Below are 57,671 nucleotides of genomic sequence, written 5' to 3'. Positions count from 1 at the left end.
GACTTGGAGAGGAACGCGGTCATTTCGCTTTGGTCCAGCCAGTCCCGGAGTTGTTCGCGGTTATCATAGCCAATAATGCCCCCGACAAGAACCGTAGCGGCGAGATACCAGGGCATCATACCGCCCCGGCTGCCTTTCGAGCGTGTGCTGCGTTTCCGTCGCGGCGATTTTGCCTTGGCCATCCGATTCGGTCCTCGATTGCGCGGGCATTATCCTGGCGAGGAGTTGCTGAAAGGTTTCGCGGAGGTCGGGCGGCCTTCGTTTCTGACTTTCCTCAGCAACAAGGGGCGGGCTCCGCCGGAACCCGCCCCTTGTCGATCGTATGTCTCGGTAGCTGCGCTCTACCGGAGGCGAGCGTTGCACGACTTTGATGCGATCGCGCATTAACCGCAATGCGTTAGCGGGTGACGTCGCTTTTACCGGAATTGCCCGGGGTCCCGTCGCCACCGCCGTTCCCATTTCCATTGTTGCCGCCGCCACCGGAGCCATCGCTGCCGCCGCCGCTGGAGCCACCGCTGCCGCCAGAGCCGCCACCGCCGCCGCCGGAGCCGCCACCGCCACCGGAGCCACCGCCACCGCCGGAACCGCCGCTGCCGCCGGAACCGCCGCCACCGCCACCGGAGCCATCGCTGCCGCCGCCGCTGGAGCCACCGCTGCCGCCAGAGCCGCCACCGCCGCCGCCGGAGCCGCCACCGCCACCGGAGCCACCGCCACCGCCGGAACCGCCGCTGCCGCCGGAACCGCCGCCACCGCCACTGGAGCCACCGCCGCCACTGGAGCCACCGCCGCCGGAGCCGCCGCTACCACCGGACCCGCCACCGCCGCCGGAGCCGCCACCGCCAGAGCCGCCACCACCGCCGGAGCCGCCGCTGCCGCCAGATCCGCCACCGCCGCCGGAGCCACCGCCATCACCGGAGCCACCGCCACCGCTGGAGCCGCCGCTTCCGCCAGATCCGCCACCGCCGCCACCGCCGCCGGAGCCACCGCCATCACCGGAGCCACCGCCACCGCTGGAGCCGCCGCTGCCGCCAGATCCGCCACCGCCGCCACCGCCGCCGGAGCCACCGCCATCACCGGAGCCACCACCACCGCCGGAGCCACCGCTGCCGCCAGAGCCGTCACCGCCGCCAGAGCCGCCACCGCCGCCAGAGCCGCCACCGCCGCCAGAGCCGCCACCGCCGCCAGAGCCGCCACCGCCACCGGAGCCACCGCCATCACCGGAGCCACCGCCGCCGGAGCCGCCGCTGCCGCCAGAGCCGTCACCGCCGCCAGAGCCGCCACCGCCGCCAGAGCCGCCACCGCCACCGGAGCCACCGCCATCACCGGAGCCACCGCCGCCGGAGCCACCATCGCCACCACTGGAGCCGCCGCCACCGCCGGAGCCACCGCCACCGCCGGAGCTACCACCACCGGAGCCGCCGCTGCCGCCGGAGCCGCCATCGCCACCACTGGAGCCGCCGCTGCCAGAGCCGCCGCTGCCGGAGCCACCGCCACCGCCGGAGCCACCGCCAGAGCTGCCACCGCCGCCGGAGCCACCGCCGCCGCCGGAGCCGCCGCTACCGCCGGAGCCACCGCCAGAGCTGCCACCGCCGCCGGAGCCACCGTCGCCGCCGGAGCCGCCGCCGCCGGAGCCACCGCTACCGCCGGAGCCACCGCCAGAGCTGCCACCGCCGCCGGAGCCACCGCTACCGCCGGAGCCACCGCCAGAGCCGCCGCCACCACCGGAGCTACCGCCACCACCGCCGGAGCCGCCGCCTGAGCCGCCACCGCCGGAGCCGCCGCTGCCGCCGGAACCACCGCCACCGCCGGAGCCGCCGCTACCGGAGCCACTACCGCCGGAGCCGGAGCCACCGGAGCCTCCGCTGCCGCTGCCGCGGCTGGCGGTGTCGCTGCGATCATCTCGGCGCGTGTTCTTGCCAATGGTCGCGGTTGACAGAGGCGGGCACATTTTGATTTGCGCAGGAGTAAGAATTTTCGAGCGATTTATCGCAACGCAACACGCTGCAAAGTTGTCTTCTGTCAAAGGGCTGCATTGCGCAGTAGTCATACGTCGACGCTCTACTGCATTCGCATCCGTCGTAACGACGACGGATGCTATCGCGGCCGTAGAGAGAAGGAAGAACGTATGGAAAATCGATCTATGAATTCTTTTCATTACTTATCTCCACGCAAAATATAACTATGAAAATAAATCCAATGATTTACTTAAAGATGTTTGGGGTCAATTTACGAATTATTAGTATGTCGCCATAACATCGCCCTATTCCGGGCTAATCAACCCCGGATTAACCCGTCTGATTTAATCTCTACGTCGGACGCGGGGGACGTTACGCCTGCCGTTGGAGAACACTTCATGAATCGCTTCATCGCGAAGACCGCATTCCTTTTGCTTTTTTTTGCCCCGGCGATCGCTGATGCGGGGACGATCATGAAAACGGCCGGCAAGGCGTTTGCACCGCCGGCCTTCGCTTCGTTCTGCTCGCGCGAACCGCAGTTGTGCAGGACCGATGGTGGGCAAAAGGCTGTTGTCCTTCGCTCAGACAAGGCCAGTGAACTTCAGCAGGTCAACAGCGCCGTCAACGCTCGTATTAAAGAACGCAGCGACCGCGCGAATGTCGGCAGAGACGACGACTGGCGCGTGCCGACGACCTACGGAGATTGCGAGGATTTTGCGATTTTGAAGAAGCGCGAGCTCCTCAAGCGCGGCTGGCCGGCTTCCGCATTGTTGCTGACAGTCGCCCGTTATCACGGCGATGGCCATACGGTGCTGACTGTCCGCACCAGTGAAGGAGATCTTGTGCTCGACAATCTGACCAACTCTGTCAGGGACTGGTCGCGCACGCCCTACGATTATTTCGCCCGCCAGTCGCAATCAAACGGTAGCCGCTGGGAGCGGATCGCCGGAGCACAGCAGATCTGACGGGCACCGTCCGGTGCAGTGACACGCTCTTCAATCGGCACTCAGCGCCACGGCGGGCTGCAGGCGTGAGGCATTGCGGGCCGGCAGGAAACCGAAAAGCAGGCCCGTCAAAAAGGCGCAGGCAAAGGCCAGCGCCACCGGACCGGCGGTGAAGCTGACGGGCATGCCGAAGGTGCGGGCGACGTAAGCGGTGCCAAGGCCGGCAACGATGCCGATCGCGCCGCCGATGGCGGAGACGACCAGCGCCTCGACGATGAATTGGACGAGTATGTCTCGCTGGCGGGCGCCGGTCGCCATGCGCACGCCGATTTCGCGGGTTCGCTCGCTGACGCTGACCAGCATGATGTTCATCACCCCGATGCCGCCCACGAGAAGCGATATCGCTGCAACGGAGCCGAGGAAGAGCTTCATCGTGTTCGAGGTCTCGGTGAAGGCCTCGCGCACGGAGGACATGTTGGTGATCTGCGTGTCTTCCTTCTTGTGGCGCTCGTTGAGCAGGGCCTGGATGCGTTCCTGAGTCAGGTCTATGGCCGCGGCGTCCTTCACCTTGACGGTGATGGTGCGGATGTTGCGCTGGCCGAATATGCGCATGCTGCCGGTGGTGAGCGGCACGAGGACGACGTCGTCCTGATCGTTGCCGCCGGCGCTGGCGCCCATTTCGCTCATCACGCCGATCACCTGGAAGGGGATCTTGTTGACGAGCACAAATTGACCGATCGGATCGGAGCCGTCGGGGAAGAGCGTCCTCACCACCGTTTGGCCGAGGACCGTGACTGGCGCATAGCCCTCCATGTCGTCGCGGTTGATGAACTCGCCGCGTCCGATCGGCCAGGATTTCGCTGCCGTGAACTGCGGCACGGTTCCGTTGGCGGTCGTCTGATAGTCGATATTGCCGCGCCTGAGCGTCACGGTACTCGTCATCTCCGGAACGGCGAAGGCGACATTCGGCAGTTCGAGGATGGCGTCGGCATCCGCCGGTACGAGCGTGACGTTGCTGCCGCCGGCGCTGCCGCGGAAATTGGCCATGCTGGGGCGCACCAGCAAGAGGTCGGAGCCCATGGAGGAAATGCGGCTCAGCACCGAATCCTGCGCGCCGGTGCCGATCGCCAGCATGGCGACGACGGAGCCGACGCCGATGACGATGCCGAGCAGCGTCAGGATCGTGCGGAAGAGGTTTGCCCGCAGCGCCCGCATCGCCATCTTGACCGCTTCCGAGACGTCGGCGAGCGCGGCAAGGCCCTCGCGCGTGCGCTGCGCAAGGCCGAAAGCCGCTTCCGGATTGCTCCGGCCCTTCTTGGCGCGATCGGCGATGATGCGGCCGTCGCGGATCTCGATCAGCCGGTCGGCCTGTTCCGCCACCTCGCGCGAATGGGTGATGACGACGATCGTGTGGCCCTTGTCGTTCATCTCGCGCAGGAGCGCCATCACGTCGCGACCGCTCTGGCTGTCGAGCGCACCGGTGGGTTCGTCGGCGAGGATGACGCGGCCGCCGTTCATCAGGGCGCGGGCGATCGAGACGCGCTGCTGCTGCCCCCCGGAAAGTTGGCTCGGCCGGTGGTCGAGCCGCTCGCCGAGGTTGAGCGATCTCAACAGCGCCTCGGCACGCTCGCGCCGGCCATGGGCCGGCACACCGGCATAGACGGCCGGCACCTCGACATTCTCCTGGGCGCTCGCGGTGGGGATCAGGTTGTAGGCCTGGAAGACGAAGCCGAAGGTGCGCCGGCGCAGCGCTGCGAGTTCGTCGCCGTTGAAGCCGGAGACCCTTTCGCCTTCGATCAGGTATTCGCCTGCGGTCGGCTGGTCGAGGCAGCCGAGAATATTCATCAAGGTCGATTTGCCGGAGCCGGACTGACCAATGATCGCCACGAACTCGCCCGCCTCGATGTCGAGCGAGATATCATGCAGGACCTCGACGGCGAGGTCGCCGTTGAAATAGGTCTTGCTGACGTTCCGGAGCGAGATGAGGGGCTGCATCGGCGTCTTCAGAACATCGGCGGCATGCGCATGCCGCGCGTTCGCGTGCTGCGCTGGCTGCTGCCGGACGAACCTGAATCCGAGTCGACGACGACGCTCTCCCCCTCCTTCAGGCCGCTGACGATCTCCGCGCTGACGCGATTGCGGATGCCGACTTCGACCGGGCGGGTTTCGGTGGCGCCCGACCGGGTAAGCACGGTCACTTCGGTCCCCGGTTTGCCTCCACCATCGCCGCGCGCCGTGCGGATGGCGGCGCTGGGCACGACAAGAACGTCCTTGGCGGCAGCCTCGACGAAGAAGACCTGGGCGCTCATCGACATCATCAGTTCGCCGGTCGGATTGGGAACGTCGAAGAGCGCGTAATAGAGGACGACGTTGTTTTCCGTGTCCGGCATCGGCTGGATCTGCCGCAGCTTGCCGGTGAAGCGCTTGCCCGGCTGGCCGAGCAGGGTGAAGTAGGCATCCATGCCGATCTTCAGCTTGCCGACGTCGGCTTCCGACACCTGGGCCTTGACGGTCATCGTCGAGAGATCGGCGATCGTGACGATCGTCGGTGTCGTCTGGTTGGCATTGAGGGTCTGGCCTTCCTTGGCCGGGTTGGCGACGATCGTCCCGGCCATCGGCGCGTAGATCTTGGTGTAGCCGAGGTCGACCTTGTCGCCGGCGAGCGTCGCCTTCTGCTTGCGGATCTGCGCCTCGATCGCCTTTACGTCGGCTTGAGCGGCGGTGTGATCCGCGATTGCCTGGTCGAGCGTCGATTGCGAAACGCTCTTCGTCGCGACGAGACTGCGCTGCCGCTCGATATTCGCTTCCTTCAGCACCAGCTGCGCCTTCGTCGAGACGAGCTGGGCCTCGAGATGGGCAAGCTCCGCCTCGTCGATCTCGATCCTGTTTTCGATCGAGGCGGGATCGATCTCGGCGACGAGCTGGCTCGCCTCGACCTTGTCGCCAATCTCGACATGCAGCGATTTCAGCTGGCCAGAGACCTGCGCACCGGCATCGACCGACTTGATGGCATCGAGCGTGCCGACGGCGGTGACGCTGTCTTCAATGTCGCCGCGGGTCACGGCTTGCGTGATCATCGCGGTCTCGGGCTGCGCGCCGTATTGACTCCAGGCATAATAGCCGGCGCCGAGCACAGCGATTAGAACCGGCACGGCGAATACCAGGCGCCAGCGTCGGTTGCGGCGGACGGGTAGGGCCGGGCTCGGCATCAGGGTGACGTTCGGCGCCGCAGCCGGCGCTTCCTGTCTGATCGTCTTCGCTGTCTTGCTCATCGGCACAATGGCTTTCCGCCGGCGGATTTTCTCCTTTCAAAATAAAGGCGAACGGGGCGAGGGAACAGCGTCGGGATCATTATATTTTCGTAATCATTTACCGCTGCCGGGGCAGGTCGATGCTGCAATCCGACAATGTTGATAGCAGGAGCCTGTTTCGCATCGGCAGAATTGGGCTTGACGGCCAGCGACCATCTCACTAAAACGGCGAACCGTACCGTACGGTACTGATGGAGCGGCAGCGAAGTGCAAGGCGTCGAAACGATCAAGCGGAGCAGTAGCGGAAGCGGCCTGACGGAGCGTCAGGGTGCCGTGCTCGAACAGGCGCTGCGTCTGCTTGTCGATGGCGGCGAGCGAGCGCTGACCACCGCCGGCGTTGCGCGCGCGGCGAACTGCTCCAAGGAGAGCCTCTACAAGTGGTTCGGCGACCGCGACGGGCTGCTTTCGGCGATGATCGCCTTCCAGGCAAGCAAAGTCAGGACGCTCGACGTTTCTGGCGGGGTGCTGGACGCGGCAAGCCTCAAGGCGCATCTTGTCGCCTTTGCCAAGGACCTGCTCGACGTGTTGGCAGGCGACGTGTCGCTGGCGCTCAACCGGCTGGCGATCGGCCAGGCAAGCCGCGAGGGCTCCAAGCTCGGCCGTCTGCTCGAGGAGCGCGGGCGCCGGCAGATCGGCCGCAGGGCCGGGGCACTGCTCGAGGCGGGCCGCAAGGCGGGTTTTCTTGCCTTCGGCGATGCGGAGGAGGCCTATGGCGCGCTCTATGGGCTGGTCGTCTCCGACTGGCATTTGCGCATGCTGCTCGGCGAGGATCCGGGCGGCCTGAAGAAGAATTTCGGCCTGAGGGCGGAGCGGGCGGTCGACGCCTTTCTCACCCTTTACGGCAGAAAGGTGTAACGGCGGCCGAACTGCGGACCGTCAAAGGGAAACGGACAAGCAAAGGGAAGGAAAGTTCAATGCGCGTCTATTACGATCGTGATGCCGATCTCAACCTCATCAAGTCGAAGAAGGTCGCCATCATCGGCTACGGCTCGCAGGGCCGCGCCCATGCGCTGAACCTCAAAGATTCCGGCGCACAGAATGTCGCCATCGCGCTGAAGGCCGGCTCCGCCACGGCAAAGAAGGCCGAAGCCGACGGGTTCAAGGTCATGACGGTTGCCGAGGCTGCCGCCTGGGCCGACCTGATGATGATGGCGACCCCGGACGAGCTCCAGGCCGACATCTACAAGGCCGAAATCGCCGGCAACATCCGCGACGGCGCGGCGATCGCCTTCGCCCACGGCCTCAATGTTCACTTCGGCCTGATCGAGCCGAAGGCTTCCGTCGACGTCGTCATGATCGCGCCGAAGGGCCCGGGCCACACGGTTCGCGGCGAATACCAGAAGGGCGGCGGCGTACCCTGCCTTGTCGCCGTTCACCAGAACGCTTCCGGCAATGCACTTGACCTCGCGCTCTCCTACGCCTGCGGCGTCGGCGGCGGCCGCTCCGGCATCATCGAAACCAACTTCAAGGAAGAGTGCGAAACCGACCTCTTCGGCGAGCAGGTCGTTCTCTGCGGTGGTCTGGTCGAGCTCATCCGCGCCGGTTTCGAAACGCTGGTCGAGGCCGGCTACGCACCGGAAATGGCCTATTTCGAGTGCCTGCACGAAGTGAAGCTGATCGTCGACCTGATCTATGAAGGCGGCATCGCCAACATGAACTACTCGATCTCCAACACGGCCGAGTGGGGCGAATACGTCACCGGCCCGCGCATCATCACGGAAGAGACCAAGGCCGAGATGAAGCGCGTGCTTAAGGACATCCAGACCGGCAAGTTCACCTCGGAATGGATGCAGGAATATCGTTCGGGTGCTGCCCGCTTCAAGGGTATCCGCCGCGTCAACGACGCCCACCAGATCGAGGAAGTCGGCGCCAAGCTGCGCGGCATGATGCCCTGGATCGGCAAGAACAAGCTGGTCGACAAGGCGAAGAACTAAAGCATTTTGCAGTCAGGTGGAATCACCTGACGTCGCACAAATGCGGCAAAAACGATAGAGCGGGGGGCGCGAACGAATGTGAGCGGATCTCGCTCTAAAGCCTTACCTCCCAAGGCTGGAGAAGCCGGGGCATCGTGCCTCGGCTTTCTCATTTGCGGTGACGGAACGCGACTGATGGTGCGGCACGAGGCGGCGCAGAATCACATAGGATCTTTGCCCTTCATGGCGTTGGCCATATGGGTTTTGCACTTCTCCTGGTCATTAGCCGCCAAAGCTTCCTTGGCCATGGTCAGTTCTTTCTGCGCCATCTCCTTGCGGCCCGAGTCGGTGATCTGACCCACGTCCGTTTCGAGCTTGGTCATGCCCGCCTGGTCGCAGACGAGATCGGCCTGGGCGAGAGCCGGGGACACGCAGGCCGTCGAGATCGCGGCTGCAACCAACAGTTTCTTGAACATATGTAACCTCCAATGCCATCGCTTTCTGCGATACGCAGGGGCCAAACCGCCGTCGGGCGGTTCCGTTCCGGGAGCCGTCAGGCGCCGTAGAAATTACGCGGCCATCTGTGCGCCCGCAGTTTCTCGCGTTGTGCCTGCGGCAGCCCGCCTCCGTCGCCGATCGCGCAGTTGCGCTCGACATTGCGGACGGAGCGCATGCCGGGAATGACCGTCGATACGGCGGGGTGGCTGAGCACGAAGCGGAGTGCCGTTTCTGCGAGCCCGTCGGGTGCGATCTCCAGGTCCTCGACGATCTTTCGGACGCGCTCCTCGACGTCGCGCTTGCGCTCGCCGCGGAAGTAGTTCTGGCGAAAATCGCCTTCCGGGAAAACCGTATCGGCACGAATTTGACCGGTCAGGCCGCCCTCGTCGAGCGCGACGCGGACGATGACGCCGACCTTGTGGCGTTCGCAGGCCGGAAACAGCTGCTCTTCGGGCGCCTGCTCGAAGACGTTGTAGATCACCTGAACAGTGTCGACCACACCGCTTTCGATCAGCTTCAGGGCATTGTGCGGTTCGTAGTCGTTGATCGAGACGCCGAAAAAGCGGATCTTGCCGTCGCGCTTCAGGCGCTCGACCGCCGCCAGCCAGTCGCCGCGGCCGACCCACTCGTCCGACCAGACATGGAACTGCTGTACGTCGATCGTCTCGACGCCGAGATTGCGCAGGCTTGTCTCGGTCGAGGCGATGACGTGATCGGCCGGAAAGCCGTCCTCCACCGGCGTGCCTGGTCGAGCCGGCCATATCCGGTTCTTCGGCGGAATCTTTGTCGCGACGTGGATGGTCTCCGACCGTTCGCGCAGCAGCTTGCCGACCAGTCTTTCGCTGTGGCCGTCGCCGTAGCCGAGGGCGGTGTCGAATGAAGTTCAGCCCGAGGTCGATTGCGCGGTTGAGGGCTCGCGCGGACTCCTCGTCCTTGGCGCCCTGCCAGCCGCTATTGCCGATGCCCCAGGCACCGTAGCCGATTTCGGAGATCCGGCTTCTCGGCCGCCACATGCAGCCAGCGCGTCGGCCTGCCGTCATAGCCGCCGCCGTCGGCTTCGGTGATTTCGACCGCCCTCCAGCCCGTCTCCTCGAACTGCCGCAGAAGCCAGTCGTGCGAGGGATAGTTGTAGTAGCGGCCGAAGTCATCGCGACCCTCGCCACCGCCGGCCTTGAAGCTTGCATGCAGCACGCCACCGAACTTGAGAGCCCGGAGGAGGCGGGTGAGCACGTCCGGAAGGGCCGTACGCGGCACATGCAGCAGGCAGGCCTCCGCCCAGATGCCATCGAACCGCTCCCGCCAGGAAAGCCCTTCGAAGCGGACCACGCCGACGGGCCGACCGAGCAGGCGTTCGGCCTCGGCCGCCAGTTCCGGCGATCCGTCCGTCGGCGTGACGTCGAAGCCGCGGGCGATCATATAGGCGCTGTCCTGACCACCGCCGCAGCCGATCTCCAGCACGGCGGCGCCAGGGTTCAGCCGCGCCAGGAACTCATCGAGCCGCCTCGCGGGCGACCGGCGGGCACGGCGCGCATAGGCGGCGGCGCTGTCGCGGTAAAACCGGGCGGTGCCGTCATCGATGGTCGTCATATCGTCCTCCTGCGGGCCGGGCCTTCAGCATCGTTCCGGGCATGTCGGAGGATAATGCCACGCGTTGGCGCCTTTGCGCATCCGGTGTCCTGCGGAGTCGCCGGAACAGCCTGCACTCTGTATGCTGGAGGCGAACTGGATTCGAGTGGCGAATCGTGCAACGGGTCTACAATCTACGGGTTGTGCCCTGGCGCTGTGACCGAGCGAGGATCAAGGGCCATGTCCGAAACGCGTCGCAAGCTGACAACCATCTTCTGTGCCGACGTCCAGGACTATTCGCGCCTGATGGGGGCGGATGAAGAGGGGACGCTGGCCACCCTCAAGCAATACCGCGATGCCATGGCGCGTCTTATCGCCTCGCATGGGGGCCGGGTCGTCAACACCTGGGGCGACGGGCTGATTGCCGAGTTCCCGAGCGTGGTGGAGGCGGTGAGGTCGGCCGTCGATGTCCAGAGCGAACTGGCCGGACTGAACGCCGGGCTGCCAAGCGCGGCGCGGATGTTCTTTCGCATCGGCATCAACCTCGGCGACGTGATTGCCGAAGGCAACGACATCTACGGCGACGGCGTCAACATCGCCGCCCGGCTTCAGGCATCCGCACCCGCCGGTGGCGTCGTCATTTCCAACACCGTCTATGATCAGGTACGCAACAAGGTAGCGGTCGGATTCGACTTTCTCGGGCAGCTCGAGGTCAAGAACATCGAGGGCGGCGTTCCGAGCTATGCGGTTCGGATCGGCGCCGGGGAAGATCGGGCCGCGCCGACGGCCGACCCCGTCTTCGGGCGGCAGCCGCAGCCGCTGCAGCCGGCCGCCGCTGCACCCATCCGCCGACATTCTCGGGCTTATATGGTGCTCGCCATGGTTGCCGCTGGTGTCGTCGCCATAAACCTTCTTTCGTGGCGAGGCGAATTCTGGGCGGTATGGCCGCTCTTCGGGATCGGGCTCACCGCAGCATTGCTCTGGATCAGGACCTCACGGGTGGACCGCGGATTTGCCACGCTCGCCGTGGCCGGGCTCGCCATCGTCACGATCAACCTTCTTAGCTGGAGCGGAGAATTTTGGGCGCGCTGGCCGCTGCTCGGCCTGGCGATCGCCGCCGCCATTCGATGGGTCATGCGCGGACGAGGCAGCGTCGGTCGTTGACCGATGCCAGATCGCTTTCGCGAAGCGCCGATTGGGCCCGCCGGAACACAACCTCACCTTGGTCCAGCTGGCATTTCGCGCTTCTCCGGATTTCGTATTTAAGCTACCCTTGAAACATCCTGGCCAGGTGCCGCAGGAGCGGCTCTTCTCGTGGAACGCAAGCTCGCAGTGATCCTTGCCGCTGACGTGGCCGGCTACAGCCGGCTCGTCGCTGCGAACGAGGAAGGCGTCCTCGAGCAGCTGCGGACTTATGGGTCCATCATCGCCGACCTTGTGGGCGAGCACGGCGGGCGCATATTCGCATCCGCCGGCGACAGCGTCGTGGCAGAGTTCCAGAGCGCCGTGCAAGGGGCGCGCGCCGCCGTTGCGATCCAGCGGATATTGAGGCGCCGCAATGCCGATCTTGCGCCGGATCGGCGAATGGAGTTCCGCATCGGCCTCCATCTCGGCGACGTCGTCGTGGAAGGCACCAATCTGCTCGGCGACGGCGTCAACGTTGCGGCGCGGCTGCAGGAGGTTGCACAGCCCGGCGGTATCTGCGTTTCGGGCGCATTGCGCGATCAGATCGAGGGCAAGCTCGGCTCTCCAATGGTCCGGCTGGGCGACCGCAAGCTCAAGAACATCCCCCGGCCGGTGGCGGTCTTCGGACTCGATTGGCGTCCGGAGGACTCGGCCGAGGCGGCCGTACTGGGCGGCCCGCTTACGCTACCAGACAAGCCGTCGATTGCGGTACTTCCCTTCGTCAACATGTCGGGCGACCCGGAGCAGGAATATTTCGCCGACGGTCTGACAGAAGACATCATCACGGCGCTTTCACTTTATCGCTGGTTCTTCGTGGTCGCTCGAAACTCCTCGTTCGCCTATAAGGGGCGCGCCATCGACGCAAAGCAGATCGGTCGTGAGCTCGGCGTGCGCTACATTGTGGAGGGGAGCGTGCGCAAAGCGGGTACCCGCTTGCGCGTCTCCGGCCAACTTGTCGAGACGAACACCGGCGTGCACCTCTGGGCACAGCGCTATGACCGCGAGATCGGCGACATTTTTGCCATTCAGGACGAGCTCGCCCAGAGCATCGTCGGCGCCATCGAGCCCGAAATCCTAATTGGCGAAAGCCGCCGCGCGCTGTCGTGCGGAACGGACAATCTCGACGCCTACGAATGCCACATGCGCGGCACGTGGCTGCATAACGCGCAGGACACCGCCGAGCACTTCAAGGAAGCGATCGCCTGGCATCGTCGGGCGATTGCTCTCGATCCAGACTTCGGTCGAGCGCACATGATGCTTGCCCGCGCCCTATATGCACAATGTTTCCATGGTTTCAGCGCCGCCGTCGATCGCGATGGTGCCGAGCTCCGAGCCGCGGCCGAGCGCGCTGTCGCCCTGGATGATCGCGATCCCTATTCCCACTATGCAATGTGCCTTGCCCATTTTGTCGGGCAGCGGGCACACGCGGCGGTCGCCGAGGCGCAGCGCGCGGTCGACCTCAATCCGAATCTCGCGCTCGCTCATTTGGGCTTGGGATGGGCCCGGATCTACACTGGTCAATGCGCAGAAGCGCTCGATTCCCTTCACACGGCACTAAGGCTCAGCCCGCACGATCCGCTGACGTATCTGTTTCTCGATCGGCTCGCGCTCGCGCATTACCATCTCGCCAATTACGACGAGGCGTTGCGGTCTTCGGAACGAGGGGTTTCGCTCCGCCGGGGATACTTTAACCGGGTCGTGCTGCTGGCCATCCTAGGCCAGCTTGGCCGCAACCAGGAAGCACGTGCCCTGATTCCGGACATCATGGCGAACGTGACGACCAACCTCGCACACTACTGGCGGATGCTGACTCCGTATGCAGAACCAGCCCAGTACGAGCACTTCCTCGATGGATTGCATAAGGCAGGGCTGGCCGTCGTTCGTTGAGCCAGCGGGCGGAGGTGCGGTTTTTCGCGGTCCGCGCAGGTTTGGTAAGACTGGGTGCAATGGTGCCCGAACCGTGGAGGGCGTGGCGATGAAATGGGAGTGGAGAGCGAGAAACCTGGTGGCGCCGGCTGCGGCGCTCGCGGTCCTGACATGCGCGGCAGTGGCTTCCGCCGGCTCGATGGACGAACTGGTTACCGCCGCCAGGGAGGAAGGACAGCTCAACGTCATTGCCTTGCCCCGCGACTGGTGCGGCTACGGCGGCATCATCGATGGTTTCAAGGCGAAATACGGTTTGGCGGTCAACGAACTGAAGCCTCAGGCGGGATCGGAAGAACAGATCGAGGCGATTAAGGCGGGGATCGGGGCCGGCCCAGAGAGACCGGATGTGATCGATGTCGGCATCTCCTTCGGCCCACCCGCAAAAAAAGACGGCTTGCTGCAGCCCTACAAGGTTTCCACCTGGGACACGATCCCGGACGCCGTCAAGGATGCGGACGGTCATTGGTATGGCGACTACTACGGGGTGCTCGTTTTCGAGATCAATGCGGACCGGGTCTCGACGATGCCGCGGGATTGGGCCGATCTCGCTTCGCCTGACTACAGGAACGCAGTCGCGCTTGCCGGCGACCTCGCTTCGAACCAGGCCATCCTCGGTGTTTACGCCGCGGGCCTCTCCATAACGGACCGAAACGTCGAAGAAGCTGCGAGGCTGGGGCTGAGGTTCTTCGCCGATCTCAACAGCAAAGGCAACTTCGTTCCGCTCGTCGGTAGCACCGACACACTCGTAGACGGCCGCACACCGATCCTCATCCGCTGGGAGTATCTCGCGCTCGGTGATCGCGACCGCCTCAAGGGGAAAACCAGGATCGAGGTCGTCAGACCCAAGACGGGCAACATTGCCGGTGTCTATGTCCAGGCGATCAGTGCCTTTGCTCCGCATCCGAACGCCGCCCGGCTGTGGATGGAGCACCTCTACTCCGACGAGGCGCAACTTGCCTGGCTGGCGGGCCATTGTGAGCCGATCCGCCGCGCGGACCTGATGCGCAAAGGTGCGATACCTGTTGATTGGCGCGAGAGGCTGCGGCAAATCGAGCGTGATCGCGGCGCCTCGGACCCGGCCTTTCCGAGCATCCAGGAACAGGAAAGGGCGCGAGACGTCATCATAAAAGGATGGGACGACATCGTCGGCGTGAAGATTGAGTGTGAGCCTCCGCAGCCTGATCCCGGCCCGATCGCCTTGAATACCAACCGAACCTGCCAGGCTCCCGTTCCGCAATAGTCGCCATGCCGCGGCGGCGATTTGCCCTCTTCCTCACGACGGCGGGGATCGCAATATAGGTCAGCAATATTGACATAAATCGCGCGCTGTGATCATCTCCGGCCCACGCCAAGAGGAGGGCCGCATGTTCAATTGGGAAAGTATTTTCGCAACGCGCTCCAGCCGGATGAAGGCTTCGGAAATACGCGAGCTCTTGAAACTGCTCGACCGTCCGGACATCATCTCCTTCGCTGGCGGCATTCCCGATCCCGAGCTCTTTCCGCAAGCGGAGTTCGCCCAGGCCTATGCGGAAATCTTCGGCGGGCCGGCGGTCAGTGCCGCCCTGCAATATTCCGTCAGCGAGGGATACCGGCCGCTGCGCGAATGGCTTGCCAAGCAGATGACGGCGCTCGGCATTCCCGCGACCGTCGATAACATCTTCATCACCTCCGGCTCGCAGCAGGGGCTCGACTATCTCGGCAAGCTGTTTCTCTCGCCCAAGGATACGGCGCTCGTCACCTGGCCGACCTATCTTGGCGCGCTGCAGGCCTTCAACGCCTATGAGCCGAACTACGACCAGCTGAACCCCGGCGGCAACCGCACGCCGCAAGCCTATATCCAGGCGGCAGCCGAGGCGGGCGGCCGGGTGAAGTTCGCCTATCTCTCGGCCGATTTCGCCAATCCGACCGGCGAAACGGTCGACCGCGCCGGCCGTGAGCGGGTGCTGGACCTTGCCGAGGAGCTCGATATCCCGGTGATCGAGGATGCCGCCTACCAGTCGCTGCGCTATGACGGAGAGGCGATCCCGCCGATCCTGGCGCTGGAGATCGCCCGCAGGGGCGACATCAACAATGCCCGGACAATCTATTGCGGCAGCTTTTCGAAGACGCTGGCGCCGGGGCTGCGCGTCGGCTGGGTCTGCGCGGCAGAGCCGGTGATCCGCAAGCTGGTGCTCCTGAAGCAGGCGGCCGACCTTCATTCCTCGACCATCAACCAGATGGCGATCTGCACCGTCGCCGAACGCGGCTTCGACGAGCAGGTGGCGAAGGTCCACAAGGTCTACAAGCACCGCCGCGACACGATGCTCGCGGCGCTCGAAAGATACATGCCGGCCGGCGTCACCTGGACCAAGCCGGAGGGTGGCATGTTCGTCTGGGTCACGCTGCCGAACGGCACGGACGGCGCCGAACTCCTGGCCAAGTCGATCCAGAGCGCGAAAGTGGCCTTCGTTCCCGGCCGCGCCTTCTTCGCCGACGGTTCCGGTGTGAACACTCTGCGCCTGAGCTTCTCCTGCGCCAACGACAGGATGATCGACGAAGGCATCCGCCGGCTGGGCGAGTTGATTCGCGGCGGGATGGCGAAAGCCGCCTGATCGGCAGTTTTCCACAAATCATGAAGGCCTTGGCCGGGCGCGCCACTCGTTTAGCTGCTACTTCAGTCGAGGGTTTCAGCTGAAGTCCTTGGCGTAACTCGATATTCTATGAGCGTGGCGGCCCTTGCGGCCTTCGGAAACGAAGCGCCGCGTCGCCTCTCTGAGGCCCCGCGTCAGCCGTTGCGCGAGCCTTTCAACCGCCGGCCCCTTATTGAGGCCATATTCTGAACCAGTATCTCGCCCCGTTCCGCCGCGCTGCAGCAAGATTGCTGCGGCGCATCAGGGAGCTTTGTTTTCCGGTTTGCTGATACCCTTCGGCCGGCCGGAACCGGAGCGGGATGCGTTTGCGACGCCGCTCCATCTGTTCATTGCCGCATTTGCGCGACGTCGGGTGACATGACCCGACTGCAAGTGCTCTAGGACGGGGCGTTGTGCGTATGAGTACACCAGCGACTTCAGGAAATTTTCGTCCGGATATCGAAGGCCTGCGCGCCTTGGCAGTTTCGGGTGTCATCGCCTTCCACTTCGGAATGACCAGCTTGCCGGGCGGATTCGTCGGCGTCGACATCTTCTTCGTCATTTCCGGCTTTCTGATCACCAGGCACCTGCAACAGGAGATTGCGAGAAGCGGCACTGTCGATCTCTGGCGCTTCTACGCCCGCCGCGCCCGCCGGCTGCTTCCGGCCTCGCTCTTCGCCATCCTGACCACGCTGCTCGTCGGCTATTTCATCCTCGCGCCGTCCGAGCAGCAGTTCTATTCCAAGGGATCGCTGTTCGCCTCGGCCTATATGATCAACCTCTGGCTGATTAGGTGGACGGTCGACTACTTTGCCTCGGACGCCTCGAACAATCCCTTCATCCACTTCTGGTCGCTCTCGGTCGAGGAGCAGTTCTATCTCGTCTGGCCCGCGCTGCTGCTGATCCTCGCGCGGCTGCGGCCGGGGAAGGGCGGTCTTTTCTTCCTTCTCGCCCTAGTCGCCGCCGTCTCCTTCGCACTCTGCTGGCACATGACGGCCGTGTCGCAGCCTTGGGCCTTCTATTTCTCGCCCCTGCGCGCCTGGGAATTTGCCTGCGGGGGGCTTGCTTCGATGGCGCTGCCGCAGCAATGGGCGCGGCGCTCTCGCTTTGCGCCTGCCCTCGGCTGGCTCGGGCTCTTTCTGATCGTCACCGCCTATCTGGCCGTGACGGAGGAAATACCTTTTCCGGGCTCGATCGCGCTCGTGCCGGTTCTCGGCACGGTGCTTCTGCTCCTGAGCGGCGCCCATGAGGGAGCGGCAGGCCCGAAGTCCGTCCTCGCGCTTAGGCCGCTGCAGGAGATCGGAAAGCTCTCCTATTCGCTCTATCTTTGGCACTGGCCGGTCATCGTCTATGCGGGCATCATCGAACCGGAGCTTTCGCTCGTCGACCGGCTTCTGTGCCTGGCGGTTACGCTCGCCCTGTCGCTCTTTAGCTATCACTTCATCGAAAATCCGATCCGCCACAACGGCTGGCTGGCAGCGAGGACCGGACGCTCGCTGGGGCTCGCCGCGTTGCTTACAGGGGCGGGCACGACGCTCGCCTATGGCAGCGCCGCCCTGGCCGGCTACAGCCTCGATGGGGAGCAGCGACAGATCCAGCAAAGCGCCGAACGCAAATCGGCGGCGCGTGAATTCGATTCGGCCTGCGTGCTCGAAAGGGAAGCGGTGCAGCCGAAGGCATGCGAATTCGGCGCCGCCAAGCCGAAGAAGACCGTCGTCCTCCTCGGCGACTCCCATGCCGACCATTGGTCGACGCCGCTGAAGAAGATCGCCGAAAGGAACGGCTGGCGGCTCGTCACCTATCTGAAGTCGTCCTGCCCGGCGGCGGATGTGCCGACCTGGAACGGCGTGCTGATGCGGAACTATGACGAATGCGACGCCTGGAAGCGCCGGGCGTTCGGCGAGATCGCGGCGCTGAAGCCGGATGTGGTGATCCTTTCGCAATATTCGTCGAGTTATGTGAAGAACGACATCAACTTCGTATCCAGCCACCAGATGGATGTGCGGGATTGGGAGAAAGGCATCAGGCGCTCGGTCGAGACGCTAGAACGCGCCGGCAGCGACGTCGTGCTCCTGCGCGACGTGCCGGTGCACAAATCCTATCTCGACAAATGCGTGGCGCGCGCCCTGTGGCAGCAGAAGAGCCCGACCGTCTGCGACACGCCGCGCCGCGAGGCGGTGGAGGAAACCATCCCCGCCGCGGAAAGAAAGGCCGCCGTGGAGACGCATGCGTCTTATGTCGATGTGGTTGATCTGTTCTGCAACAGGACAACATGCCCCGCGGTCGTCGACGGCAAGCTCACCTTCCGCGACCGCCACCATATCGCGACGCCCTACGCTGAGTCGCTCGCGCCTCGCCTGGAGCGAGCGGTGTTCGGGGGACGCTGACAATATGGCTCGGAGGCGCACCCCCCTCTGCCCTGCCGGGCATCTCCCCCACAAGGGGGGAGATCGGCCAGAAGCGAAGACCTGCCCGAGAGTGAGCGCAATGATGCTAGGTCGGCGAATGCACCGTCAGAATTTCAGCTCTGAAAGTTGAGCGACACATTGCCGCTTGCCGATCTCCCCCCTTGTGGGGGAGATGCCCGGCAGGGCAGAGGGGGTAATCCAACACTGCTGCAGTCGAGAAGCAGTCACCGCTCCCGCTCAAACATGCGGCCCGAGCAGCGACAGATCGGCGGCGCCGAGCCGGTCCTTGGCGGTCCAGAGCTGGTGCCAATAGGGATAGATGACCGGCGGCAGGCTGACGGCGTCGAGCAGTTCGCGTTCCTCGTCGGTGAGCTTGAGGCTGGCGGCGGCGAGATTGTCGCGGAACTGCGCCTCGGTGCGGCCGCCGATGATGACCGAGGTGACCGCCTTGCGGCCGATCAGCCAGGCGAGCGCCACCTGCGCAGGCGAGACGTTGCGCTCGGCGGCGATCGCCACCAGCATGTCGACGATCTTCCAGAGCCGTTCCTCGTCGCGGATCGGCGGCTCGTTCCAGCCGGCAAACTGGCGGGTGCCTTCCGGTGACTGGCCGCGGCGGTGCTTTCCGGAAAGGAGGCCGCCGGCGAGCGGGCTCCAGACGAGGATGCCGAGGCCCTGGTCGATCGAGATTGGAACCAGCTCGTATTCGGCCTCGCGGGCCTCCAGCGTATAGTGGATCTGCTGGCTGACGAAGCGCTGGCGGTGTTCCAGCGCGCTGATGCCGAGCGCCTTCATGATGTGCCAGCCGGAATAGTTGGAGCAGCCGATGTAGCGCACCTTGCCCTGGCGCACGAGCGTGTCGAGCGCTTCCATCGTTTCCTCGAGCGGCGTCTGGCCATCCCATTCGTGGACCTGGTAAAGGTCGATGACGTCGGTCTTCAGCCGCTTGAGGCTCGCCTCGCAAGCGCTGATCAGGTGCTGGCGCGACAGGCCGCCGTCATTCGGACCCGGGCCCATGGAGAAGCGCGCCTTGGTGGCGAGAAGCACGCCGTTCTTGCGCTTGCCGCCCAGTACCTCGCCTAGGATTTCCTCGCAGGTGCCGGTCGAATAGATATCGGCGGTGTCGATCAGGTTGACGCCGGCATCGAGGCAGAGGTCGACATAGCGGCGCGCCTCCTCGACCCCGACACTGCCGACCTGTGCGAATTTGCCGCCGCCGCCGATGGTCATCGTTCCCATGGTGACGGTCGAGACTTTCAGGCCGGAGCGGCCGAGCAGACGATATTCCATTGTCTCGCTCCCTTGCGTGGTTGTCGCCGGAGAGGGTAGCCGGCATGGCCGCGAACGCAAGCGGCGTCCCGCCGAAAGGGTCAAAGAAAGCGTGCCGGCATCGCGTCCTTGTAAGGGAACATATCGAAATAGGGTCTCGCCTCGGCGAGCGTGCGCTGGAAAGAAGGGCGCTCGAGCAGCCGCTCGAAATAGGCCGAAAGATTCGGATGCGTGCCGCTGAAGGGCTCGACGATGCCGGCATAGAAGAGCGCGGGTGCGGCGGCGCAATCGGCGATGGTGAAGGCCTCGCCGACGGCAAAGCGCCGGTCGGTGAGATGGCGTTCGGCCAGATCATAGGCGGTTGCGAGCGACGCGCGGGCGTCGGCGACACCGCGACGGTCGTTCTCACCGGAAGCGCGCAGCGTGTCGGTGACGATCTTCTGCATCGGGACGTGGATGTAGAGATCGAAGAAGCGGTCCCACAGCCGCGCCTCGAGCGCCAGCGTCTCGTCGCGCGGGATCAGCGGTTCTTTGCCGGGATAATGGCGATCGAGATATTCGATGATGACCGAGGTTTCCGGCACGATCCGGTTCTCAGCGCCATCGTGCAGCACCGGGATCTTGCCGACCGGCCAGACCTCGAGGTAGCGGGCATTCTCCTGCGGGTCCATGAGATCGACGATCCGCGCCTCGAAGGGCGTTCCGGCCTCATAGAGCGCGATCAGCACCTTGTGGCAGAAGGAGGCGAGCGGGTGGAGATAGAGAGTGAGAGCCATGGGCGTGCCTATAATGATTGGTTGCGTTTCGCAATCAGCATAGCGCGCCAGCGCGAAGAGAAAAGGGGAGTCTTCGCGATTCATCCGCCGTGAAGGCCATCGTCAGCTCAATGCGTTTCCCGCTCCACCGTGAAAGCCGCGACGAAGTGCTCGAGGCTTTGCTTGACGAAATCGGTGACCGGCATGCGCGGATCGAAGCTCCACCAGAGGAGCGCGCCCTGCCATTGGGCGGCCATCATCAGGCCGATGCCGGTGGGGGCGGCCGGAACACGCGCGAAACGCTCGTCGAGCGCCGCGGAAAGCACGTCGCGCCAAGCCGCGCCGCGGGCGCGCAGCAGCGGGTCGCGCAGGTCCTCGCGGAGGATCAGGAGATCGTCCGCGTAGCTTTCGATGCCGCCGTAGTCGCCGGAGAGCCCAATAAGCAGGGCGACGGCGCCCGCCGGGGTCTTCGGCGCGGCGGCTGCCAGCTCCGCCGTCAGCCGGTCAAGCCGGTCCCAGGCCTGCAGCAAGGCCGCCTGGATGAGGCCCGATTTGGTTACGAAACGCTGCACCAGGGTCGAGGGGGAAAGGCCGCAGGCGGCCGAGAGGGCCGCGAAGGTGAGGGCATCCGGCCCCTCCTTGCGCATGAGGTTGAGGGCCGCGTCGAGCACCTCTTCGTTTGGCAGAGTTTTGGGGCGTGGCATTTTTGACCTTTATTTATAACCGAATAAGCGTTTATATATATGTGTGTGCCGATCAAGGCCAGAGGGATTTCTCAGGGAGGATGCCATGACGCTTGAAGGCAAGGTGGCGCTGGTCGCGGGCGCAACGCGCGGTGCCGGCCGCGGCATTGCGGTGGAACTCGGCGCCGCGGGCGCGACGGTCTATGTCACGGGGCGGACGACGCGGGCGCAGCCGTCGGAATACCAGCGACCCGAGACGATCGAGGAAACGGCGGAGCTCGCGACGGCCGCGGGCGGCAAGGGGATCGCCGTCCAGGTGGACCACCTGCAGCCGACGGCGGTGCAGGCGCTCGTCGATCGCATCCGTCGCAAGGAGGGAAGGCTCGACATCCTCGTCAACGACATCTGGGGCGGCGAGAAGCTCTTCGAATGGAATAAGCCGGTCTGGGATCACAATCTCGAGAACGGCCTGAGGATCCTGCGGCTGGCGATCGACACGCATCTGATCACCGCCCATTACGCGCTGCCGCTCCTGATCGAGCGACCGGGCGGGCTGCTGGTCGAGGTGACCGACGGCACGGCGCAATACAATGCCGATCACTACCGGCTCTCGCCCTTCTACGACCTCGCCAAGATCTCGGCGAACCGCATGGCCTGGGCGCATGCCAAGGACCTCGAGCCCCACGGCGCCACGGCGGTCTCGGTCACCCCCGGCTGGCTGCGCTCGGAAATGATGCTCGAGGCCTTCAAGGTGACGGAGGAGAACTGGCACGACGCCACGGCCTATCAGCCGCATTTCGTCATTTCCGAAAGCCCGCGCTTCGTCGGCCGGGCTGTCGCGGCGCTTGCCGCCGATCCGGAGAAGTCCCGCTTCAACGGCCAGTCGCTATCAAGCGGCGGGCTCGCCCACATCTACGGCTTCACCGACCTCGACGGCTCCCGGCCGGATTGCTGGCGCTACATGGACGAGGTGATGGAGGACGGCAAGCCGGCCGATCCGACGGGGTATCGGTGAGGCAGCTTCCTCCTGACGCGGGGTGAGGCAATCTGTCGGACGATCGCAAGTGCTCGCAAGAGGCGGTAATCATGTTGCTATTCACCGTCTCGTTCGCACCGCTTCGGAAATGCGGCGCAAGGTTGTATCTTACTCTTGCGAAAGCGGCGTCATCGGAGGGCGCCACTCACCGACGCGGGAGGGGAGCATGGCGGAAGCGGACAAGGTCTTTGCGGGAGCGATACCCGAGCTTTACGAGCGGCTAATGGTGCCGCTGATCTTCGAGCCCTATGCGAAAGACTTGGCCGAGCGGGTAGCGCAGCTCAAGCCCCTTGATGTACTTGAAATCGCCGCCGGCACCGGCGTTGTGACCCGGATGCTGGCGCCCAAGCTCGATGTCGAAGCGCAGTTCGTCGTGACCGATCTCAACCAGCCGATGCTGGATGTCGCGCATGCCAGGCTGGGCGATGACGAACGGATCGTCTGGCAGCAGGCGGACGCCATGGCGCTGCCCTTCGACGACGAAAGCTTCGATGTCGTGCTCTGCCAGTTCGGCGTGATGTTCTTTCCGGACCGGGTGAAAGCCTACCGAGAGGCGCGGCGCGTGCTGAAACCCGGCGGGCGCTTCCTCTTCAACGTCTGGGACAGGGTGGAGGCAAACGAGCTTGCGCATGCGGCCGTGGAGGCGCTGGCAGCGCAGTTCCAGGAGAACCCGCCGAGCTTCATGCGCCGCGTGCCGCACGGATATGCGGACCCGAAAATCATCCGCGCCGATCTGGTGGCCGCCGGCTTTCACGACATCACGCTCGAAACGCTCGAGAAGAGGAACGGCCCCATATCCGCTTCCGATGCCGCGACCGGCTTCTGCCAGGGCACGCCCGTCCGCAGCGAGATCGAGGAACGCGACGCTTCGGCGCTGGCCGCGGTCACGGAGGAGGTGGCGGAGGCGCTGAGGAAGCGCTTCGGGAGCGGGATGATCGAACGGCGCATCCAGGCCCATATCGTGGGCGCCGTCCGTTGAGTTGCTGCTGCAAGTTTCCTTCGTATAGGGAATGAAAACATGCAGCAATTCAAAGTGCTACCGCGGCCCCTGCGCGTCTACTGCTGGTCGCGCTGGATCGCCTGGTGCGGCACCGCCAGAACCTCGTGCTTGTCGGTCTGCTTGAGCGTGACCCGAACAAGCGTGCCGTCGAGCAGGAGATAGTCGGGTTTTCGAACTCGGCCCGGACGGTGATCGTGTCGGTGCCTGCCGAGACGTCGCTGGAGACGAAATTGATGGTCCCCTTCTTCGGATAGGTCGTGCCGTCCGGCAGCAGCAGCTCCACCTTGGCGTCGCGGCCGATTTCGCCGCGCAGCGCCCGCTGGCGATATTCGAGGAAGAGCGCGGTCGAGACCGGGAAGGGGCCGCAAAATTGGAGTGCTGACCTGAGGGACACTCGGCGATGACATTTCACGGCTGGCATTGGAAATAGTCGAAGAGATGGCTGCTTCCGGCCCAAAGCGGTCATAGGGCCTTGCTTGCAGAGACAGCGAAACTCCTATATGAGCGGCGCATGATCAAGACTGCGCTCACCGCTGCAACCTATTATGCGACGTTCCCATAAGGAGCGGCGCGTTTCGATCATGCTTTGAAACCAGCCGCCGTCAGGCGGCTTTGTTCATTCTGGAGAACCCCTGGCGGCAACACCAGGAGACTTCTCGTGACACACTCAGAGACTATCACTGACCACTTCCAGCCGCGTTCGTCGGTGCTGAGGACGCTGCTCGAACGCGGGTTCGTAAATCAGGCGACGGACCTTGCTGGCATCGATGCTGCCTTCGAGGCAGGGATTGTGCCTGCGTACGTAGGTTTCGATGCAACCGCCGACAGCTTGCATGTCGGCCACCTTCTCCCGATCATGGCCCTGCGCCGACTCCAGAAAGCGGGCCACAAGCCCATCGTTCTCATTGGTGGCGGTACTACACGTATTGGCGATCCAAGCTTTCGCTCTGAAGTGCGTCCAATGCTGACGGACGATCAGATCGCCAGCAATATTGAGGGGATTAGAAAGGTCTTCGACCGCCTTCTCGTCTTCGGTGACGGACCTACGGATGCGGTGATGGTCAACAACGCCAACTGGCTGGACAACATCCGCTGGATCGACATGCTGAGGGATGTCGGCAAGCATTTCTCGGTCAACCGGATGCTCTCCTTCGACAGCGTCAAGTCGAGGCTAGAGAAGCAGGAGAACCTGAGCTTCCTGGAGTTCAACTACATGATCCTCCAGGCCTTCGATTTTCTTGAATTATCTCGCCGCACAGGCTGCCGTCTGCAAATGGGCGGAGCCGATCAATGGGGCAACATCATAAATGGTATCGAACTGGTGCGGCGAACCGAGGGACAAGAGGTCTTCGGGATGACAGCACCGCTTCTCACCACGTCTTCAGGTGTCAAGATGGGCAAGACGGCCGCCGGAGCCGTATGGCTGAATGAGGACCGCTTGTCGCCCTACGACTACTGGCAGTTCTGGCGCAACACGGAAGATGCCGATGTCGTGCGCTTCCTCAAGCTGTTCACCGACCTGCCGATGGACGAGATCGAGCGCCTCGGCCGGGCGGAGGGCGCAGAACTCAATGCGGTAAAGGAACGTCTTGCCCATGAAGCCACCTGCCTCGCGCACGGGGGAGATTCAGCGAGGGAGGCTGCGGCGACTGCGAGGCAGACGTTCGAACATGGTGAGGCCGCGCAGGGACTGCCTACACTTCAGCTTGATGATGAGGAACGATCCGCTGGCGTCGCTCTCGTCGATCTCCTCGTCCGTACGGGACTGTCATCGTCGAAGAGTGAGGCAAGGAGGGCAATCGCCGGTCGTGGGGTGCGGATCGACGGGGAGGTCGTTGAAGACCTTGATCTTGTGGTGTCGGTACAAACGTCCCCTCTCCGGCTTTCCCTCGGGCGAAAACGCCATGCGGTCGTTAAGTGATAGAAACGCGCCGGGCACTGGACCCGGCGCTTCGTCCGCTTGTGGCGCAAAGCTGACCCACGCTCGTCTACCCACTCCCCTGTCACACCCCTGTAAAACACTCGCTCTATCCCTCGGCGCCATCTTTCTCCCACCGAGGGCAATTCCCTATGAAAACGCTTGTCTCCGCCGTTGCCGCCACGCTTCTTGCCGGCCTTTTTTCTACCGCGGCCTATGCCGAAAACCTTATCCTCTACACCAGCCAGCCGAACGAGGATGCGCAGGCGACGGTGGATGCGTTCAAGGCGGTAAATCCCGGCGTCGAGGTCGAGTGGGTGCGTGAGGGGACGACGAAGATCATGGCCAAGCTGATGGCCGAGATCGAGGCGGGCAATCCGGTGGCGGACGTGCTTTTGATCGCCGATACGGTGACGATGCAGCGGCTGAAGGAGGGCGGGCATCTGCTGCCGCATAAGTCGCCGGAGGCGGCGGGCTACAATGCGGCGCTCTATGATGCGGACGGCGCCTATTATTCGACCAAGATGATCACCACCGGCATCGTCTACAACAGCTCGGCCGGGATGAAGCCGGAAGGTTGGCAGGACCTCGCAAAGCCTGAAGCCAAGGGCCTCGTCACCATGCCGAGCCCGCTCACCTCTGGCGCGGCGCTGATCCATGCCGAGACGCTCGCCGCCATTCCCGGCCTCGGCTGGGACTATTACAAGGCGCTGGCCGAAAACGGCGCGACGGCCGCCGGCGGCAATGGCGGCGTGTTGAAGGCGGTCGCGACGGGCGAGAAGGCCTATGGCATGCTCGTCGATTTCATGGCGATCCGCGAGAAGGCCAAGGGGGCGCCGGTGGAATTCGTCTTCCCGGCCGAGGGCGTTTCCGCCGTCACCGAGCCGGTCGGTATTTTGAAGACCGCGAAAAACGTCGAAGCCGCGAAGAAATTCGTCGACTTCCTGCTTTCCGAGGAAGGTCAGAAGGTGGCGGCGAAGATGGGCTATATCCCCGCCCGCAACGGCGTGGCGCTGCCGGAAGGCTATCCGGCCCGCGAGACGATCAAGGTGCTGCCGCTCGATGCCGCCGCGGCGGTCAAGAATTCCGAAGCGGACCTCAAAACCTTCTCCGGCATTTTCGGGACGAACTGATTGCCCGATGACGCGAGCGGACGAGACCGCCCGCGGCCGGAGCGCGCGCGCTCCGGCCGAAGCGCCGGACGCGGAAAGAGGCTCCGGGTCCAACATGCCGGATCCGTCGCGTCTTCTGTCGAAGGCGCGGCGCTTCGGCCGGTTGCGGTTTCTCTTTGGCGGCGAGGAGGCGGCGGAAAGCCGGCCTCCCCAGATGACGTCCGGCAAACTGCCGGCCGCTCTGACGCGGACCTTGCGCGGCGTCGAACTGCCCCCGGTGCCTCACGCCACGGAAGACGGCATCCTCAAGGCGAGGCCGCCGCGCGGCCGGGAAGGGCTCGGCTTCCGCCCGCGAAAGCGGCGGGCGCCGTCTGGCGAGCCGGCCTGGCTGCTGCCTTTCATACTTGGTGCGGTGCTCTTGCTTTCCGTGCTGCCGCTCGCCCGCCTGGCCGGGGCGGGGGTGAGCGGACTTGTCGACGGCGAGGCGGCGCGGCTGGTCTTCGAGGCGGCGACCTTTGCGGCACTCCGCAACACGCTTCTCACCGCCGCCGGCGGCATGGTCGTCTCGCTCCTCTTCGGTTCGCTCTTCGCCTTCGCGCTGGCGCTCACCGACATTCGCGGCAAGCTGGCGTTAAGCTTCGCTTTCATGCTGCCGATGATGATCCCGCCGCAGGTGACGGCGCTCGCCTGGGTGGAGATGTCGGGGCCGGCGAGCCCGCTCCTGAAGACGCTCGGGCTGGCGCCGCCGCTCGGCAGCCCGCAGCCGCTCTATTCGCTTTCCGGCATCGCGCTGCTCTTGGGTGTTCAGCATGCGCCGCTCGTCTTCCTGGCGCTGAAGGCCGGGCTTGCGGCGAGCCCGCGCGACGGCATCGAGGCAGCGCGCCTTTCAGGTGCCGGGCCGTTCCGGGTGTTTCGCGATATCGTGGTGCCGCTCAGCGCTCCAGGGCTGATCGCCGGCGGTGCGATCGCCTTCGTCTCCGGCATCGGCAATTTCGGCATTCCGGCGATCCTCGGCATACCTGCCGGGATCGAGACCTTGCCGACGCTGATCTTCAGCCGCTTGGCGAGTTTCGGCGCCGCCACCTTCGGCGAGATCGCGCTGATCTCGACCTTAATCGCGGCGATCTCCGCCGCCGGGCTTCTCGTACAGCAGCGGGCGCTCGCCGGCCGCGACTATCGCCTGATCGGCCATTCCGGCGCCCGCGCCGCCTTTTCGCTGGGGCGCTTCCGCATCGCTGTCGAGGCGCTGCTCCTCATTGTGCTGGCGCTGGTGCTGGTCGCGCCGCTGCTGGCGCTCGTCGCAAGTTCGCTGGTGCCGGCCTATGGCGTGCCGCTCAGTTTCAACACCATGTCGCTCAGCGCCTATGCGGAAATCCTCTTCCGCCAGTCGATCACGCTGACGGCGCTCAAGAATTCGCTGTTCCTCGCCTCTGCCGCCGCCCTCGGGCTACTCCTCGTCACCGTCCCGGCCGCCTATCTCTTGACGCGGCGGAAGGGGGCGCTCGCCAATCTCGTCGCCATCCTGATCGAGATCCCTTACGCGCTGCCCGGCATCGTGCTTGCCGTCGCCTTCATCCTTACCTTCGCCGCCCCGCTGCCGGTCGTCGGCGTCTCGCTCTACGGCACGATCTGGATCATTCTCGCCGCCTATTTCTCCTCCTTCCTCGCCGTCAGCCTGAAGCCGGTCATGAGCGCGTTTGCGCAGATGGACCCGGCGCTTGAGGAGGCGGCACGGCTTGCAGGCGCCGGCTTCTTCCGCCGCATGCGCGACGTGCTGCTGCCGCTGATCGCCCCGGCCGCCGGCGCCTCGGTGATCCTCGTCTTCCTGATCGCGGCGAACGAGCTCACCGTTTCGGCGCTGCTCTGGTCGGCGGGCACGCAGACGCTCGGCGTCGCGATCTTCAATCTCGACGACAGCGGCTCCTCCGACCTCGCCTCGGCGCTCTCGGTGCTCATCGTGCTCTTGGTAATCGCGCTGATGGCGGCGCTCGAGTTTTTCGCAAAATACCTGCCGGAGGGCGTGCTGCCGTGGCGCAACTGATCCTCAACCACTTGAGCAAGGATTTCGGCAGCGGCAAGTCTCCTGGGAATGACAGGCCGGCGGTTGCCGATGTCTCGCTGACGCTGCGCCGGCAGGCCTTCCTGGCGCTCCTCGGTCCGTCGGGCTGCGGCAAGACGACGGTGCTGCGGATGATCGCCGGCTTCGAGCAGCCGAGCGACGGCTCGATCTCCTATGGCGAGCGGCGGCTTTCGGACGCCGGGGGCGCGCTGCCGCCGGAAAAGCGCAACATGGCGATGGTGTTCCAGTCCTATGCCCTCTGGCCCCATATGACGGTCGCGCAGAATGTCGGCTATCCCTTGAAGGTGCGCGGCATTTCCGGGGTTCAATGGCAGAAGCGGGTCGGCGAGGCGCTGTCGCTGGTGAAACTCACCGAGCTTGCCGAGCGGCGGCCGGCAGCACTTTCCGGCGGCCAGCGCCAGCGGGTGGCGCTCGCCCGCTGCCTCGTCACCCAGCCGGACGTCGTGCTGCTCGACGAGCCGCTCGCCAATCTCGACCAGCATCTGAGGAAGGCGATGGAGGAGACCTTCCGCACCTTTCACGAGCGCTCCGGCGCCACCATGGTCTATGTCACCCACGACCAGGCTGAGGCGATGGCGCTCGCGACCGACGTCGCGGTGATGTCGGAAGGCCGGCTTTTGCAGGTGGCGCCGCCGGCAGAGATCTATGCCCGGCCGGAGGGCCGGGTGGTCGGCGGGCTGATCGGCCGCGGCAGCATCCTGCGGCTGCCGATGGCGGAAAACGGCGAAAGGCAGCTCGGCTGGCCGGTGCTGCGGGCGGCGCTCGGGTCGCGGGATGGCGTCGCGGACGGGCCGCTTGCCGACGTGCTGGTACGGCCGGAGCATGTCCACCCGGCACCGACGGCGTGCTGATGCGGGTGCTTTCGTCCGTCTTCGAAGGCGAGCGCTTCGCCCTCGATTTGGCGCTTCCCGACGGCCAGCGGCTGAAGGCCTTCAGCAGCGCGGCGATTGCGGAGGGTACGCTCGCGGCCTTTGTCATCGGCAGTGGCTGGCGGCTTTGAGTTGGGGTCGGATACCGCCGCGGCTTTGCCGCGCATCGGCTGCCTCGAATACCCTCATCCCTGGGCTCGTCACAGGGATCCAGCCAGGGCGCGTCGGCGCCGTGAATGACATCGCGATTGCCGCGAAACAAAGTGTCGCCGCTCTGCCTGTGGCTCCCAGTATGTAGTCATCGTTTCACAAGCACTAAGAGTTTCTCGCGCCGCAGACGCGGCGCTGCTGGATTCCTGTGACGAGCACAGGAATGAGGGCGGGTGGTGCGGCGGCCTTGCGACGCGTTGGCGCGGCTGGGGCGGGATGCGTTCCGCTAACCGACGACGTTTCGGGACGCACGGCCTCCGTCCGCTACTCGTCATCCTCGGGCTTGACCCGAGGATCCATCAATAAGCGAGTTTTTCGAAGCGTTTTGAACGGCTTTGCGCTTGGACCCTCGGGTCAAGCCCGAGGATGACGAAAGGGTGGGTGGGCCACCGAAACTTGACCGGCATGACGGAGGTCGCGGCCGGCGTTGATGAAATCAGCCCACGATGTTGGATGCGCTCCAAGAACCGGATCAAGAAGATGACTGGTTGCAACATGCAATCAAGTGCGTCATACTACCTCCTTGACCATACCAGGGAGACGACGATGAAACTCTATCAGGGCATAGGGCCGAACTCCTATCGGGTGCGCATCTTCCTCAAGGAGAAGCGCATCGAGGTCCCAATGGTGGAGATCGACTTTGCCAAGGGCGAGCACAGGGCGCCGGAATTCCTGACACTCAATTCGCTTGGGCAGATCCCGGTGCTTGAGCTCGACGATGGCACGATCATCACCGAAAGCGTCGCGATCTGCCGCTATTTCGAGGAAGTCCACCCGGAGCCGCCGCTCTTCGGATCGGATGCCGTCAGCCGCGCCAAGGTGGAGATGTGGAATCGGCGGGCGGAATTGGTGATTTTCGCCACCATCGGCAATGTGGCCCTCCATTCCGATGCCTTGTTCAAGGATCGCCTCACCCAGTTTCCGGCCTTCGCGGAAACCGAGCGGCGGGCCGTGCCGAAGAAATGGGCCTGGCTCGACCGCGAGCTTGCGGATGGCCGGCCGTTCCTCGCCGGCGAGGCGTTCTCGGTCGCCGATATCACCGCCGGCGTCTGCGGCTGGCTTGCGGACGTCTTCGGCATGGAGATACCTCCAGAGCTCAAGAACGTGCAGCGCTGGAACGAGCGGGTGAGGAGCCGGCCGAGCTGGAATGCTTGAGGCCGGACTACGCTCCGCCGCGGGTGACATCGCAGACCTCGTGCCGCGCGCCGCGGGAACCAGCGCCGTGCCCGCACGTTCCCTGTCGGGACGGCAATCGGCGAGGCACACGGCAAGAGAGGCGGCGCGCATGTATTTCATGGCCCTTGCGACGGACTATGATGGCACATTGGCCGAGGATGGCATGGTTCGGCCGGAAACGCTGGAAGCGCTCAAGCGGCTGAAAGAGACGGGCCGCAAGCTGCTGCTCGTCACCGGGCGCGAGTTGCCGGACCTGAAGCGGGTCTTTCCCAACATGGATCTGTTCGACAAGGTGGTCGTCGAGAACGGCGCCTTGCTCTACACGCCCGAGACCGAAGAGGAAAAGCCGATCGCACCGGCGCCGCCGCCGGAATTCGTCGAACGGCTGCGGCAGAAGGGCGTCGACAATATCTCGGTGGGGCGCTCGATCGTCGCCACCTGGGAGCCGCATCAGACCGCCGCGCTCGAAGCCATCAATGAGCTCGGCCTCGAGCTCGAGATCATCTTCAATAAGGGCGCGGTGATGATCCTTCCGACCGGCGTCAACAAGGCGACGGGCCTGAAGGCGGCGCTGAAGGAGATGCAGCTTTCATTCCTGAATGTCGTGGCCGTCGGCGATGCGGAGAACGACCACGCGCTCTTGAGGATGTGCGGCTGCGGCGCGGCGGTTTCGAATGCTCTGCCGGCGCTGAAGGAGACTGCCGATCTTGCGCTCGAAGGCGCCCGCGGCGAGGGCGTCGAGGAGTTGATCGCCGAGATCGTCGAGCGCGACTATGCCTTCTGCACCAATCAGCGCCACCAGGTGCCGCTCGGCGAGGGCGACGACGGTCCGGTCGACATCGGGCCGCTCGACGTGCTGCTGATCGCCGGAAGTTCCGGCATCGGCAAGTCGACGCTGGCAACGGCGCTTTCCGAGGGTATGCGCGAGCGGCGCTTCCAGTTCTGCGTGTTCGATCCGGAAGGCGACTATGAGGACCTCGAGGGCGCCGTCAGCGTGGGCAACGGTTCGACCACGCCGACCGAGAGCCAGGTGCTCGAAATCCTCGCCAACCCAGACGACAATGTGGTCGTGAGCGCGCTCGGCTTCGAGCTCAAGGAGCGCCCTTCCTTCTTCGCCAAGCTGATGCCGGGCCTGTCGGCGCTTCGCGCCCGGACGGGCAGGCCGCATTGGCTGATCATCGACGAGGCTCATCATCTGATGCCGGCGGCCCGCGACAGTGCGTCGCTGGCGCTCTCGGACGACATCTCTGGAACGATCATGATCACCGTGCATCCGGACGCGGTCTCGCCAAGGGCGCTTTCGGCGGTGACGGCAGTGGTCGCCCTCGGCCCGAGCGCCCGCGAAGTGATCGAGACCTTCTGCACGGCCGTCGGCGAGGCGCCGCCCGCCGGCCTCGATCAACTCCATCAAGAGGACGAGGTGCTTTTCTGGCGACGCGCGACCGGCGCGCCGGTGCAGCGTATCCGGGCCGAAAAGCCGAAGCAGGTGCGCAAGCGGCACACCCGCAAATATGCCGAGGGACATCTCGGCGAGGACGCGAGCTTCTATTTCCGCGGTCCTGAGAACAAGATGAACCTGCGCGCCCACAATCTGATCATCTTCCTGCAGATTGCCGAAGGGATCGACGACGAGACCTGGGAACATCATCTGAGGGCCGGCGACTACTCGAAATGGTTCGGCGAGCGCATCGGCGATGCCGATTTGGCGCAGGAGGCGGCCGGTATCGAAGAGGACCGTTCCCTCTCACCTGCCGAGAGCCGGAAGAGGCTCGCGGAGGCCGTGCGCCGGCGCTACACCGCACCGGCGTCGGGGAAGGACTGAGGCGGCGACGGCGCTCTACCGTTTCGGCTTCTGCTTCGTCCCGGCACTTTTGCCGTCGGAGCTTTTGGAACGCTCTTCGAAGCGATCGGCGCCCTTGGCGAGATCGGATCCCTTTTGCGCTTCCACCTTCTTCTCTTCTTTCGCGGCGCTCTTGTGCAGGCCGCTTGCGGCTTTCTTGCCCTTTGCCGTCGGGGCTTGTTCGACACCCATTGCAGACACTCCTGCGCTGATCGGAACGTCATCCTCAACGTCCGGGAAAGTTTCCTGTTCCCTGGAAGATTCGATCGGCAGGTTTGCCGCAGCCGAGGGAAGGGAGCTACAACTTCTGCTGTCACTCTGGATAATGGTTCGCCCGAGTTACACGTAACTGTGGACTCGCCTTGATTTCGCCCCTCTTGCCTTCTCCCTGGCCTTTTTGAATTCCTAGAATGAAGACGCGTGATTCGCGCCGCACCGCATTCGATCGCGTTTCCCGGGCACGGGCAGCTTTCGACGGCCGGGGAACTGCCCAAGGAGAAGAGCCATGACAGAGTACAAGAAGCCGATCATCACGGAGATGCGCCCGAAAATCACTGTCATCGGCGTCGGTGGCGGCGGCGGCAACGCGATCAACAACATGATCGCCGAAGACCTGCAGGGCGTCGACTTCATTGCCGCCAATACGGATGCGCAGGCGCTTGCGATGTCGAAGGCGGCGCGGCGGATCCAGCTCGGCGCGGCCATTACCGAGGGCCTTGGCGCCGGCTCGCTGCCGGATATCGGCAATGCGGCGGCGCAGGAATCGATCGACGAGATCATGGACCATCTCGGCGGCACGCATATGTGCTTCGTCACCGCCGGCATGGGCGGCGGCACCGGCACCGGCGCAGCGCCGGTGATCGCCGAGGCGGCGCGGCGCGCCGGCATCCTGACGGTCGCGGTCGTCACCAAGCCCTTCAGCTTCGAAGGCAAGCGGCGCATGCAGACGGCGGAATTTGGAATCGAGCGGCTGCGCGAGAGCGCCGACACGGTGATCGTCATCCCCAACCAGAACCTCTTCCGCATCGCCGATGCCAAGACTACCTTTGCCGACGCCTTCATGATCGCCGACCGGGTGCTCTATTCCGGCGTCAGCTGCATTACCGACCTCATCGTCAAGGAAGGCCTGATGAATCTCGACTTTGCCGACGTGAAGACGGTGATGAAGGGCATGGGCCGGGCGATGATGGGCACCGGCGAGGCGGCCGGCGAGGGCAGGGCGATGATGGCGGCGGAGGCGGCGATCGCCAATCCGCTGCTCGACGAGGTCTCGATGCGCGGCGCCAAGGGCGTGCTGGTGTCGATCTCCGGCGGCATGGACATGACGCTTTTCGAGGTGGACGAGGCGGCGACCCGCATCCGCGAGGAGGTCTATGACGAGGCCGACATCGTCGTAGGCGCGATCTTCGACCGCAGCCTCGACGGCACCTTCCGCGTCTCGGTCGTCGCCACCGGCCTCGACAGTGCCGCCCGCAGCGCCGATGCAGCGGCGCCAGAGGCGATGAACGGCCAGGCGGCGGCCGCACCGATTCGCACGCTGCAGTAGTTGGTTAGGGGATCGCCCCTCACCTGGGGTTTAACCCGAAGGACTAGCCCTCCCCGCATGCGGGGAGAGGGACGTGAACGGTGCCGCGAGTCTCCTTCGCCCCGCTTGCGGGGAGAAGGTGCCGGCAGGCCGGATGAGGGGCGTGGCTGCGCGAAGCTAAGCCGGTAAGCCCGCCCGCCGCAGTTCTTCGACAAAACGCTCGATGAAATCCTCCGACATCGCCGGCACGCTGCCGAAATAGAATTCGGCCCGCGCCTTGTCGACGGTCATGTCCGGTCGGCGGCAGAGGAGGGCGGCGACCGCTTCGCTCGCTTCCCGGCTCCGTCCTTCGGCGCCGAGGGCAGCCGCGAGCACCATGGCCGGCCAGAAGGTGACGTTTTCCTGGCGCAGCGAGGCGCGGGCAGCGGCCGCCGATTCCGCCAGCCGGCCCGCCTGGTAGTGGGCGATCGCCAGCATGTTATAGAAAGTCCAGAGATGCGGGTCGCGCGGGCTCAATCGGAAGGCCTCGCTGATCGCGGCGATGCCTTCCTCCGGGAGATCGACATAGCAAAGCGCCTGGCCGAGCGCGAAGTGGCCCTGGGCGAAGCTCGCGTCGAGCCGGAGGGCATTGCGCAGATGGTCGATGCCGCGCTCCGGCTGGCCTCCGAGGGCCAGCGCACGGCCGAGCGCCAGGTGCGCGGCCGGCTCGCGGCTGTCGAGGGCGATCGCCCGCTCGGCGAGCCGGGTGGCATCGGCGATCCGCTCGGCCCGTTCGTCGAGCGGACCGTACCAGCCGAGCTGGATATGGACATAGGCAAGCCGCGCATGGGCCTGGGCGAAACTGGGCTCGAGTTCTACGGCCCTCTCGAAGAGCTGCTTGGCGATCTTCAGGTCGTCGAGGTTAAACTTGTAAAGGTGCCAGAGGCCCTTCAGATAGATGTTCCAGGCATCCATGTCAGCGGCGGTATGACCGCGCAGTGCCGCGAATTCGATCATCCCGAGTTCCGGCTCGATGGTGCCGGTGATCTGGCCGGCGATCTCGTCCTGGAGCACGAAGATGTCGTCGAGCGTGCGGTCATAGCGCTCCGCCCAGAGCAGCATGCCGCTTTCCCCGCTCAGCAATTGGGCGGTTATGCGGATGCGGTCGCCGGAACGGCGAACGCTGCCCTCGATGACGTATTTGACGCCGAGATCCTCGGCCACCTTCCTGACGTCGACGGACTTGCCCTTGTAGCTGAACGATGAGTTGCGGGCGACGACCCTCAGCCAGCGGCAGCGGGCGAGCGTGGCGATCAGCTCTTCGGTGAAGCCATCGGAAAAATGCTCCTGCTCGCCGACGCTGGAGAGATTGACGAAGGGCAGGACGGCGATCGACGGGCGCTGGCGCCCTGGTACCGGCTGTTCGTCCGGCGGCTGTGCGGCGGGGGACTGTTCGGGCGCTCCGCCCGGTTGCCACCGCCAGATGCGAATGGGACCATGTGCGTCGCTGAGCTTTCGCTTGCCGCAATCGACGGCCGGGAAGTCAAGCTTAGATGCGACCTGATCATGAACCTGCCGCGAAACGCAGATGCCCCCGGGCGGAGCAATTTCCTGGAGACGCGTTGCGACGGTGACGCCATCGCCGTGAATGTCGTCGTCCTCGACAATGACATCGCCAAGATGAATGCCGATACGCAGCTCCAGACGCCGGCCGTCGATCTCCTCCTTGTGCTGCAGCATCATCTCCTGGATCGCCATTGCGCAGCCGACGGCATCGACGACGCTCGCGAACTCCGCCAGCAATCCGTCGCCCGTCTGCTTCACGATCCGGCCTCTATGCGCGGCAATCGTCGGAAGGATCAGCGAACTGCGGCAGGTCTTCAGCGCCTTGAAGGTCCCGGCCTCGTCGAGCCCCATCAAACGGCTATAGCCGACGACGTCGGCGTCCAGGATCGCCGCCAGCCGCCTCATGCGGCAACCTCCCGGATGTGCTGCGGTGATGGGCCTTGACCAATCCAACTCATGGGTACGATCGATCCCGATTGAGCGGCGGGAATGGCGAACACTGCAGTCCTTATCCCGCTGGCAAAGCCTAGCAATCGCAGGTGCGGCTGTGAAGTGATATCGCAACGCTCTGAGCAGGTGTCACTTCCCGCGGCGGCTCACCCGCCAGATGACGTTGCCGACGTCGTCGGCAACGAGCAGGGCGCCCTTCCTGTCGATAACGACGCCGACGGGCCGACCCATGGCCTTGTTGTCGCGGCCGATGAAGCCGGTGAGGACGTCCCTCGGCGGACCGTTCGGCTTGCCGTTGCGGAACGGGACGAAGACGACCTTGTAACCGCTGTAGACGCTCCGATTCCAGGAACCGTGCTGGCCGACGAAAGCGCCGTTGCGGTAGCTCGGACCCAGCGAGGCGCCTTTGGAGAATGTCAGTCCGAGCGACGCCGTATGTGAACCAAGCGCGTAATCGGGCTTGATTGCCCTGGCGACAAGGTCCGGGCGCTGCGGCTTGACCCGCTGATCGACGTTCTGGCCGAAATAGCTGTAGGGCCAGCCGTAAAAGCCGCCGGCGCGGACTGAGGTCATGTAGTCCGGGACGAGATCGTCGCCAATCTCGTCCCGCTCGTTGACGGCGACCCAGAGATCGCCGCTTTCGGGATTCCAGGAGAGCCCGTTCGGGTTGCGCAGCCCCGAGGCGAATACGCGGGTGCTGCGGCTCGTCCGGTCGACCTCGAGGACGGCGGCACGGTTCTTCTCCACTGCCATGCCGTTCTCCCCGACATTGCTGTTGGAGCCGACCGTGACGTAGAGCTTGCGACCGTCGGGGCTCGCAATCACATCCTTCGTCCAATGGTGGTTCAGATCGCCCGCGGGCAGGTCGACGACTTTCTCCGGCCTCGCGGTTATCCGCGTCCGGCCGCTCCTATAAGGGAAGGCGACCAGCGCGTCGGTGTTGGCGACGTAAAGCCTGCCGTTCGAGAGCGTCATGCCGAAGGGCGAATTGAGCCCCTCGAGGAAGGGCCGGCGCAGATCGGCGACACCGTCGCCGTCCGTGTCGCGCAGCAGCGTGATGCGATTGGCGCTTTTCGTCGCGGCACCGGCGCGCTTCATCGCGGCTCCCATGACCAGCTTGCGCAGGCTGAAGCCGCTGTTCTTCTTTTCCGGGGCGTTGCTTTCGGCGACCAGCACATCGCCGTTCGGCAGCACATGCAGCCAGCGCGGGTGGTCGAGGCCGGTCGCAAAGGCGTTCACCCTCAGCCCCTTCGCCCGCGTCGGCATCGTACCGCTCTGCCAGCCTTTCGCCTCGGCAATCCTGATCGTCGGGATCAGCGTCGGTCTCGGCTTCGGCAGAGTCGGGTTCGGGCCGTAGCCGATGCTGCCGGCGATTGCGCCGGTTCGCTGCGCGGAGACGCTGGTGCAGCCCGCGATGAGGCTGCCCAAGAGGATGATGATGAGTAAGTCGAGCGGGAGGCGGGTCTTCATCGCGATGTCCTCGGAACGCATGTGCCGCTTCGTCGTTAGACGCGCGGCCGCTTCGCAATATTCCTTGTCGGGGCATCAAACAGCATCGTTCCCGACTTGTTCCTGCAATCTTTGCGTGGGGCCGCATTCGGGAGTATTCTCGGAAACAGCTCGAAAATGACGGGGGCGCAACGCCTCGCAGTGGGCGTGCAGCCTCTTAGAACTTTGATTAGCCTGCGGAAAACTGTTCCCAACAAGCAGCAGGCTCTGGGAGGAAGACATGAAGCAAGGAACCCGGACTCGGGGGAAAACGTCGCGCCGCCAATTCCTGAGCGGCGCTGCCATGGCCGGCGCAGCGGCAGTCGCGGCGCCCAGCGTCGTCAAGGCGCAAGGGCCGGTGAACATGCGCTGGCAAAGCACCTGGCCCTCAAAGGATATCTTTCACGAGTTCGCAATCGATTTCGCCGAGAAGGTCAACGACATGACCGGCGGCGACCTGAAGATCGAGGTGCTGCCGGCAGGCGCCGTCGTCCCGGCCTTCGGCCTGCTCGACGCGGTATCGCAAGGGACGCTTGACGGCGGCCATGGCGTCGTCGCCTACCACTACGGCAAGCAATCGGCGCTGGCGCTCTGGGGCTCCGGGCCGGGCTTTGCCATGGACGCCAACATGCTGCTCGCCTGGCACAAATATGGCGGCGGCAAGGACCTGCTCGCCAAGCTCTATGAATCGATCGGCGCCAACGTCGTTTCGTTCCTCTACGGACCGATGCCGACGCAGCCGCTCGGCTGGTTCAAGAAGCCGGTCGCCAAGGCCGAAGATATCCAGGGCCTCAAATTCCGTACCGTCGGCATTTCGATCGACGTCTTCACCGGGCTCGGCGCGGCGGTCAACGCCTTGCCGGGCGGCGAGATCGTCGCCGCGCTCGATCGCGGCCTGCTCGACGCGGCGGAGTTCAACAATGCCTCGTCCGACCGGGTGCTCGGTTTCCCGGACGTATCGAAGATCTGCATGCTGCAGAGCTATCACCAGAATGCCGAGCAGTTCGAAGTCCTGTTCAACAAGGCCCGTTACGATCAGTTGCCGGAACAGGTAAAGGCGATCATCACCAATGCGGCGGAAGCCGCTTCGCAGGACATGCACTGGAAAGCGATTGACCGCTATTCGCGCGACTATGTGGCGATGCAGACCACCGATCAGGTCAAGTTCTACAAGACACCGGAAGCGATCCTGAAGAGACAGCTCGAAGTTTATGACGAGGTGGTGAAGAAGAAGTCGGCGGAAAACCCGCTGTTCAAGGAGGTCATCCAGTCCCAGATCGCCTTTGCCGAGCGCGCGACGCGATGGGAACAGGACACCGTCGTCGGACGGCGGCTGGCATTCGACCATTATTTCGGAAAGGACGGGGTGGCGAAGTCGCTCTGATCTTTTCACCCTTCACGCGTCCCCGGGGCAGATGCCGGCGACGCGTGATCGGAGCAGGGGGCATTGGGGGAGCGCGTGGACGTCCAGCGTTTTCTGATCAGGATCGACGAGATCAGCGTGTGGGTCGGCAAGGCTGCCGCGTGGCTGATCATCGGGCTGATGGCGCTTGTCTGCGTCGAGGTGTTCAAGCGCTACATCCTGAACGCGCCGACCGCCTGGATCTTCGATGCGAGCAACATGCTCTACGGCAGCCTGTTCATGCTGGCGGGTGCCTATGCGCTGGCGCAGAACGCCCATGTGCGCGGTGACTTCATCTACAGTTCGCTGAAACCCCGCACGCAGGCCGCGCTGGATCTCGCGCTCTACATCCTGTTCTTTCTGCCGGGCGTCGCCGCCCTCGTCTATGCCGGATACGATTACGCCGCCCTTTCCTGGCGGATCCGCGAACACTCGACCGTGACGGCGGAAGGGCCGCCGATCTACTATTTCAAAACGGTCATTCCGGTGGCCGGCGCCCTCGTGATGCTGCAGGGGTTCGCCGAGATCGTGCGCTGCATCGCCTGTCTGAGGACCGGCGAATGGCCGCGCAGGATGGAGGACGTCGAGGAGATGGACGTGGTCGCCGAGCAGCTTGCCCATAGCGAGCATGTCGACCTCGAGGCGCGCGAGGCGGCGATCGAGCGGGCGCAGGACATCGACAGAGCGGCGCGGCAGCGCGGCCTCAAGGGAGAGGAGGAGCCGTGAGCGATCCGTTTCTCGGATTGACCATGCTGATGCTGATCGTCGTCGTGATCCTGATGGGGTTTCCGACGGCGTTCACGCTGATGGGTCTCGGAATGGTCTTCGGCTTCTACGCCTTCTACAATCCCGCCGAACACTGGATCGACAACCGCGTCTTCGATCTCATGGTCCAGCGCACCTATGGCGCGATGACCAACGACGTGCTGATCTGCATCCCGCTCTTTGTGCTGATGGGATACGTGATGGAGCGCGGCGCCCTCGTCGACAAGATGTTCTACAGCGTCCAGCTTTCCTTCCGGCGCGTGCCGGCCTCGCTCGCTGTGACGACGCTGATCATCTGCACATTCTGGGGCATCGCCAGCGGCCTGGTGGGTGCGGTGGTCGTGCTGATGGGCGTGATCGCCATGAACCCGATGCTGCGCGCCGGATACGACGTGAAACTCGCTTCCGGCGTCATCACCGCGGGCGGCACGCTCGGCATCCTGATCCCGCCGTCGGTGATGATCATCGTCTATGCGGCGGTTGCCGGGCAGTCGGTGGTCAAGCTCTATGCCGCGACGATGTTCCCCGGCTTCTTCCTGGCTCTTCTCTATCTTGCCTATGTTCTTGGCTGGGCGGCGCTCAATCCGAAGATCGCGCCGGCCCTGCCGGAAGAAGAAACACGTGTCCCCGTGCCGGTCTGGATGAGGCGTTTCGAGGCGCTCTATTCGCGCAACATCCTGGCCGGGCTTTTCACCGCCCTCGTCTCGCCGCGGCGGGCATTGGCGATCGAGACGGAGGAAGGGCGATTTACCTATTGGAAGCTCGTCAAGAATGCCTTTGCAGCGCTCGTCCCCTTTCTGTTGACGGCGGCCACGCTGGCGCTTGTGTGGTGGTACGTGGTTATTCATCCGCAGGCGGTCGAAACCGAAGCGCCGGAGGGGCTGGAGGAACTCGGAGCACCTGCGGCCGATGCCGGGCCGGCCGCCGCCGACGGACCGGCCACGAGCTTCTACCTGTGGTTCGGCTTGGCGGCAGCGGTGGCGCTGATCCTCATCGTTCGCTACTATCGCAACATGACCGCGGAGCGGCTGCAGGTGGTGAAGCTCCTGGTCTCCTCGGTCATGCCGCTTGCCATCCTCACCATCGTCGTGCTCGCCGTGATCCTCTTCGGCATCACGACAGCGACGGAGTCCGCTGCGGTCGGGGCGGCCGGGGCGTTTCTGCTCGCCTTGCAGGCAGGAACGCTCAATTGGAAGCGAACCAAGGAGGCGGTGTTCCTGACGGCGAAAACGACGGCGATGGTCTGCTGGCTCTTCGTCGGTTCGGCGCTGTTCTCCGCAGTCTTCGCGATCCTCGGCGGTCAGGCGCTGGTCGAGCAATGGGTGCTTGCGCTCGATCTCACGCCGCTGCAATTCATGATCCTGTCGCAGGCGATCATCTTCATTCTGGGGTGGCCGCTGGAATGGACGGAGATCATCATCATCTTCGTGCCGATCTTCCTGCCGATGCTCCGGCACTTCGACATTGATCCGATCGTCTGGGGCGTTCTCGTCTTCGTCAATCTCCAGGCGGCCTTCCTGTCGCCGCCGGTCGCCATGTCCGCCTACTATCTCAAAGGCGTGTCCCCGCCGCATGTTACGCTCAGGCAGATCTTCGCGGGCATGATGCCCTACATGCTGATCGTCATCCTCTGCATGATCATCATGTATGCCTGGCCCGGCATGACGCTGTGGTTGCCGAACTACCTCTACGGTTGAGGGAAGTCGCAAGCGCAGTTTACCGATGCCTTAAGAAGGGAAGGGCCCGCCGTCAGCAAGCGAGCCCTTCAAGAATGCGGTGAAATGTCCCACCTATGGCGCAGTTGTTTTGGCGGCAATGTCGCGCCCGCCCGTGAGTGCGTGGGCTACCGATCAGCACGTTTCCCCGAGAGCCGCCGCGAGCTCAACCGGTTCCCTTCTCCAATCAGAGCTCGCTTTCGCAGCGAGCTCTGATCTAAATTGCTACTGAAATCAATTCCCTGATTTGCAGGTTCATATTCGCCAGATCAGGAGATTCGGTCCAGTAACTTTTCAGGGCGAATTGTAACGATGCACGATCGAATCTTGCGCAACCTGGTGCATATATTGGCGGTGGCCATGCTATCGAAACGCGCGAGATCTGATGGCTGCGGCGCGTTGTTGCAATCACCGAAGAGCCCACCAGTTCAGCTGGCCACCACGCCCCTTCGTCAGAACCGATGTTCCAGCCCGACAGCCAGATAGTAGCTCTGCGTGCTCTCTGTCCCGAGCTTGCCTGACCGGTAGATCGGCGTGTCCGCGAGGAAACTCGTGCCGGCTTCGAACTTCAAGGAGAAGCTTTCGCGTGACGATAGGATTATTACGGCGCTGGCGTCGGCGAGGAAAGTACCGCCGCGCCGTCCTTGCTCGCTTGAAGAAAACGTGATGTCGGATTCCGGGAAGATTGCCGTGGCGCGATTGTCGAGGCGAGCCCGGTAATGCGCGGCGCCGCCGCTGACATTGATCCGAAGCAGGAGGTTTTCGGTCACGGGCGTTTCTGCGCTGAAACCGGCGAGGACGCCGTAATAGTCGGCGGAGACGTTGACCCTCTCCTGATAGCCGATTGCCGGAATTGAGGCGCCCGACATGATGCTCTCGGCGATGTCGACTTCCGTTCGAAAGGTGGTGTCCTGCCTTGTCGACCGGTAGGTGGGGCCGAGCCTCGGCGTGACCGTCCAGCCGTTTCCAAGTTCAAGGGCGGCTCCGAGCCAGAGCGTCTGATCGAAATGGCGCGCCCGTTGCTCGATCGTCGATCTCACGACAGTTCCGTCGAGGTCGCCGAGCGCTTGGAAGAACAGACCTCGATCATCCGCAAAGGCTGCGTAAGCGGCGGCCGACGGTGTATTTCCGCGGGTGACCAGAGCCAGGAAGGCGGCGCCCGTTTGTGTACCGCTGGTGGCATATTGCGTGATTGCATTGTCGCCGGCCGGCGAATGGGCGAAGGCCATGATCCGGGCGGGGTCGCGCGAACTATCCTTGAAATGGATCGTGCCGGCCGCGGTCGCGCCCCCGATATCGCCAACCGTCGCCAGAGAGATGATCCCACCGGCTGGTTCGCCGGCGGCGAGGTCGAAGCCGCTGCCCGTCGGCTGCACGACCCTGCCGGAGGAGCCGCCTGCACGCGAGATCGCTGCATCCCATTCGAGGAAGAACGGACCAATCCCCGTGTCCTGCAGCGGCAGCCGGAAGGAGAGGCTCGTTCTGAGGCCGGCGGTATCGGCGGGCTCGAGTTGCCCGGGCATGCCCGGAAAGATGACATTTGAGAATAGGTCGGGCGTGTCGACGTCTTCCCACCGGGCGCCAAAATCCCAGGAGAAAGTCGGGGCGTGTCCCGAGGCCAACAACGCTGCTGTCGACTCGTCTGCCCGCACGTTGGTTGACTGCTGCCAACAGACGACGATGACCAAGACACCGGCGAAGCGGCCCGGCAATCGAGCAAGGAACCCGGTGATATTGCCGTGCGACTCCTCGTTCGAGGGATGCCGCTCCAGATCGTCGGCGTTCAGAACGTTTCCCCTTAGCAACTGATACTCGGTACTGCTCAGTCGTGCCGCTTGGATTTTCCGCGGTTGGCGGATCCATCTCGAGGCGAACAAGGCGTTCGTCGGCAGTATTTCAGCAATTGGTAAAGAAAGAGTGGCGTTGCTTGACTTCGTCCAGCCTGAGAAGGCGCGGCCGAAGACGGCCGGGCCAAGCCTAATCCAGATTGCAAATCTCAAAGTCGATTAACGTGGGAGTTGATAAATTGCTATGATGCCTATGGTATTGTTTCACTATATATCTGCATGATTGAGCATATTCTTCTGTTATGAAACTAGTAATGCCTGCTGGAAGTGTATCCTCCTTCTAGTCTTATGTTCATGAGTACTAAGAAGCCCAATTCTGCGACCGTTTCCTCACGCCATGATGGCGTCCATGTGGGAGACAGGTCATGCTCAAGGCACTCGCAATATCCGCACTTCTCGCATTCTCCACCGTTTCCTCGGCTTATGCCGGCAACAACGTATCGGTCACGAGCCAATCGGGCTTCGGCAATATGTCCGCTACCGGCCAGTCGGGCTGGGGCAACTTCTCCGGCACCGGACAAGTCGGCAAGGGTAACCAGTCCGTGTCGGTCCAGAAGGGCACCGGCAACATTTCCGGAACGGCGCAGTTTGGAAAGCACCACAAGTCGATCACCTTGCAGAAGGGCAAGTACAACGCCTCCGGCACGTTCCAGTTCGGCTGGGGCAACAAATCGCTGACCCATCAAGACGGCGAGGGGAACCTCTCCATAACGGTGCAGGACTGATCGATTTTCGATCGACCGGCCGCCTACTGCATGTCTCCTTAAATCGACCTCGCTTTAAGGACAACGACAGGCAGCAATTCAAAGGGCTACAGCGACCTTTGCGCGCCTAACGGGACGCGCGGCGCTGTAGCGCGGCCGGTCCTCCATCGTGAAATCAACGCGCGGGAGACGAGGCCATGATCAGCCTGGATACAGTTGCTTATGCCCCGATCGAATGTGTCATAGAACATTCCAGAACCAATACTCTGACCTCCTTGGTTGCGACGCTGCACAGCGACTGGACGGAGACCGGGACCTACCACTTCAAGGTAACGACGGGATCGTCCACGAATGTGCAAGCGGGCGCGTTCGCGAGCGAACAGGCGGGACGGCAGGAGCTATCGACGATCCTGGTCAGTACCGCGCCCGACGTATGGACGGCCCGCCTGTCCGTCTATGCCGCCGACGGGACGCTGCTGTGCGAAAGTTCGGTTCCTTGACGCGGCGACGACGCGGCGCCGGTCGAGGATGTATTGACGCTTATCGGTGTTACTTCGTGAAAAAAGAGAGCACGGCGAGCGAACTTAAGAGCTGCGCCTGGCGGCGCACCCCGAGGCGCCCCATCGCCGAGGCCAGTTGATTGTGGACGGTGTTCTTCGAAACGCCCCGGCGTTTGGCGATGTCGGAGGGAGCGTCGCCGTTGGCAAGGGAATGCACCAATGCAGCTTCTGTTGGCGTGAGCCCGAACACCGATTTGATATCGTCGGGCGTCAACAAGGTGTTCCGGCTCAATTCGCGGATCGTCAGAAGAAAGCTCGGCTCGTTGCTGGCGAAGACGTTGCCAAATCGATAGGTGTCGCTGCCAAACGACAAGAAGTCGACGCTGACAATCCAACTCACGCCGGTTCGTTTGCTCTTAGTCCAGCGGAGGTGATGATCGTGCTTGTTGACGCGCGCTCGCTCGATCAGATCCTCGACCTCCGACTGAAGCTCCTCGTCCTGGAACTCGAGCACCTCGTCCCGGAACTCGATGAAGGAGCCGGAGGCATCGACGAAGCGGCCGAAGCGGCGATTGGCGAATTTGACGCGAAGATCAGCGGTGACGATGGCCGACGAGGTGGCGCAGCTTCTGAGCGCCCGTTCGGTGCGGGTCGACCTTTCCCGTTCGTTAACCATTGCTTTCTGCAAGGCGAAGGCAGTCTGAAAATGCGGGAGAACCTTCATCAGCGCTTCGGCGGCAATTGCCAGGTGGTTATCGGCCGCGTGCGGGAAGAAACAGGCGACGACAATGCGCCGGCTTCCTTCCTTCGACACGAGTAGAATGAGGATTTTGCCATCCTCGCCGAAGCAGCGGCGCAAGGCGGATGACCATGGGGCGCTGTTCGCCAGCGTCACGGGCAAGGTGGCGATTGCTCCCAAGCCCATCGCGAGCGTGGCGTCATCAAGAGCCGAAAGCGTATCCACGTCCAGCAGAGCCGATCTCTGCACGCCTTTGACGGCGAGGCTGATTTTCCTGTTGTCGAGCCCCTCGAAACCGAGGATGGCGCCCGATTCCGCCCGTGCCAGTTTCGTGAGATCCGCGACAATTCGATCCCAGGCGGAAGGCAGTAACACCGTTTCGTAAATTGCTTGAATGAGGCTAAGTAGTAACTTGTCTTGGTACGCATCCGACATCGTCCAGTACTCCGGTTACAAAACGCCCCTTTCAATGTCGACACACGCAATAGAAATTTGGTTCTCAATTTGTTCGAGATAAATCAGTGATGCAGCAATCGGCCTTTAATAGAAAAATGTCTGCTTTCGCAGGGCGTTAAAGAAGACTCAGAAATGTCATTCTTGCAGAATATGAGTATGCTAGCCCGAAGGCGTGAATCCGGGCTTGGTGCAGCAGATATTAGTCTTATCTCTTCGTTCAATCCGCGGGGATTTTCCCCCTCCCGGGACGATCTAGCTCGAAAGATACATGTATTTTAGCAATTCCTCCAGAATAATCTTGAAATTCCGACGGAGGAGTTGCCTTGCACTGCATCAAATGGACTCCACGGCGCCGAGGATCCTTCCTGGACTGGCGAGCAATATCAGTCAATTACCGAATGCTGCAATGCAATGCGTTGGGATATGAGATTGAAGGACTTTTTTCGGCACGATTGGAGGCCTGCCCGTTGCAATGCTTCTATGATGCGCTGACGCGGCGCCGATGCCATTCGCCCGATCAGATTGTCGAGATTGGCGATTGACAGGTTCGGCATCAGCGCTTTTGCCTCGGCCACGGCTGCCCGTGCCTCGTCGGTCCGACCGCTCTCGACGAGTGCTGCGGCGAGCCCAAGGCGCGACCAACTTTCGCGCGCCTGGCGACCGATCGCAGCTCGGGCTGCGGCCTCCGCACCAGTCATGTCGCCCATCAGAAAAAGACAGACCGAACGCACGGTCATGAACATGCTGAGAAGGGGATCGCGCGGACTGAAACGGATGGCGCGATCGATGTGGGGAAGGGCCTCGGCCGGCTGACCCGACCAGATATGCACCTGCGCCACCGCGTAATGGGCGTGGGCGTAGCTCGGGTTAAGCTCTGTCGCGATGCGAAGGTGGTCATGCGCAAGGCCAAGTTCGCCACGGCAGGTGAGAAGCCTCCCCAGCATGACGTGCGGGTAGGGGTGGGCGCCATCGAGGGCTACGGCATGACGGGCATGCACGAGGCCGGACTCAAGCGTGGCGGGGATGTCGTCCGACATTTGCCAGACAACGCGAACGACCGCTGCCTGCGCCAAGCCGGCATGTCCGAGAGCAAAACGCGGATTGAGCTCTGTCGCGCGCCTGAAGTAGTGCTCCGCCGCCTCGATTTGGTCCATGGAGAAATTGTAGACATGCCAGAGGCCGCGGTGGAAAAATTCCCAAGCATCCATGGTCTCGGGCAGTTTGCGCAGAGCCCGCTCGCGCTCCGACGAACGCACTTCTGCGTCGACGGCGGTGATGATGAGGCCGACGATTTCATCCTGAACCGCGAATAGCTCTTCGAGCTTGCGTGCATAGCGTTCGGCCCAGACGGTACGGTGGGTAGCAGTGTCGATGAGCTGGACGCCGAGGCTCAGATCATCTCCCCGACGCCTAAGATTTCCGGTAAGCACATAACGAACATCAAGAGCTTGGGCGGCGTGCTCCGCAAGCCGCGGGCCGGCGCCGAAGGCGAAGGTCGATTGGCGGGCAATGACGAGGAAATCCTTGTGACGCGAAAGCTCGTTGATCAGATCCTCTGCGAGCCCTTCCGCGAGGAACGACTGATCGGCATCCTCCACCGGACGAAGAAATGGCAGGACGGCGATGGAAATGCGGAAATCGGTATCCGCACCGCGTGCTGCTTTCTGCTGGATGGGGGAGGGCGCGACCTCCAGGCGTCTGGCTTCCCGCGTGGGCGTTGCGTCCAACGATAGTTCATGGGCCAGAGCGACGGTCTGCGGCGAGGGCGCGGTTCCGAGCTCGTCGGCAAGCAGTTGGCGACAGGTCTGGAATTGCGCTGCGGCAAGCGAACGCTCCCCTTGGCGTGCATAGAGGCGCATCAGCAATCGATGGCTCTTTTCTCGAAAGGGGTCGAGTGCGACCAGTTGCTGGGCGAGCGCCACGGCTGCCGCTTCGTCGCCGTGCTCGGCAAGCTGTTCCGCAGTCTTGGAAAGCAATGCTTCCGATAGATTGCGGCATCGCGTCCGCTCGAACTCGAGCCATTCCGTCAGCTCTTCCCCCGAGACCGTCAGGCCTTCCAAAAGCTCAGCGGCCAAGCGTCGCGCCGTCTCGGCTTCCGCGGTGGCCGAGGTTCGGCCCATGAGCGACTTGAGTTCATCGACGTCGGTGCATACGAAATTCGGGTCGAGCATGACCGCCTCGCGGTTCGCGATCAGAATGTGATCCCCCAGGACGGCGCGGATCGCCGCCAGCGCATTGCGCAGGCTTGCCCGCGCCTGCTCAGCGCCCCGGTCCTCCCAGAAAAGCGCGCACAGCTTGGAGCGAGCCTGATACTGGCCCGCCGACAAAGCCAGATAGGCGGCGAGAAGCCGAGTCTTGGCGGTCGGCAGGATCGGTGCCTCACCGGTGGGGGAGCGCACAGCGAATCCTCCCAGCAGTTTGAACTCGATCTGCAACCCACGGAAGTTCTCTGAAAACCGCGGTACCTCGTTCATTTCACGCTCTTTTCACGAATGGCTGTTGTTCAATTTTCAATTGGGATGCGCACCAGTGAGACAAGCGGCCTCGAAGCGCGCGACGCCCTCGGCGCCTAGCGGTGAAATATGCATGCGGCAGCGCGGAGCAGGTTTCGGAAGGAATGTTGGGAACTGCCATTGTCGCGTCAGAGTAAAGTACAACGTGCATCACAAACGGGAAAGAAGCTCAAGTCTTTCAGCATGATCCGCTCACTCCATAGGCGGTATTTCTGACGATTGAAGTAAAGTCTTCGCCTATCGCCGGCTGTATCCATGGGAACACCGCGATAGTTTTTTCTGAACAATATGGCGGACATGGACGTAAGGCGTCCGGATTCGAGGAGAAAGATTAGCGATGAGCAAAATCCGCTAGCCAGCACATTCCAACCGCATGCCGCCATTTCCCAGCTGCGGCAGCAATTTCAAAAAGTTCAATTCGCTTCGACGCCGCACGCTGCCGGCGAACGGAGTTTCTATGTCAGAAATCCTCAGGAGATACTAATGGCAACAAATATAATGGGTACGGACGGCGCCGATACGCTGAACGGCAATTTCGGCGCTGACCAGATTATCGGCCTCGGAGGCAATGATACTCTCAGCGGCTCGTTCCAGGACGATTTTATCTTGGGCGATACGGGCAAGGACACGCTGAACGGCAACAGCGGCAATGATTTTCTCGACGGCGGCGACGAAAGCGATACCGTCAATGGCGGCTCCGGTCAGGACACGATCATGGCCGACGTGCCGCTTTCCGGCGCCGGCGACATCGCTGACGGCGGTTCGGGCACTGATCGTCTCATGGTCGATTATTCCGACCTTACCGCTGGCGTGAACATCGCGATCAAGGATTGGATCGCCCCGCAGACGCTGGTCGGCAATATCAAGACCACCAATGTCGAAGCCTTCAGCATCACCGGGACCGATTTCGCCGATACGATCACCGGCGGCAACTATAGCGACATGTTCACCGGCGGGGCCGGCGACGACAAGCTGACCGGCGGTCGCGGCGCAGACCTGCTGATGGGCGGGCTCGGCAAGGACACGCTCAAGGGTGGCTATGGCACGGATTTCATCAACGGCGATGACGATGACGATATTCTCACCGGCGACCAGGGAATGGACTTTCTTTCCGGCGACGCCGGCAATGACGATGTCCGCGGCGGCACAGGCGACGATTCCGTAGCCGGCGGTATCGGCAATGACAGCCTCTTCGGTGACGTCGGCAACGACTCGCTGGATGGCGGCGCCGGCGACGACAAGGTCGAGGGCGGGGCAGGAAACGACACGATCACCTACCGCTACGGCGAGGGCAAGGACACGATCACCGATGCGGGCGGCAATGACCGCCTGGTGCTGACGAACTTTACCGGCAATTTCGCCGCCAAGGCGGCGACGCTGGTCAACACGCTCGCCGGCGGCACCACCTTCATCGGCATGGAGAACTACACCATCACCGCGACTGGAACGAGTGCCAACACGATCACCACCAGCACCGGCACCGACATCATCGACAGCGCGGCGGGCGACGACATCGTCAATGCCGGTGCCGGTGACGATCATGTCAAGAGCGGTCTCGGCAAGGACAGCGTCGTTGCCGGCGACGGCAACGACCGGGTTGAACTGGGCGATGGCGGGGCGGACAAGGGCGACGGCGGTCTCGGGACAGACCACGTGACCGTCGACCGTCGCACGGCTACGGCGGATCTGAGCTTCTCTGCAACGGGTGCCAGCGCCACGCTGTCGGAGAGCACATCGATCAAGAATTTCGAGCGCTACCAGGTGCTCTTCGGCTCCGGCAATGACGTCGTCAAGTCGGTCGGCACTGCCCAAAGCGTCAATTTCTCTGGCTATGCCGGCAACGACACGCTGATCGGCACCGCCGGCTCCGACGTGCTTGATGGCGGCACCGGAAACGACAATCTTTCTTCAGGTGCTGGCCATGACCGCCTCATCGACTTTGGCGGCACCAACGTCATCAAGGCCGGCGACGGCGACGACACGGTCAGCGTCGGCGACAGCGGCAGCGTGATTGGTCACAACACGATCGATCTCGGCACCGGCAACGACTCGTTCGCGCGGAGCGCATCGACCGGCAAGCTGACGCTCGAAGGCGGCACCGGTACTGACTTCGCGTCGATCGATTTCTCCAAATACACGGCCGGCATCACCTTCAAGCTCGCCCCCTCGGTCAGCGTCAGCAATGCGCCGGTGACGGTCAAGAACATCGAGCGGGTGAAACTCGTCGGCGGCAGCGGCAACGACGTCTTTGTCGGCGGCGCGCTGAATGATGCGCTGCACGGCGGCAGCGGCCACGACAGCCTGACCGGCGGCGCCGGCGACGACGTGCTCGCCGGCAATCTCGGCAACGATACGCTGAAGGGCGGTCTCGGCAATGATACGCTGTCAGGCGACGGCGTCGGTGTTTATGGCGGGCGCGACAATATCTCCGGCGAAGACGGCAACGATCGCGTCTATGCCGGAATCGGCGACACCGCTGATGGCGGCACCGGCACCGACACGCTCGACCTCGATGCGAGCAACCAGACGAAGGACATCGCCTTCAGCTTCGCGACCGGCAGCGCCACCGTCGATATGACCACCTCCTTCAAGGGCTTCGAGGTGCTGAACTATATCGGCAGCGCCGGCAAGGACACGATCACCGGCGGCAAGCTTAGCGATCGGCTCGAGGGCAATGGCGGCAACGACACGCTGCGCGGCGGCGACGGCCATGACGTGCTCACCGACGGCGCCGGCAGCGACAGCCTGTTCGGCGACGCCGGCAATGACACGCTGACGCGCACCGTCTTCACCGGAACCGATGTCTTCGACGGCGGCATCGGCACCGACACGCTCTCGTTCAAGGACACCAGCGACATCTCGGTCGTGCTTGACCTTCAGAGCCAGGCCTCGAACAGGGGCATGGCGCAGGGCCTGACGGTGAAAAATTTCGAGATCATCAACGGCAGCGCCAATGACGATGTCATCCGCGGCGATGCCCTTGCGAATACCTTCAACGGCGGCGGGGCCGACGACGTTCTCGACGGTCGCGCTGGTGTCGACCGACTGAACGGCGGCGCCGGCGACGACTGGCTGACCGGCGGTGCCGGCAACGACCTGTTCGTCTTCGACCGCTCCGGCCGGGACGGCGAGGGCGACGTCATCACCGACTTCACCCGCGGCCAGGACAAGCTGGTGATCGACAAAAGCGACTACGGCATTGCCGCCGCCGACGCGACCGTCACGCTCGTCGTCGGCGCCGATCCGGTGGCGACGAGCAGCAAGGGTACCTTCCTGTTCGAAAGCGACAACGGCCGGCTGTGGTTCGACGCCGACGGCAAGGGCACCGAGGCGGACCTCGAACTGGTGGCGATCCTCAAGGGTGTCACGACGCTTTCGACCAGCGACTTCTCGCTGTTCTAAGCGGCTTCGCTTACCCGGGCTGATCACGAAAGGGGCGGGATGGCTGCATCCCGCCCCTCATTCGTCGTGTCGCAAGCGAATGAGCTTGGCATTTGCTGAGACGCAATGGCGGCGCTCATTTCAGCGCCGGCCGCGCGCAACGCCGGTGGCCCCGGGCAATTGCACGTGCACAAAATCCCGGTGCTTCGCGATGAGGACGCGCCATTCTTGGGCCAATCCCGCGATTCGGCTAAAGAAATGCGCGCCTCTCGCACCTTGGGCGCGATCTCTGCCACAATTTCGCTGCACCTCACCGGCAAAGTCCTGCCCGCTGACCAACGGCTGGCAGGGGAATTTCATCTCGTTGAGTGACCGCCATCAGGTTGGGGCACGGCCATTGCAGTTCGCAGGCCGGCTGCAACTTCAAGCTGGAACCCGCAACCGGCTTCCGGCGACAGAAGACGTGCAGCCTCAAAGCGCTAGAGAGTCTTTCGTACGTCGTAGCGAAGGCGTGGTGGAGTTTGCGTGGTTGCTGCGGCATGTCTCCTTAGATCGACTCGATAGGGACAAAGACATGCAGGAATTCAAAGTGCTACGGCGACCTTTGCGCGTCTGACAAGACGCGGCGCCGTAGTGCGGTACCGCTCTCGGGCGGAGCCATGCAAAGTTTCGACCTCCCAGGCTTGGCCGGGGTTTGTCGCGCGCCTCGATCAAGGACGCTCTAGCCCTTTGATACCGGAGCTTTCGTTCGCGCGCCAGGGACGCTTCCCGAGCGCGGGTGGCTCTTTGCGCGCAGAAATTTGCGTGCCGGAGGAAGGCGAACCCGGTGCGATGGTCGGAGACGCAGAGCGGCGCAAGCCGGCATGAGGCCGGTCCGCGCACAAAGGAGACCCGAATCATGAAGGTTGTGGCGTTTCTGACTGCGGCATTTGTCGCGCTTACATCACCGGAGACCGCGTCCGCAGGCATGCTGGCCCAGGCCCAGCAATATGCAGGACTGCATGAAGTCAAGAACAACAAGCGGCTGCGTGCCGCCCTCGGCATCAATCCGGCACGCACGCCCTGGTGCGGACACTTCATGGGCATGATCGCCCGGAAAGCCGGTCGTCAACCACCGCAGAGCTATAGTTTTGCGCGGTCGTGGCTGAGGTTCGGTGCACCGATCAAACTTTCCTATGCCCGCCCGGGCGACGTCATCGTGGTCAGAACCGGCCGGAACTACCATGTCGGTATCCTGTCCGCGCTGTCGAAATCGACGGCCCGGGTGATCGGCGGCAATCAATCGGGGAGGGTGCAACTGTCCTATTTCAGCCGCGGCCAGGTGGTCGCCGTGAGACGTTAGGACGGACGTCGGTTGATATCGGACGCCGATGGGCGGGTTGCCTTCTTGCTCATCCCGCATGAGGAGCGGGATGCGCTTGCACGTTCGCTGCCGCTCTATCTGTTTGTTTTTGCCGCATTTGTGCGACGTCAGGTGTTTCCACCTGACTGCAAAATGCTCTAATCTCCGCGGCGTCTCCAACTGCGGATGGCCCGATGTCGCTTCGCCTCGCCACGTTCAATATCGAGAACCTTCTGAGCCGGTTCGACTTTTCCGGCTTCCGCAACCAACTCAAGCAGGACCGGGTGCTGAGGCTTTTCGATGTGCGCAGCGAGGCGGAGTATCAGCGGCTGGAGGAGGCGCGCACGATCGCCCACACCGACGACACGCGACAGATGTCGGCGCTTGCCATCGCCGACTGCGATGCCGACATTCTCTGCCTGCAGGAGGCGGACAACATGGCGGCCTTGCAGGCCTTCGAATATGGCTACCTCTTCCGCATGGTCGGCAACGGATACCGGCAGAAGCATCTGATCGAGGGCAACGATTCGCGCGGCATCGACGTGGCGGTTCTGATGCGCGAGGAGACGCGCGACGGGCAGAAAATCGAATGCCTCGAGGTCAAGAGCCATGCGGCGCTGACCTATGAGGATGTCGGCCTCTTCAACGACGAACTGGCTTTGACCAACCGCCCGCGCGATCGCATCTTCAAGCGCGACTGCCTGGAAGTGGATCTGAGGATCGGCGGCCGGCCGCTGACGCTCTATGTGGTGCATTTCAAATCGATGGGACCGGCGCGCGACGGCCTCGACGGCCGACGGGCAACCATGGCCATTCGCGAAGCCGAGGCGAAGGCGGTGCGCCATATCATCGAAAGCCGCTTCGGCCGCGGCCATACGGCGGACAAGATGTTCGCCATTTGTGGGGACATGAATGATTATCAGGAGAAGGTCGTCATCCTCGGCGACCGCCGCAACGGCTACGAATTCGTGCCGAGCCAGGAAGAGGCGAGCGCCCTCGATATTCTCAGCCGTGACGGCTTCGTCGAGAATCCCATGTCGAGACGACCGGTGCTCGACCGCTGGACACTCTTCCACAGCCGCGGTCCGGAGGAACGGCACCTCTGCCAGCTCGACTATATCTGGCTGTCGCCGGCGCTTGCGCGGCGCAATGCCGGCCGTATTCCGGAGATCGTCCGCGCCGGCCAGCCTTTCCGGACGATCTTTCCCGCGGGGCAGGAGGTGGAGCGTTATCCGCGCACCGGCTGGGACCGGCCGAAGGCCTCCGACCATTGCCCGGTCGTCATGACGCTGGACATCTGACGATGACCCTTCTCGAGAGCAATCGGACCGGCTGGCCCCCGGAAGGTAAGGTTTTCCCGGTGTCGGAGATCGACATAGAGGTTTCCGCCGAACCGCACCCGTTCCACCTTGCCGAGTCGGAGCGCGCGCGGGAGAGCTGGCAGCGCGAGATCGCCGCCAATCCGCACCTGTTCGACGGCAGGATGGTACTGCAGCGGTCGATCCGCATCGCCGAAGGGCGCATCGCCGCACGGGCGCATATCGTTCCGTACTCGACCTTTCTCTGGTGGCGAAAGACGCGGGGACCGGGGGCCTACCACATCTTCGGCATGCCGATGCTGCTTTCCTCGGACGGTGCCCTGATCGCCATCCGCATGGGCGCCCACACGGCCAATGCCGGCCGAGTCTACAGCCCCGGCGGTTCACTGGAACCGGAAGACGTTGTCGATGGGCGTTGCGACGTCGCCGGCAATATTGCCCGAGAAGTGAAGGAGGAAACGGGCATTTCACTCTCCGAGGCCTCCGCCGAACCAGGCTGGCACGCCATTCACATGGCCGGCACGATCACCGTGTTTCGCGTTTTCCGGCTCCCCGCTACAGCGGACGAGGTCGTCGCGCGGGTGGCGGTGCATATCGCAGCCGATCCGGATCCCGAGGTCGACGAGGCGCTGGCGATCCGTGGGCCCGAACCGCATGCGCACAACTATCCGGAGTTTATCCCGCCGATCCTCGCTTGGCTCTTTGCTCGGCGAGAAATCAAGTAGCCTTGTCAATGCGCGCCCCGCGCGGCTTCTCTATCGAAGGGGGATTGTCGCACTCATGCTGTGTCACGCCGGGGGAGCCGGGAGCTTGACCGGAACCAGCCCCAAAATCGTCAAGAGAGTGAAGGCAGCACCGGCGACGAAGGTTGCCTGCGGCCCGGCGATGTCCCAGAGAGCGCCGGCGATGATGCTGGCAAGCAGCAGGGCGATGCCGGTCACCAAGTTGAACATGCCGAAGGCGGTGCCACGCAGTTCCGCCGGCGCCGCGTCGGCGATCAAGGTCGCCAGCAATCCTTGGGTGAGGCCCATATGCAGCCCCCAAAGCGCGACGCCAATGCCGAGCATTACGATACCCGTCGTGAAGGCGAGGACCAGGTCGGCCAAGACCAGGAGGACAAGGCCGAGCACGAGAAGGGGCAAGCGGTTCAGACGGTCGGAGAGCACGCCGGCAGGATAGGCCGAGAGCGCGTAGGCGAAGCTCATGATCACGAGGACGACCGGCGCCAGCGCCGGAGACAGGCCGATCGACTGGGCGCGCAGGATGAGGAAGGCCTCGCTGAAGCGGGCCAGCGTGAAGACCGCGGCGACGGCCACGACCCACCAATAGGCCGATCCGAGCCGACTGAGTTCATCACGGCGCAGCGGCATGCGCACCCGGCGCAATTCCTTCGCTCGCTCTGGCTCTTTAACCCAAACGACAAGGACGCCAACGGAAAGAAAGGCGGGAATCACCGCGAACCAGAACACGGCCTGAAAGTGATCCGCCGTCAGCCACATCAGGCCGATGGCGAGGAGGGGGCCGGTGAAGGCGCCGACCGTATCGAGCGACTGGCGCAGGCCGAAGCTGGCGCCGCGCAGGTGCGGTGGGGCGAGGTCGGCGACGAGCGCGTCGCGCGGCGCCCCGCGGATGCCTTTGCCGACGCGATCGATAAAACGCGCCCCCACCAGCCATTCCACGGAGGTGGCGAGCGGAAAGATCGGTTTGGTGAGCGCCGCCAGGCCATAGCCGAGAACGGCCAGGAACTTGCGCTTTCCCAGCCAATCGCTGAGTGCGCCTGAGAAAACCTTGGTGATCGAGGCCGTCGCCTCGGCTATGCCCTCGATAAGTCCGACCACGAGCGTCGATGTGCCGAGCACGGTGACCATGTAGAGGGGCAACAGCGCGTGGATCATCTCCGAGGAGATGTCCATGAACATCGAGACGAAGCCGAGGGCCCACACGCCGGCCGGAATAGTTCTGCGTGACATAACTTCGCTTGTCATGTTCCCGCCGCGTCCTTTCCTGCCAGCATCCGTGTATGCCGCTTCTGGCGTTCCCGTTCGGGAGGGCTTGCAGCAACGTCTCATTAACGGTTGTCGTGAACGGCAGAAAGGTCGTCCTCGCGACAAAGGGTGTTTAAATTTCCAGGTGCTATCGAGTTGATGATTTCCGATCGACGACGTGTCCGCAAAGCGGCCGCATCTCGCGTCGGAAAGTCATGGCCATCCGAGGAAATTTCGCCTTGCCGCGCGGACGAGGGCGTTGCAAGCTTCCTGCCAGTCCGGATCTCGGACTAAGGGCATCGGGTAACGTGCCGGCGACGGGGGGATGCATGGGACGACGCTACGCGATCTACGACGTTTTCACCGAGAAGCGTCTCGAGGGCAATCCGCTTGCGGTGGTGTTCGATGCCGAAGACCTGAGCGACGCGGCGATGCAGTCGATCGCCCAGGAATTCAATCTTTCGGAGACGGTGTTCATTCAGCGGCGGGGGAGCGCAACGCATGCGGTGCAGCTCAGGATCTACACGCCCTGGCACGAACTGCCCTTCGCCGGCCATCCGACCGTCGGCGCGGCCGTGGCAATAGCAGAGGCGCTCTACGGCGATACTGAGAAGCCGCTCGATCTCATGCAGATATTGGAACAGAAGGTCGGGCCGGTGCGGACGGCGGTGCGGCTGCGGCCCGGAGCCGCGACCTTCGCCGAGTTCGACCTGCCGCGCAAGCCGAGCCGGCTGGACGCGCGCTTCGACAAGCAGGCGATTGCCGATGCGCTGAGCCTCAAGGCGACGCAGATCGGCTTCGAGAACCATGTCATTTCCTTCTGGAGTGCCGGCGTTCCCTTCGTCATGGTGCCGTTGCACGATATCGCTGCCGTGGCGGCTGTGGAGTTCGACCCGCAGCGCTGGGAGCGACTAGCACCGCTGGCGGAAGGGCGGCTCGCCGCCGCCTATCTCTACTGCCGCGGCGGCATCAACCACATGGCCCGCTTCCACGCCCGCATGTTTGCCCCGGAGATGGGAATCGCCGAAGACCCGGCAACCGGCGCGGCCGTGGCGGCGCTATCCGGCGCGATTCACCTCTTCGACGAACTCGTCGACGGGCATCACGCCATCCTGGTGGAGCAAGGGGTCGAGATGGCGCGCCCTTCCTTCATCCACCTGCACCTCGACATTGCCGGCGGCAAGATTGCAACCGCCCGCATCGGCGGCCACGCGGTGAAGATGGCCGAGGGCGACCTGACGGTTTAGGCGGATTGGGGGCTTTTTGCGTCAGCAGGAAGCGGGAAGCGTTCCTGTCGCTTCGAGCAGGGACCGGCTCGCCTCGTTCAATGTCGCAGACAACCCGATTGCCGCTCTTCAATCGATGATGTGGTAGCCGCCGTCGACGTAGAGCACCTGACCCGTAATGAGCCGCGCGGCGTCGTGCGCAAGAAAGGCCGTCGCGACGCCGACGTCGTCGATGTCGACCAGTTCGCGCGTCGGCGATTTCACTTTCGTCTTCTCCAGAAGCGTATCGAACTCGGGAATGCCGGAGGCGGCACGGGTGGCAAGAGCGCCGGGAGAGATCGCGTGCACGCGAATGCCTTTGGGGCCGAGCTCAGCAGCAATGTACCGCACGGCGCTTTCGAGTGCGGCCTTGGCGACGCCCATGATGTTGTAGTACTCCACCACCACCTGCGACCCGTGATAGGTCATGGTGAAGAGTGTCCCGCCTCTCCTCATCAGCGGTTCGGCCA

Annotated in this window: 44 protein-coding genes and 3 pseudogenes (2 of these 47 cut by a window edge); 28 read left to right on the top strand and 19 right to left on the bottom strand. The window is 63.7% G+C overall.

The genetic code is table 11. The features are described from left to right. Positions 1-182, bottom strand: partial view of a thermonuclease family protein gene (locus tag SS05631_RS10050; RefSeq protein WP_037415798.1) — the 5' portion only. 529 nt of this gene lie to the left of the window's left edge; 182 of the gene's 711 nt are visible here — the first part of the coding sequence; the start codon lies at positions 180-182; its stop codon lies beyond the left edge, outside the window. After that, positions 64-1,851, bottom strand: coding sequence for a hypothetical protein (locus SS05631_RS32635; protein WP_157747992.1), 1,788 nt, complete (start codon positions 1,849-1,851; stop codon positions 64-66). Before SS05631_RS32635 ends, SS05631_RS10050 begins: the two co-directional genes overlap by 119 nt. Before the next feature lie 502 nt (positions 1,852-2,353). Here SS05631_RS32635 and SS05631_RS10040 point away from each other — a divergent pair. Beyond that, entirely contained in the window at positions 2,354-2,920 is a 567-nt protein-coding gene (locus SS05631_RS10040) for a transglutaminase-like cysteine peptidase (protein WP_037423292.1), read from the top strand. Positions 2,921-2,950: 30 nt separating this feature from the next. Here SS05631_RS10040 and SS05631_RS10035 read toward each other — a convergent pair whose 3' ends face one another. Beyond that, entirely contained in the window at positions 2,951-4,894 is a 1,944-nt protein-coding gene (locus tag SS05631_RS10035; protein ID WP_037423295.1) for a MacB family efflux pump subunit, read from the bottom strand. Between the two features lie 8 nt (positions 4,895-4,902). Next, entirely contained in the window at positions 4,903-6,171 is a 1,269-nt protein-coding gene (gene macA, locus SS05631_RS10030) for a macrolide transporter subunit MacA (RefSeq protein ID WP_095677968.1), read from the bottom strand. A 246-nt stretch (positions 6,172-6,417) separates the two neighbouring features. On the opposite strand from macA, the gene SS05631_RS10025 reads away from it, so the two are divergent. Together SS05631_RS10025 and ilvC are read left to right on the top strand one after the other, a co-directional pair. Continuing rightward, complete coding sequence (locus tag SS05631_RS10025) at positions 6,418-7,065, top strand: TetR/AcrR family transcriptional regulator (protein WP_037423301.1); 648 nt, start codon at positions 6,418-6,420, stop codon at positions 7,063-7,065. Between the two features lie 59 nt (positions 7,066-7,124). Then, on the top strand, positions 7,125-8,144 hold the full coding sequence (gene ilvC, locus SS05631_RS10020) for a ketol-acid reductoisomerase (RefSeq protein ID WP_037386668.1): 1,020 nt from the start codon (positions 7,125-7,127) through the stop codon (positions 8,142-8,144). Positions 8,145-8,344: 200 nt separating this feature from the next. Here the strand turns inward: ilvC and SS05631_RS10015 are convergent, their stop codons facing one another. From SS05631_RS10015 to SS05631_RS10005, 3 genes are all read right to left on the bottom strand, one after another. Beyond that, on the bottom strand, positions 8,345-8,599 hold the full coding sequence (locus SS05631_RS10015) for a hypothetical protein (RefSeq protein ID WP_037423304.1): 255 nt from the start codon (positions 8,597-8,599) through the stop codon (positions 8,345-8,347). A 77-nt stretch (positions 8,600-8,676) separates the two neighbouring features. Continuing rightward, positions 8,677-9,441: an aldo/keto reductase gene (locus SS05631_RS10010; RefSeq protein WP_244412269.1), complete on the bottom strand. Its 765-nt coding sequence runs from the start codon at positions 9,439-9,441 to the stop codon at positions 8,677-8,679. Between the two features lie 131 nt (positions 9,442-9,572). After that, positions 9,573-10,208 (bottom strand): class I SAM-dependent methyltransferase, encoded by a 636-nt coding sequence (locus SS05631_RS10005; RefSeq protein ID WP_037423306.1) that lies wholly within the window; start codon positions 10,206-10,208, stop codon positions 9,573-9,575. A 219-nt stretch (positions 10,209-10,427) separates the two neighbouring features. Here SS05631_RS10005 and SS05631_RS10000 point away from each other — a divergent pair, with 219 nt between their 5' ends. The 5 genes from SS05631_RS10000 to SS05631_RS09980 all read left to right on the top strand — a co-directional run bounded on the left by SS05631_RS10000 (position 10,428) and on the right by SS05631_RS09980 (position 18,294). Then, on the top strand, positions 10,428-11,351 hold the full coding sequence (locus tag SS05631_RS10000; RefSeq protein ID WP_037423309.1) for an adenylate/guanylate cyclase domain-containing protein: 924 nt from the start codon (positions 10,428-10,430) through the stop codon (positions 11,349-11,351). 150 nt (positions 11,352-11,501) lie between these two features. Further along, the gene (locus SS05631_RS09995) at positions 11,502-13,259 is read left to right on the top strand and encodes an adenylate/guanylate cyclase domain-containing protein (protein WP_037423311.1); all 1,758 of its coding nucleotides are present in this window, start codon (positions 11,502-11,504) and stop codon (positions 13,257-13,259) included. 88 nt (positions 13,260-13,347) lie between these two features. Then, the gene (locus SS05631_RS09990) at positions 13,348-14,538 is read left to right on the top strand and encodes an ABC transporter substrate-binding protein (RefSeq protein ID WP_083854212.1); all 1,191 of its coding nucleotides are present in this window, start codon (positions 13,348-13,350) and stop codon (positions 14,536-14,538) included. Positions 14,539-14,662: 124 nt separating this feature from the next. Continuing rightward, on the top strand, positions 14,663-15,889 hold the full coding sequence (locus SS05631_RS09985) for a PLP-dependent aminotransferase family protein (RefSeq protein WP_037423314.1): 1,227 nt from the start codon (positions 14,663-14,665) through the stop codon (positions 15,887-15,889). A gap of 437 nt (positions 15,890-16,326) precedes the next feature. Beyond that, positions 16,327-18,294 carry an acyltransferase family protein gene (locus SS05631_RS09980; RefSeq protein WP_037423317.1) on the top strand — a complete coding sequence of 656 codons (1,968 nt, stop codon included), beginning with the start codon at positions 16,327-16,329 and terminating at the stop codon, positions 18,292-18,294. Positions 18,295-18,552: 258 nt separating this feature from the next. On the opposite strand, the gene SS05631_RS09970 is transcribed toward SS05631_RS09980, so the two are convergent. The 3 genes from SS05631_RS09970 to SS05631_RS09960 form a co-directional block, all read right to left on the bottom strand. Further along, complete coding sequence (locus SS05631_RS09970) at positions 18,553-19,602, bottom strand: aldo/keto reductase (RefSeq protein ID WP_037423320.1); 1,050 nt, start codon at positions 19,600-19,602, stop codon at positions 18,553-18,555. Between the two features lie 80 nt (positions 19,603-19,682). Next, entirely contained in the window at positions 19,683-20,357 is a 675-nt protein-coding gene (locus SS05631_RS09965) for a glutathione S-transferase family protein (protein WP_037423343.1), read from the bottom strand. A gap of 107 nt (positions 20,358-20,464) precedes the next feature. Continuing rightward, positions 20,465-21,040, bottom strand: coding sequence for a TetR family transcriptional regulator (locus tag SS05631_RS09960; RefSeq protein ID WP_037423322.1), 576 nt, complete (start codon positions 21,038-21,040; stop codon positions 20,465-20,467). 85 nt (positions 21,041-21,125) lie between these two features. Between SS05631_RS09960 and SS05631_RS09955 the strand changes: the two genes are divergently transcribed. Together SS05631_RS09955 and SS05631_RS09950 are read left to right on the top strand one after the other, a co-directional pair. After that, positions 21,126-22,034 carry an SDR family oxidoreductase gene (locus SS05631_RS09955; protein ID WP_037423326.1) on the top strand — a complete coding sequence of 303 codons (909 nt, stop codon included), beginning with the start codon at positions 21,126-21,128 and terminating at the stop codon, positions 22,032-22,034. Between the two features lie 187 nt (positions 22,035-22,221). Continuing rightward, positions 22,222-23,034 carry a methyltransferase domain-containing protein gene (locus tag SS05631_RS09950; RefSeq protein WP_037423328.1) on the top strand — a complete coding sequence of 271 codons (813 nt, stop codon included), beginning with the start codon at positions 22,222-22,224 and terminating at the stop codon, positions 23,032-23,034. Positions 23,035-23,114: 80 nt separating this feature from the next. Here the strand turns inward: SS05631_RS09950 and SS05631_RS09945 are convergent. Continuing rightward, positions 23,115-23,413 (bottom strand): annotated as a pseudogene (locus SS05631_RS09945) (efflux RND transporter periplasmic adaptor subunit); the annotation flags it as partial. Positions 23,414-23,713: 300 nt separating this feature from the next. On the opposite strand from SS05631_RS09945, the gene tyrS reads away from it, so the two are divergent. From tyrS to SS05631_RS09910, 6 genes and pseudogenes are all read left to right on the top strand, one after another. Beyond that, positions 23,714-24,976, top strand: coding sequence for a tyrosine--tRNA ligase (tyrS, locus tag SS05631_RS09940; protein WP_244412267.1), 1,263 nt, complete (start codon positions 23,714-23,716; stop codon positions 24,974-24,976). A gap of 149 nt (positions 24,977-25,125) precedes the next feature. After that, positions 25,126-26,106 (top strand): ABC transporter substrate-binding protein, encoded by a 981-nt coding sequence (locus tag SS05631_RS09935; protein WP_095677967.1) that lies wholly within the window; start codon positions 25,126-25,128, stop codon positions 26,104-26,106. 94 nt (positions 26,107-26,200) lie between these two features. Further along, on the top strand, positions 26,201-28,126 hold the full coding sequence (locus tag SS05631_RS09930; protein ID WP_244412271.1) for an iron ABC transporter permease: 1,926 nt from the start codon (positions 26,201-26,203) through the stop codon (positions 28,124-28,126). Then, positions 28,114-29,165, top strand: a pseudogene (locus SS05631_RS09925) (ABC transporter ATP-binding protein). Before SS05631_RS09930 ends, SS05631_RS09925 begins: the two are co-directional and overlap by 13 nt. A 625-nt stretch (positions 29,166-29,790) precedes the next feature. Continuing rightward, positions 29,791-30,399: a glutathione S-transferase family protein gene (locus SS05631_RS09915; RefSeq protein WP_037423381.1), complete on the top strand. Its 609-nt coding sequence runs from the start codon at positions 29,791-29,793 to the stop codon at positions 30,397-30,399. 130 nt (positions 30,400-30,529) lie between these two features. After that, entirely contained in the window at positions 30,530-32,242 is a 1,713-nt protein-coding gene (locus SS05631_RS09910; protein ID WP_037423394.1) for an HAD-IIB family hydrolase, read from the top strand. Between the two features lie 15 nt (positions 32,243-32,257). On the opposite strand, the gene SS05631_RS09905 is transcribed toward SS05631_RS09910, so the two are convergent. After that, a complete protein-coding gene (locus SS05631_RS09905) occupies positions 32,258-32,452 on the bottom strand; it encodes a hypothetical protein (protein WP_037386619.1) in 195 nt (64 codons plus the stop codon). Positions 32,453-32,765: 313 nt separating this feature from the next. Between SS05631_RS09905 and ftsZ the strand changes: the two genes are divergently transcribed. Continuing rightward, entirely contained in the window at positions 32,766-33,806 is a 1,041-nt protein-coding gene (ftsZ, locus tag SS05631_RS09895; protein WP_037423384.1) for a cell division protein FtsZ, read from the top strand. A 156-nt stretch (positions 33,807-33,962) separates the two neighbouring features. Here ftsZ and SS05631_RS09890 read toward each other — a convergent pair whose 3' ends face one another. Both SS05631_RS09890 and SS05631_RS09885 read right to left on the bottom strand, forming a co-directional pair. Then, positions 33,963-35,735, bottom strand: coding sequence for a tetratricopeptide repeat protein (locus tag SS05631_RS09890; RefSeq protein ID WP_037423386.1), 1,773 nt, complete (start codon positions 35,733-35,735; stop codon positions 33,963-33,965). A gap of 174 nt (positions 35,736-35,909) precedes the next feature. Further along, positions 35,910-37,250, bottom strand: coding sequence for a sorbosone dehydrogenase family protein (locus SS05631_RS09885; RefSeq protein ID WP_095678044.1), 1,341 nt, complete (start codon positions 37,248-37,250; stop codon positions 35,910-35,912). Between the two features lie 259 nt (positions 37,251-37,509). Between SS05631_RS09885 and SS05631_RS09880 the strand changes: the two genes are divergently transcribed. The 3 genes from SS05631_RS09880 (at position 37,510) to SS05631_RS09870 (ending at position 41,132) form a co-directional block, all read left to right on the top strand. After that, on the top strand, positions 37,510-38,652 hold the full coding sequence (locus SS05631_RS09880) for a TRAP transporter substrate-binding protein (RefSeq protein WP_037423400.1): 1,143 nt from the start codon (positions 37,510-37,512) through the stop codon (positions 38,650-38,652). 75 nt (positions 38,653-38,727) lie between these two features. Then, complete coding sequence (locus SS05631_RS09875) at positions 38,728-39,396, top strand: TRAP transporter small permease subunit (protein ID WP_050988330.1); 669 nt, start codon at positions 38,728-38,730, stop codon at positions 39,394-39,396. After that, positions 39,393-41,132, top strand: coding sequence for a TRAP transporter large permease subunit (locus SS05631_RS09870; protein ID WP_037423404.1), 1,740 nt, complete (start codon positions 39,393-39,395; stop codon positions 41,130-41,132). The genes SS05631_RS09875 and SS05631_RS09870 overlap by 4 nt, the downstream gene beginning before the upstream one ends. 470 nt (positions 41,133-41,602) lie before the next feature. Here SS05631_RS09870 and SS05631_RS09865 read toward each other — a convergent pair whose 3' ends face one another. Continuing rightward, positions 41,603-42,955: a hypothetical protein gene (locus SS05631_RS09865; protein WP_244412278.1), complete on the bottom strand. Its 1,353-nt coding sequence runs from the start codon at positions 42,953-42,955 to the stop codon at positions 41,603-41,605. A gap of 407 nt (positions 42,956-43,362) precedes the next feature. Here SS05631_RS09865 and SS05631_RS09860 point away from each other — a divergent pair, with 407 nt between their 5' ends. Then, on the top strand, positions 43,363-43,722 hold the full coding sequence (locus tag SS05631_RS09860; RefSeq protein WP_037423405.1) for a hypothetical protein: 360 nt from the start codon (positions 43,363-43,365) through the stop codon (positions 43,720-43,722). Positions 43,723-43,898: 176 nt separating this feature from the next. After that, positions 43,899-44,201: a curli-like amyloid fiber formation chaperone CsgH gene (gene csgH, locus SS05631_RS09850; RefSeq protein WP_037423407.1), complete on the top strand. Its 303-nt coding sequence runs from the start codon at positions 43,899-43,901 to the stop codon at positions 44,199-44,201. 49 nt (positions 44,202-44,250) lie between these two features. Here the strand turns inward: csgH and SS05631_RS09845 are convergent, their stop codons facing one another. After that, positions 44,251-45,315 carry a LuxR C-terminal-related transcriptional regulator gene (locus tag SS05631_RS09845; RefSeq protein ID WP_244412280.1) on the bottom strand — a complete coding sequence of 355 codons (1,065 nt, stop codon included), beginning with the start codon at positions 45,313-45,315 and terminating at the stop codon, positions 44,251-44,253. 464 nt (positions 45,316-45,779) lie between these two features. Further along, complete coding sequence (locus SS05631_RS09840; RefSeq protein ID WP_244412282.1) at positions 45,780-47,870, bottom strand: BTAD domain-containing putative transcriptional regulator; 2,091 nt, start codon at positions 47,868-47,870, stop codon at positions 45,780-45,782. A 522-nt stretch (positions 47,871-48,392) separates the two neighbouring features. Here SS05631_RS09840 and SS05631_RS09835 point away from each other — a divergent pair. The 5 genes from SS05631_RS09835 (at position 48,393) to SS05631_RS09815 (ending at position 54,676) form a co-directional block, all read left to right on the top strand. Further along, complete coding sequence (locus SS05631_RS09835) at positions 48,393-51,311, top strand: calcium-binding protein (RefSeq protein ID WP_037423412.1); 2,919 nt, start codon at positions 48,393-48,395, stop codon at positions 51,309-51,311. A 105-nt stretch (positions 51,312-51,416) separates the two neighbouring features. Beyond that, on the top strand, positions 51,417-51,662 hold the full coding sequence (locus SS05631_RS09830) for a hypothetical protein (RefSeq protein WP_037423415.1): 246 nt from the start codon (positions 51,417-51,419) through the stop codon (positions 51,660-51,662). 526 nt (positions 51,663-52,188) lie between these two features. Continuing rightward, on the top strand, positions 52,189-52,632 hold the full coding sequence (locus SS05631_RS09825; RefSeq protein WP_037423483.1) for a TIGR02594 family protein: 444 nt from the start codon (positions 52,189-52,191) through the stop codon (positions 52,630-52,632). A 194-nt stretch (positions 52,633-52,826) separates the two neighbouring features. Continuing rightward, on the top strand, positions 52,827-53,933 hold the full coding sequence (locus tag SS05631_RS09820) for an endonuclease/exonuclease/phosphatase family protein (RefSeq protein WP_037423418.1): 1,107 nt from the start codon (positions 52,827-52,829) through the stop codon (positions 53,931-53,933). Positions 53,934-53,935: 2 nt separating this feature from the next. Next, positions 53,936-54,676: a DNA mismatch repair protein MutT gene (locus SS05631_RS09815; RefSeq protein WP_037423421.1), complete on the top strand. Its 741-nt coding sequence runs from the start codon at positions 53,936-53,938 to the stop codon at positions 54,674-54,676. 63 nt (positions 54,677-54,739) lie between these two features. Here the strand turns inward: SS05631_RS09815 and SS05631_RS09810 are convergent, their stop codons facing one another. After that, a complete protein-coding gene (locus tag SS05631_RS09810; RefSeq protein ID WP_037423423.1) occupies positions 54,740-55,936 on the bottom strand; it encodes an MFS transporter in 1,197 nt (398 codons plus the stop codon). Positions 55,937-56,265: 329 nt separating this feature from the next. On the opposite strand from SS05631_RS09810, the gene SS05631_RS09805 reads away from it, so the two are divergent. After that, positions 56,266-57,183 carry a PhzF family phenazine biosynthesis protein gene (locus SS05631_RS09805; protein ID WP_037423426.1) on the top strand — a complete coding sequence of 306 codons (918 nt, stop codon included), beginning with the start codon at positions 56,266-56,268 and terminating at the stop codon, positions 57,181-57,183. Between the two features lie 108 nt (positions 57,184-57,291). Here SS05631_RS09805 and fabI read toward each other — a convergent pair. Continuing rightward, positions 57,292-57,671, bottom strand: a pseudogene (gene fabI, locus SS05631_RS09800) (enoyl-ACP reductase FabI) (it continues 405 nt past the right edge of the window).

The organism is Sinorhizobium sp. CCBAU 05631, from assembly GCF_002288505.1.
Taxonomy (GTDB): Bacteria; Pseudomonadota; Alphaproteobacteria; order Rhizobiales; family Rhizobiaceae; genus Sinorhizobium; species Sinorhizobium fredii_C.
Note: the sequence above shows the minus strand (reverse complement) of the source record. Positions and strands in the feature narration are given on the sequence as shown.

Excerpts from the sequence above, each read along its gene's own strand:
- macA (WP_095677968.1), bottom strand. The coding sequence starts at position 6,171 with ATGAGCAAGACAGCGAAGACGATCAGACAGGAAGCGCCGGCTGCGGCG.
- SS05631_RS09960 (WP_037423322.1), bottom strand. The coding sequence starts at position 21,040 with ATGCCACGCCCCAAAACTCTGCCAAACGAAGAGGTGCTCGACGCGGCC.
- SS05631_RS10015 (WP_037423304.1), bottom strand. The coding sequence starts at position 8,599 with ATGTTCAAGAAACTGTTGGTTGCAGCCGCGATCTCGACGGCCTGCGTG.
- csgH (WP_037423407.1), top strand. The coding sequence starts at position 43,899 with ATGATCAGCCTGGATACAGTTGCTTATGCCCCGATCGAATGTGTCATA.
- SS05631_RS09970 (WP_037423320.1), bottom strand. The coding sequence starts at position 19,602 with ATGGAATATCGTCTGCTCGGCCGCTCCGGCCTGAAAGTCTCGACCGTC.
- SS05631_RS09980 (WP_037423317.1), top strand. The coding sequence starts at position 16,327 with ATGAGTACACCAGCGACTTCAGGAAATTTTCGTCCGGATATCGAAGGC.
- SS05631_RS09820 (WP_037423418.1), top strand. The coding sequence starts at position 52,827 with ATGTCGCTTCGCCTCGCCACGTTCAATATCGAGAACCTTCTGAGCCGG.
- SS05631_RS10035 (WP_037423295.1), bottom strand. The coding sequence starts at position 4,894 with ATGCAGCCCCTCATCTCGCTCCGGAACGTCAGCAAGACCTATTTCAAC.
- SS05631_RS09910 (WP_037423394.1), top strand. The coding sequence starts at position 30,530 with ATGTATTTCATGGCCCTTGCGACGGACTATGATGGCACATTGGCCGAG.
- SS05631_RS09810 (WP_037423423.1), bottom strand. The coding sequence starts at position 55,936 with ATGACAAGCGAAGTTATGTCACGCAGAACTATTCCGGCCGGCGTGTGG.
- SS05631_RS09840 (WP_244412282.1), bottom strand. The coding sequence starts at position 47,870 with ATGAACGAGGTACCGCGGTTTTCAGAGAACTTCCGTGGGTTGCAGATC.
- ilvC (WP_037386668.1), top strand. The coding sequence starts at position 7,125 with ATGCGCGTCTATTACGATCGTGATGCCGATCTCAACCTCATCAAGTCG.
- SS05631_RS09930 (WP_244412271.1), top strand. The coding sequence starts at position 26,201 with ATGCCGGATCCGTCGCGTCTTCTGTCGAAGGCGCGGCGCTTCGGCCGG.
- SS05631_RS09805 (WP_037423426.1), top strand. The coding sequence starts at position 56,266 with ATGGGACGACGCTACGCGATCTACGACGTTTTCACCGAGAAGCGTCTC.
- SS05631_RS09880 (WP_037423400.1), top strand. The coding sequence starts at position 37,510 with ATGAAGCAAGGAACCCGGACTCGGGGGAAAACGTCGCGCCGCCAATTC.
- SS05631_RS09815 (WP_037423421.1), top strand. The coding sequence starts at position 53,936 with ATGACCCTTCTCGAGAGCAATCGGACCGGCTGGCCCCCGGAAGGTAAG.
- ftsZ (WP_037423384.1), top strand. The coding sequence starts at position 32,766 with ATGACAGAGTACAAGAAGCCGATCATCACGGAGATGCGCCCGAAAATC.
- SS05631_RS09955 (WP_037423326.1), top strand. The coding sequence starts at position 21,126 with ATGACGCTTGAAGGCAAGGTGGCGCTGGTCGCGGGCGCAACGCGCGGT.
- SS05631_RS09825 (WP_037423483.1), top strand. The coding sequence starts at position 52,189 with ATGAAGGTTGTGGCGTTTCTGACTGCGGCATTTGTCGCGCTTACATCA.
- SS05631_RS09965 (WP_037423343.1), bottom strand. The coding sequence starts at position 20,357 with ATGGCTCTCACTCTCTATCTCCACCCGCTCGCCTCCTTCTGCCACAAG.
- SS05631_RS09860 (WP_037423405.1), top strand. The coding sequence starts at position 43,363 with ATGCTCAAGGCACTCGCAATATCCGCACTTCTCGCATTCTCCACCGTT.
- SS05631_RS09885 (WP_095678044.1), bottom strand. The coding sequence starts at position 37,250 with ATGAAGACCCGCCTCCCGCTCGACTTACTCATCATCATCCTCTTGGGC.
- SS05631_RS09935 (WP_095677967.1), top strand. The coding sequence starts at position 25,126 with ATGAAAACGCTTGTCTCCGCCGTTGCCGCCACGCTTCTTGCCGGCCTT.
- SS05631_RS09835 (WP_037423412.1), top strand. The coding sequence starts at position 48,393 with ATGGCAACAAATATAATGGGTACGGACGGCGCCGATACGCTGAACGGC.
- SS05631_RS09950 (WP_037423328.1), top strand. The coding sequence starts at position 22,222 with ATGGCGGAAGCGGACAAGGTCTTTGCGGGAGCGATACCCGAGCTTTAC.
- SS05631_RS09830 (WP_037423415.1), top strand. The coding sequence starts at position 51,417 with ATGGCGGCGCTCATTTCAGCGCCGGCCGCGCGCAACGCCGGTGGCCCC.
- SS05631_RS10005 (WP_037423306.1), bottom strand. The coding sequence starts at position 10,208 with ATGACGACCATCGATGACGGCACCGCCCGGTTTTACCGCGACAGCGCC.
- SS05631_RS09985 (WP_037423314.1), top strand. The coding sequence starts at position 14,663 with ATGTTCAATTGGGAAAGTATTTTCGCAACGCGCTCCAGCCGGATGAAG.
- SS05631_RS10040 (WP_037423292.1), top strand. The coding sequence starts at position 2,354 with ATGAATCGCTTCATCGCGAAGACCGCATTCCTTTTGCTTTTTTTTGCC.
- SS05631_RS09890 (WP_037423386.1), bottom strand. The coding sequence starts at position 35,735 with ATGAGGCGGCTGGCGGCGATCCTGGACGCCGACGTCGTCGGCTATAGC.
- SS05631_RS09905 (WP_037386619.1), bottom strand. The coding sequence starts at position 32,452 with ATGGGTGTCGAACAAGCCCCGACGGCAAAGGGCAAGAAAGCCGCAAGC.
- SS05631_RS09915 (WP_037423381.1), top strand. The coding sequence starts at position 29,791 with ATGAAACTCTATCAGGGCATAGGGCCGAACTCCTATCGGGTGCGCATC.
- SS05631_RS09990 (WP_083854212.1), top strand. The coding sequence starts at position 13,348 with ATGAAATGGGAGTGGAGAGCGAGAAACCTGGTGGCGCCGGCTGCGGCG.
- SS05631_RS10000 (WP_037423309.1), top strand. The coding sequence starts at position 10,428 with ATGTCCGAAACGCGTCGCAAGCTGACAACCATCTTCTGTGCCGACGTC.